The 54,649-nt window shown below is 70.1% G+C and carries 49 protein-coding genes and 5 pseudogenes (1 of these 54 cut by a window edge); 27 read left to right on the top strand and 27 right to left on the bottom strand.

Annotated features, from left to right (window positions below):
• Nucleotides 1-1,620, bottom strand: partial view of a molybdopterin oxidoreductase family protein gene (locus P3T39_RS21545; protein ID WP_280700102.1) — the 5' portion only. It extends 459 nt beyond the left edge of the window; 1,620 of the gene's 2,079 nt are visible here — the first part of the coding sequence; its start codon is at nt 1,618-1,620; the stop codon falls past the left edge of the window.
• A gap of 193 nt (nt 1,621-1,813) precedes the next feature.
• Here P3T39_RS21545 and P3T39_RS21550 point away from each other — a divergent pair, with 193 nt between their 5' ends.
• The 4 genes and pseudogenes from P3T39_RS21550 to P3T39_RS21565 all read left to right on the top strand — a co-directional run bounded on the left by P3T39_RS21550 (nt 1,814) and on the right by P3T39_RS21565 (nt 7,732).
• Nucleotides 1,814-2,044 carry a hypothetical protein gene (locus tag P3T39_RS21550; protein WP_280700103.1) on the top strand — a complete coding sequence of 77 codons (231 nt, stop codon included), beginning with the start codon at nt 1,814-1,816 and terminating at the stop codon, nt 2,042-2,044.
• Nucleotides 2,041-2,853, top strand: a complete 813-nt coding sequence (locus P3T39_RS21555) for a sirohydrochlorin chelatase (RefSeq protein WP_280700104.1) — start codon at nt 2,041-2,043, stop codon at nt 2,851-2,853. The genes P3T39_RS21550 and P3T39_RS21555 overlap by 4 nt, the downstream gene beginning before the upstream one ends.
• 112 nt (nt 2,854-2,965) lie before the next feature.
• Nucleotides 2,966-4,081 (top strand): annotated as a pseudogene (locus P3T39_RS21560) (reductase); the annotation flags it as partial.
• Nucleotides 4,082-4,579: 498 nt separating this feature from the next.
• The gene (locus P3T39_RS21565) at nt 4,580-7,732 is read left to right on the top strand and encodes an AAA family ATPase (RefSeq protein ID WP_280700105.1); all 3,153 of its coding nucleotides are present in this window, start codon (nt 4,580-4,582) and stop codon (nt 7,730-7,732) included.
• 133 nt (nt 7,733-7,865) lie between these two features.
• On the opposite strand, the gene P3T39_RS21570 is transcribed toward P3T39_RS21565, so the two are convergent.
• Together P3T39_RS21570 and P3T39_RS21575 are read right to left on the bottom strand one after the other, a co-directional pair.
• Nucleotides 7,866-8,951 (bottom strand): RICIN domain-containing protein, encoded by a 1,086-nt coding sequence (locus P3T39_RS21570; protein WP_280700106.1) that lies wholly within the window; start codon nt 8,949-8,951, stop codon nt 7,866-7,868.
• Between the two features lie 12 nt (nt 8,952-8,963).
• Nucleotides 8,964-9,323: a nuclear transport factor 2 family protein gene (locus P3T39_RS21575; protein ID WP_280700107.1), complete on the bottom strand. Its 360-nt coding sequence runs from the start codon at nt 9,321-9,323 to the stop codon at nt 8,964-8,966.
• A 459-nt stretch (nt 9,324-9,782) separates the two neighbouring features.
• Here P3T39_RS21575 and P3T39_RS21580 point away from each other — a divergent pair, with 459 nt between their 5' ends.
• The 4 genes from P3T39_RS21580 to P3T39_RS21595 all read left to right on the top strand — a co-directional run bounded on the left by P3T39_RS21580 (nt 9,783) and on the right by P3T39_RS21595 (nt 11,548).
• Complete coding sequence (locus P3T39_RS21580) at nt 9,783-10,064, top strand: transposase (RefSeq protein WP_280700157.1); 282 nt, start codon at nt 9,783-9,785, stop codon at nt 10,062-10,064.
• A 74-nt stretch (nt 10,065-10,138) separates the two neighbouring features.
• On the top strand, nt 10,139-10,369 hold the full coding sequence (locus P3T39_RS21585) for a GNAT family N-acetyltransferase (protein WP_280700108.1): 231 nt from the start codon (nt 10,139-10,141) through the stop codon (nt 10,367-10,369).
• Between the two features lie 217 nt (nt 10,370-10,586).
• Entirely contained in the window at nt 10,587-10,955 is a 369-nt protein-coding gene (locus P3T39_RS21590) for a PadR family transcriptional regulator (protein WP_280700109.1), read from the top strand.
• Nucleotides 10,952-11,548 (top strand): hypothetical protein, encoded by a 597-nt coding sequence (locus tag P3T39_RS21595; RefSeq protein ID WP_280700110.1) that lies wholly within the window; start codon nt 10,952-10,954, stop codon nt 11,546-11,548. The genes P3T39_RS21590 and P3T39_RS21595 overlap by 4 nt, the downstream gene beginning before the upstream one ends.
• Nucleotides 11,549-11,588: 40 nt before the next feature.
• Here the strand turns inward: P3T39_RS21595 and P3T39_RS21600 are convergent, their stop codons facing one another.
• From P3T39_RS21600 to P3T39_RS21610, 3 genes are all read right to left on the bottom strand, one after another.
• Nucleotides 11,589-13,151 carry an IPT/TIG domain-containing protein gene (locus tag P3T39_RS21600; RefSeq protein WP_280700111.1) on the bottom strand — a complete coding sequence of 521 codons (1,563 nt, stop codon included), beginning with the start codon at nt 13,149-13,151 and terminating at the stop codon, nt 11,589-11,591.
• Nucleotides 13,152-13,691: 540 nt separating this feature from the next.
• The gene (locus P3T39_RS21605; RefSeq protein WP_280700112.1) at nt 13,692-14,429 is read right to left on the bottom strand and encodes an IPT/TIG domain-containing protein; all 738 of its coding nucleotides are present in this window, start codon (nt 14,427-14,429) and stop codon (nt 13,692-13,694) included.
• Nucleotides 14,430-14,982: 553 nt separating this feature from the next.
• Complete coding sequence (locus tag P3T39_RS21610) at nt 14,983-15,693, bottom strand: hypothetical protein (RefSeq protein ID WP_280700113.1); 711 nt, start codon at nt 15,691-15,693, stop codon at nt 14,983-14,985.
• 104 nt (nt 15,694-15,797) lie between these two features.
• Between P3T39_RS21610 and P3T39_RS21615 the strand changes: the two are divergent.
• Nucleotides 15,798-15,962, top strand: a pseudogene (locus P3T39_RS21615) (IS5/IS1182 family transposase); the annotation flags it as partial.
• Between the two features lie 301 nt (nt 15,963-16,263).
• Nucleotides 16,264-16,509, top strand: a pseudogene (locus P3T39_RS21620) (alkanesulfonate monooxygenase); the annotation flags it as partial.
• A 112-nt stretch (nt 16,510-16,621) separates the two neighbouring features.
• On the opposite strand, the gene P3T39_RS21625 reads toward P3T39_RS21620, so the two are convergent.
• The 3 genes from P3T39_RS21625 to P3T39_RS21635 form a co-directional block, all read right to left on the bottom strand.
• A complete protein-coding gene (locus tag P3T39_RS21625) occupies nt 16,622-17,734 on the bottom strand; it encodes an oxygenase MpaB family protein (RefSeq protein ID WP_280700114.1) in 1,113 nt (370 codons plus the stop codon).
• 470 nt (nt 17,735-18,204) lie between these two features.
• A complete protein-coding gene (locus P3T39_RS21630; RefSeq protein WP_280700115.1) occupies nt 18,205-18,495 on the bottom strand; it encodes a hypothetical protein in 291 nt (96 codons plus the stop codon).
• 219 nt (nt 18,496-18,714) lie between these two features.
• Nucleotides 18,715-19,794, bottom strand: coding sequence for an Ig-like domain-containing protein (locus P3T39_RS21635; protein WP_280700116.1), 1,080 nt, complete (start codon nt 19,792-19,794; stop codon nt 18,715-18,717).
• Between the two features lie 439 nt (nt 19,795-20,233).
• On the opposite strand from P3T39_RS21635, the gene P3T39_RS21640 reads away from it, so the two are divergent.
• Entirely contained in the window at nt 20,234-20,533 is a 300-nt protein-coding gene (locus P3T39_RS21640; protein WP_280700117.1) for a hypothetical protein, read from the top strand.
• 99 nt (nt 20,534-20,632) lie between these two features.
• On the opposite strand, the gene P3T39_RS21645 is transcribed toward P3T39_RS21640, so the two are convergent.
• The 5 genes from P3T39_RS21645 to P3T39_RS21665 form a co-directional block, all read right to left on the bottom strand.
• Nucleotides 20,633-21,175, bottom strand: coding sequence for a hypothetical protein (locus P3T39_RS21645; RefSeq protein ID WP_280700118.1), 543 nt, complete (start codon nt 21,173-21,175; stop codon nt 20,633-20,635).
• Between the two features lie 215 nt (nt 21,176-21,390).
• Entirely contained in the window at nt 21,391-21,696 is a 306-nt protein-coding gene (locus P3T39_RS21650; RefSeq protein WP_280700119.1) for a hypothetical protein, read from the bottom strand.
• Between the two features lie 272 nt (nt 21,697-21,968).
• Nucleotides 21,969-23,471 carry a DUF6529 family protein gene (locus tag P3T39_RS21655; protein WP_280700120.1) on the bottom strand — a complete coding sequence of 501 codons (1,503 nt, stop codon included), beginning with the start codon at nt 23,469-23,471 and terminating at the stop codon, nt 21,969-21,971.
• On the bottom strand, nt 23,468-24,421 hold the full coding sequence (locus tag P3T39_RS21660) for a metallophosphoesterase (protein WP_280700121.1): 954 nt from the start codon (nt 24,419-24,421) through the stop codon (nt 23,468-23,470). The genes P3T39_RS21655 and P3T39_RS21660 overlap by 4 nt, the downstream gene beginning before the upstream one ends.
• The gene (locus P3T39_RS21665; RefSeq protein WP_348534368.1) at nt 24,418-24,951 is read right to left on the bottom strand and encodes a cupredoxin family copper-binding protein; all 534 of its coding nucleotides are present in this window, start codon (nt 24,949-24,951) and stop codon (nt 24,418-24,420) included. The genes P3T39_RS21660 and P3T39_RS21665 overlap by 4 nt, the downstream gene beginning before the upstream one ends.
• Before the next feature lie 505 nt (nt 24,952-25,456).
• On the opposite strand from P3T39_RS21665, the gene P3T39_RS21670 reads away from it, so the two are divergent.
• The gene (locus tag P3T39_RS21670) at nt 25,457-25,807 is read left to right on the top strand and encodes a transposase (RefSeq protein ID WP_280700123.1); all 351 of its coding nucleotides are present in this window, start codon (nt 25,457-25,459) and stop codon (nt 25,805-25,807) included.
• A gap of 143 nt (nt 25,808-25,950) precedes the next feature.
• On the opposite strand, the gene P3T39_RS21675 is transcribed toward P3T39_RS21670, so the two are convergent.
• Complete coding sequence (locus tag P3T39_RS21675) at nt 25,951-27,069, bottom strand: DUF5937 family protein (RefSeq protein ID WP_280700124.1); 1,119 nt, start codon at nt 27,067-27,069, stop codon at nt 25,951-25,953.
• A gap of 100 nt (nt 27,070-27,169) precedes the next feature.
• On the opposite strand from P3T39_RS21675, the gene P3T39_RS21680 reads away from it, so the two are divergent.
• Nucleotides 27,170-27,550, top strand: a complete 381-nt coding sequence (locus P3T39_RS21680) for a hypothetical protein (RefSeq protein WP_280700125.1) — start codon at nt 27,170-27,172, stop codon at nt 27,548-27,550.
• Between the two features lie 38 nt (nt 27,551-27,588).
• Nucleotides 27,589-29,034, top strand: coding sequence for a glyceraldehyde-3-phosphate dehydrogenase (locus P3T39_RS21685; RefSeq protein ID WP_280700126.1), 1,446 nt, complete (start codon nt 27,589-27,591; stop codon nt 29,032-29,034).
• 295 nt (nt 29,035-29,329) lie between these two features.
• On the opposite strand, the gene P3T39_RS21690 is transcribed toward P3T39_RS21685, so the two are convergent.
• Together P3T39_RS21690 and P3T39_RS21695 are read right to left on the bottom strand one after the other, a co-directional pair.
• A complete protein-coding gene (locus P3T39_RS21690) occupies nt 29,330-31,351 on the bottom strand; it encodes a hypothetical protein (RefSeq protein WP_280700127.1) in 2,022 nt (673 codons plus the stop codon).
• Between the two features lie 214 nt (nt 31,352-31,565).
• A complete protein-coding gene (locus P3T39_RS21695; RefSeq protein WP_280700128.1) occupies nt 31,566-32,078 on the bottom strand; it encodes a type VII secretion system-associated protein in 513 nt (170 codons plus the stop codon).
• 369 nt (nt 32,079-32,447) lie between these two features.
• On the opposite strand from P3T39_RS21695, the gene P3T39_RS21700 reads away from it, so the two are divergent.
• From P3T39_RS21700 to P3T39_RS21710, 3 genes are all read left to right on the top strand, one after another.
• A complete protein-coding gene (locus P3T39_RS21700; protein ID WP_280700129.1) occupies nt 32,448-33,323 on the top strand; it encodes an AraC family transcriptional regulator in 876 nt (291 codons plus the stop codon).
• A 146-nt stretch (nt 33,324-33,469) separates the two neighbouring features.
• Nucleotides 33,470-33,625, top strand: a complete 156-nt coding sequence (locus tag P3T39_RS21705; RefSeq protein WP_280700130.1) for a hypothetical protein — start codon at nt 33,470-33,472, stop codon at nt 33,623-33,625.
• Nucleotides 33,626-33,716: 91 nt separating this feature from the next.
• Entirely contained in the window at nt 33,717-35,135 is a 1,419-nt protein-coding gene (locus P3T39_RS21710) for a hypothetical protein (RefSeq protein WP_280700131.1), read from the top strand.
• Between the two features lie 459 nt (nt 35,136-35,594).
• Here the strand turns inward: P3T39_RS21710 and P3T39_RS21715 are convergent.
• Nucleotides 35,595-35,855: pseudogene (locus P3T39_RS21715) on the bottom strand (SpoIIE family protein phosphatase); the annotation flags it as partial.
• Between the two features lie 601 nt (nt 35,856-36,456).
• Between P3T39_RS21715 and P3T39_RS21720 the strand changes: the two are divergent.
• The 5 genes and pseudogenes from P3T39_RS21720 to P3T39_RS21740 all read left to right on the top strand — a co-directional run bounded on the left by P3T39_RS21720 (nt 36,457) and on the right by P3T39_RS21740 (nt 40,613).
• Nucleotides 36,457-37,743 (top strand): molybdopterin-dependent oxidoreductase, encoded by a 1,287-nt coding sequence (locus tag P3T39_RS21720; RefSeq protein WP_280700132.1) that lies wholly within the window; start codon nt 36,457-36,459, stop codon nt 37,741-37,743.
• Nucleotides 37,744-37,745: 2 nt separating this feature from the next.
• The gene (locus P3T39_RS21725) at nt 37,746-38,222 is read left to right on the top strand and encodes a hypothetical protein (RefSeq protein ID WP_280700133.1); all 477 of its coding nucleotides are present in this window, start codon (nt 37,746-37,748) and stop codon (nt 38,220-38,222) included.
• Nucleotides 38,219-38,356: pseudogene (locus P3T39_RS21730) on the top strand (trehalase-like domain-containing protein); the annotation flags it as partial. The gene P3T39_RS21725 and the pseudogene P3T39_RS21730, both read left to right, overlap by 4 nt.
• A gap of 282 nt (nt 38,357-38,638) precedes the next feature.
• On the top strand, nt 38,639-39,721 hold the full coding sequence (locus P3T39_RS21735; RefSeq protein WP_280700134.1) for a PP2C family protein-serine/threonine phosphatase: 1,083 nt from the start codon (nt 38,639-38,641) through the stop codon (nt 39,719-39,721).
• Nucleotides 39,722-39,788: 67 nt separating this feature from the next.
• Entirely contained in the window at nt 39,789-40,613 is an 825-nt protein-coding gene (locus tag P3T39_RS21740; RefSeq protein ID WP_280700135.1) for a cation transporter, read from the top strand.
• A 958-nt stretch (nt 40,614-41,571) separates the two neighbouring features.
• On the opposite strand, the gene P3T39_RS21745 is transcribed toward P3T39_RS21740, so the two are convergent.
• From P3T39_RS21745 to P3T39_RS21770, 6 genes are all read right to left on the bottom strand, one after another.
• Nucleotides 41,572-43,878 (bottom strand): FtsK/SpoIIIE domain-containing protein, encoded by a 2,307-nt coding sequence (locus P3T39_RS21745; protein ID WP_280700136.1) that lies wholly within the window; start codon nt 43,876-43,878, stop codon nt 41,572-41,574.
• 106 nt (nt 43,879-43,984) lie between these two features.
• Nucleotides 43,985-44,503, bottom strand: coding sequence for a hypothetical protein (locus P3T39_RS21750; protein ID WP_280700137.1), 519 nt, complete (start codon nt 44,501-44,503; stop codon nt 43,985-43,987).
• Nucleotides 44,500-45,045 carry a hypothetical protein gene (locus tag P3T39_RS21755; protein WP_280700138.1) on the bottom strand — a complete coding sequence of 182 codons (546 nt, stop codon included), beginning with the start codon at nt 45,043-45,045 and terminating at the stop codon, nt 44,500-44,502. The genes P3T39_RS21750 and P3T39_RS21755 overlap by 4 nt, the downstream gene beginning before the upstream one ends.
• A 21-nt stretch (nt 45,046-45,066) precedes the next feature.
• Nucleotides 45,067-45,201 (bottom strand): hypothetical protein, encoded by a 135-nt coding sequence (locus tag P3T39_RS21760; protein ID WP_280700139.1) that lies wholly within the window; start codon nt 45,199-45,201, stop codon nt 45,067-45,069.
• A gap of 219 nt (nt 45,202-45,420) precedes the next feature.
• Nucleotides 45,421-45,717: a hypothetical protein gene (locus P3T39_RS21765; RefSeq protein WP_280700140.1), complete on the bottom strand. Its 297-nt coding sequence runs from the start codon at nt 45,715-45,717 to the stop codon at nt 45,421-45,423.
• An 86-nt stretch (nt 45,718-45,803) separates the two neighbouring features.
• The gene (locus tag P3T39_RS21770) at nt 45,804-46,175 is read right to left on the bottom strand and encodes a hypothetical protein (RefSeq protein ID WP_280700141.1); all 372 of its coding nucleotides are present in this window, start codon (nt 46,173-46,175) and stop codon (nt 45,804-45,806) included.
• 256 nt (nt 46,176-46,431) lie between these two features.
• On the opposite strand from P3T39_RS21770, the gene P3T39_RS21775 reads away from it, so the two are divergent.
• Nucleotides 46,432-47,220: a GntR family transcriptional regulator gene (locus P3T39_RS21775; protein ID WP_280700142.1), complete on the top strand. Its 789-nt coding sequence runs from the start codon at nt 46,432-46,434 to the stop codon at nt 47,218-47,220.
• Nucleotides 47,221-47,225: 5 nt separating this feature from the next.
• Nucleotides 47,226-47,984, top strand: coding sequence for a glycosyltransferase family 2 protein (locus tag P3T39_RS21780; RefSeq protein ID WP_280700143.1), 759 nt, complete (start codon nt 47,226-47,228; stop codon nt 47,982-47,984).
• A 260-nt stretch (nt 47,985-48,244) separates the two neighbouring features.
• Here the strand turns inward: P3T39_RS21780 and P3T39_RS21785 are convergent, their stop codons facing one another.
• The 3 genes from P3T39_RS21785 to P3T39_RS21795 are packed head-to-tail and all read right to left on the bottom strand — an operon-like array spanning nt 48,245 to nt 49,993.
• Nucleotides 48,245-48,826: a hypothetical protein gene (locus P3T39_RS21785; protein ID WP_280700144.1), complete on the bottom strand. Its 582-nt coding sequence runs from the start codon at nt 48,824-48,826 to the stop codon at nt 48,245-48,247.
• The gene (locus tag P3T39_RS21790) at nt 48,819-49,265 is read right to left on the bottom strand and encodes an ATP-binding protein (protein WP_280700145.1); all 447 of its coding nucleotides are present in this window, start codon (nt 49,263-49,265) and stop codon (nt 48,819-48,821) included. Before P3T39_RS21790 ends, P3T39_RS21785 begins: the two co-directional genes overlap by 8 nt.
• Nucleotides 49,262-49,993, bottom strand: coding sequence for a GntR family transcriptional regulator (locus tag P3T39_RS21795; protein WP_280700146.1), 732 nt, complete (start codon nt 49,991-49,993; stop codon nt 49,262-49,264). The genes P3T39_RS21790 and P3T39_RS21795 overlap by 4 nt, the downstream gene beginning before the upstream one ends.
• A gap of 517 nt (nt 49,994-50,510) precedes the next feature.
• On the opposite strand from P3T39_RS21795, the gene P3T39_RS21800 reads away from it, so the two are divergent.
• The 3 genes from P3T39_RS21800 (at nt 50,511) to P3T39_RS21810 (ending at nt 54,329) form a co-directional block, all read left to right on the top strand.
• The gene (locus tag P3T39_RS21800; protein ID WP_280700147.1) at nt 50,511-51,266 is read left to right on the top strand and encodes a GntR family transcriptional regulator; all 756 of its coding nucleotides are present in this window, start codon (nt 50,511-50,513) and stop codon (nt 51,264-51,266) included.
• A gap of 325 nt (nt 51,267-51,591) precedes the next feature.
• The gene (locus tag P3T39_RS21805; protein ID WP_280700148.1) at nt 51,592-52,155 is read left to right on the top strand and encodes a hypothetical protein; all 564 of its coding nucleotides are present in this window, start codon (nt 51,592-51,594) and stop codon (nt 52,153-52,155) included.
• Nucleotides 52,156-52,949: 794 nt separating this feature from the next.
• Entirely contained in the window at nt 52,950-54,329 is a 1,380-nt protein-coding gene (locus tag P3T39_RS21810; protein WP_280700149.1) for an FAD-dependent monooxygenase, read from the top strand.
• The last annotated feature ends 320 nt before the right edge of the window (nt 54,330-54,649 follow it).

A 54,649-nucleotide genomic window follows, 5' to 3' on the forward strand; every position in this document is an offset into this window, starting at 1 on the left:
GTGCGCCCCGGTCGGGCAGGGCCAGAAGACGCCGTCCTCGGCGCGGATCCGGTCGTAGCTGATACCCGCGTAGTCGGCCTGCCCTCCGGCCGAGGCGCGGCGCAGCTCCTCGAAGACCTCCTCGGGGTCCGCCGGGAACCCCTTCGGGGTGCCGAGCCGCGCGGCCAGCCCGTGCAGGACGGCCAGGTCGGTGCGCACCCCCTCGGGCGCGCTCAGCGCGGCCTGCCGCAGGATCACCCGGCCTTCGAGGTTGGTCAGCGTCCCGGTCTCCTCCGCCCACTGCGCGGCGGGCAGCACCACGTCGGCCAGCTGCGCGGTCTCCGAGAGGACCACGTCGCTCACCGCGAGGAAGTCCAGCGCACGCAGCCGCTCGGTGACGTGTGCGGCGCGCGGGGCGGAGACCACCGGGTTGGAGCCCATCAGCAGCATCGCGCGGGCGCCGCCCTCGGTGCCCAGGGTGTCGAGCAGCTCGTAGGCCGATCGGCCCGGGCCCGGAAGGCCGGCCTCGTCGACCCCCCAGACCCTGGCGATGTGTGCGCGGGCAGCCGGGTCCACGATCGAGCGGTAGCCGGGCAGTTGGTCGGCCTTCTGGCCGTGCTCGCGCCCGCCCTGGCCGTTGCCCTGACCGGTCAGGCAGCCGTAGCCGGAGCCTTCGCGGCCCGCCTTCCCCAGCGCCAGGCACAGGTTGATCCAGGCGCCGACGGTGTCCGTCCCCTTGCTCTGCTGTTCGGGCCCGCGCGCGGTGAGCACGATCGCCTTCTCGGCACCGGCGAACAGGTCCAGGGCGGACCGCAGTTGGGACACCGCGATGCCGGTCAGCCGCTCCACCCGTTCGGGCCAGTGCGCCATCGCGGCGCTGCGGGCCGGCTCGAAGCCGCTGGTGCGCTCGGCGATGAAGTCCGCGTCCAGGCGGCGGTCGGCGATCGCCAGATGCAGCAGGCCCAGGGCGAGCGCCAAGTCGGTGCCGGGGACGGGTTGCAGGTGCAGGTCGGCCTGCTCGGCGGTGCGGGTACGGCGCGGGTCGACCACGATCAGGGTGCCGCCGCGCTCGCGCAGTTCGCGGAAGTAGCGCAGCGCGGGCGGCATCGTCTCGGCCGGGTTGCCGCCGACCAGGATCACGCAGTCGGCCCGCGCGATGTCGGTCAGCGGGAACGGCAGGCCGCGATCCAGGCCGAAGGCGGCCTTGTGCGCGGCGGCGGCCGAGGACATGCAGAACCGGCCGTTGTAGTCGATGTTCGGGGTGCGCAGCACCACCCGGGCGAACTTGCCGAGCAGGTAACCCTTTTCGTTGGTCAGCCCGCCGCCGCCGAAGACCGCGACGGCCTCGCGGCCGTACCGCTCACCGACGGCCTTCAGGCCCGCCGCCACCCGGTCCAGCGCCAGGTCCCAGGAGGCGGCGCGCAGTTCGCCGCCACGCCGCTCGCGCACCAGCGGCGTGGTGAGCCGTAGGCCCGGGTCCAGCAGCGAGGCGGCCGACTGCCCCTTGCCGCAGAGCGCACCCCGGTTGACCGGGAACTCCGGGCGCTCCAGCACCTGCGCCGCCGCGCCGGCGGCGGGCGCTGCCAGGCGCATGCCGCACTGCAGTGAGCAGTACGGGCAGTGGGTGTCGGTCATCGTCATGCCACTGAGCGTGAGCCGTCGCCGTTACGCCGCCGGGTCGCCGCCGTTGCGGCGGAGGTACGGCTCCCTCATCCGGCCGGACCGCCCAAGGTGACCTGGCCGAAATCCTCCGTAACAGCGGACGGCCGCCCGCTTACCGGTGCGTGATCGCCCCGCAACGAGGCCGAAACAGCGCTGGCGGAGCCTGCACGGCATGAACAGCACCCAGCCTTCGGGCCCCCTGCTCGGCTACACCGTCGGGGTCACCGCAGCGCGCCGCCGCGAGGAGCCGGTCCCGCTGCTGCGCCGCGCCCGGGCGGGCACCGAGGCCGACGAGCACGCGGTGGAGGCCGCCATCGCCCGTCTGCGCGGGGCCCTGGGCGCGCAGGCGAGGCCGGTGCGGACGGTACCCGAGGGCGGCTGCAGCCTGGTGGCGGCGGCATGACGACCGGCGCCCGCGCAGACCGGCCGCCCACGCTGCTCGCCGTCGCGCACGGCACCCGCGACCCCGACGGCGCCGCCGCCTACCGGGCGCTGGCCGAAGCCGTTTGCGCTCTGAGGCCCGGACTGCGCGTGGAACTCGCCTACCTCGACCTCCTGCGCCCGTCCCTGGACGAGGCGCTGGCCGGCCTGCACGGACCCGTCGTCCTCGTCCCGCTGCTGCTCGGCACCGGCTACCACGTCCGCGTCGACATCCCGGCCGCACTCGCCGCCACCCCGCACCTGCCCGCGGTCGTAGCCCCCGCGCTCGGCCCCGACCCGCTGCTGGCCGTCGCGCTTGCGGAACGGCTCACCGAGGCCGGCTGGTCCGCCGCGCAGGGCGGCACCGTGGTCCTTGCCGCCGCAGGTTCGACGGACCCGTCGGCCAATGCCGACACCGCGCACATGGCCGAGCTGCTGGCGGGGGAGCTGGGACGACCGGTCATACCGTCCTACCTCTGCGCGAGCACGCCTGCCCCGGCCGAGGCCGTGGCCGCCCTTCACGCAGCCGGGCACCAGCAGGTGGCGGTCGCCCGCTACCTGCTGACCCCCGGCTACTTCGCCCGCCAGGCCGCCCGCACCGACAGCGCGCTGACATCGGCCCCGCTGGGTGCACACGAGGCCATCGCCCGCCTCGTCCTCCAGCGCTACGACCATATGTCCTGCGCCGCTCGGCCGCCCAGGCCCGCGACGGCGGATCCGGCCGGGTACGCCGGTCGGTCGACAGCGGCGCCGGCCGCCGGACCCTCGCTCGCGGCGTCGACGTCGTCGTAGACGAGCAAGCCGTCGCCGCGCAGCCGCACCCCGCGCGTGGGGGCGTGTGAGTCGGCACCGGCCGTCGGGCCGCCCGTCAGGGGCGGGCGGCCCTTGGCCCTCGGCTGGCTATACCAAGGCGTCCCCGTTCGCCACCCTCCTGATCGGCAACCGGCTCCTCAGCCTCCCCGGATCGCAGAAGGAGGTGCGACGGTTCGCCTTCGACACCCGCGGCGGCGAACTCGCCTACGAGGCCGGCGACGCCCTCGGCGTGTGGCCCGCCAACGGCTCCGAACTCGTCGCGGAATGGCTCGCCGTCACCGGCCTCGACCCTGACAAGAGCGTGTCCGTCCCCGACGCGGGCGAGATCCCGCTCGGCGAGGCCCTGCGAACCCGGCTCGACATCGCCCGGATCACCCCCGACCTCCTCAAGTTCGTCGCAGAGCGCACCGGTGACCGCGACCTCAAGCGGCTGCTGCGCCCCGACAACAAGGGCGAGCTCGCGAAGTGGAGCTGGGCCCGGCAGGCCGTGGACGTGGTCGGCGCGTTCCCGGTTCGGGCGTCCGCCGCCGAGTGGGTCGGTGTCCTCAAGCGGCTCCAGCCCCGTCTCTACTCGATCTCCTCCAGCCCGCTCGCCCATCCCGGCGAGGTCCGCCTCACGGTCTCCGTCGTCCGCTACACCAACGACCTCGATCGGGAGCGCAAGGGCGTCTGCTCCACCTACCTCGCCGACTGCGCCGACGACGGCCCGGTGCCCGTGTTCGTCCAGCGCTCCCCGCACTTCCGCCCGCCCGCCGACCCCGCCACCCCGATGATCATGGTGGGGCCCGGCACCGGCGTCGCCCCCTTCATCGGCTTCCTGGAGGACCGCCGGGCCCGCGGCCACACCGGCCCCAACTGGCTGTTCTTCGGCGAGCAGCGCGAGGCGACCGACTTCTACTACCGCGAGGAGCTCGAAGCCTTCCGGTCCTCCGGCCACCTGGACCGCCTCGACCTCGCCTTCTCCCGCGACCAGCGCAACAAGGTCTACGTCCAGGACCGGATGCGCGAGCACGGCCCCCGTCTGTGGCAGTGGCTCCAGGACGGTGCCCACTTCTACGTCTGCGGCGACGCCGCCCGGATGGCCAAGGACGTCGACCTGACCCTGCGTGAGATCGTCGCCGCCCAGGGCGGCCTGGACGACGACGCGGCCGCCGCGTACGTCAAGCAGCTCGCTGCTGACCGGCGCTACGTCCGCGACGTCTACTGAACCGGTGCCCGAGTGGCGGGCCGGTCAGGGCCTCACCGGTGCTGCCGAGGAGGCACAGCAGCACCCGGCGCGCGGGCCGCGGGGCACCCGGCTCGGGCCCCGGCGCCCGGGGAAGCGGGTGCGTTCCCGCTCGTGGGCCGCGTGCGGCCGCGAGTGAAATGTTCGGTCCAGGGCCCCACCACCGAATGTCTCCGGTAGGGTCCTGATCGGTTACCAGTGGGTAGGGGGCGGGATCGCAACCCGCCGCCTCTTCGTCCCGAACCCGTTCTACCGGCCCTTGGTGGGCTGCGGATCAGGGCGCCGTCGACGGCCGGTTGGGTGCGCTGGGCTTCGCCGGCATCGGTACCCCGGTGGGCTCACGGAGGGAACGGTTTCGGGAGATGGCAGATCATCTCAGGTTGCGGGCGCTGTGGGGGATGCCGTGGCGGTTGAGTGGCGATGGTTGCGCTGGTCGTGGTCGGCATCCGGGGTTGACATCGCGGGTGCGGGGGTGACCTGGTGAGGACGTTCGGCGAGATTCTGCTGGAGCATCGCCGGGCGGCGGGGCTGACGCAGGAGGAGCTTGCCGAGGCGGCCGGGTTGGCCGCCCGGTCGATCAGGGATCTGGAGCGGGGCCGTCGGGAGCGGCCGCAGCGTCGCACGGTGGAGATGCTGGTGTCCGCGTTGCGGCTGGTCGACGCCGACGCTGCCGTGCTGCTCGGTGCCGGGCGTTCCGGTCGGCTGGGGGATACGCCTGCCGAGGACGGCGTGGCGGGGTCCGGCCTGTTCGATCGGAACAGCCAACTGGCGCTGTTGGAGCGTGCGGCCGGTGCGGCGCGTGCCGGTCGGGGTGCGGTGGTGCTGGTGGAGTCGGGGCCGGGGATGGGGAAGACCTCGCTGCTGAAAGCCTGGGCTGCCGATGAGCAGGCGCGTGGGATGCGGGTGCTGCAGGCCGGCGGTGGCGAGTTGGAGCAGGACTTCGCCTTCTCGGTGCTGCGGCAGCTGGCCGAACCACTGCTGGCGCGAGCCGGCCGTGTCGGGCGGGAGCGGCTGCTCGCAGGCCCTGCGGAGCCGGCGTCATACGCCTTGCGGGTGGACGGTGCCGGCGAGGGCGGGGGGCTGTCGACCGAGGCGTCGCTGGGTGTTCTGCACAGCCTGTACTGGCTGATGGTGCATGTCACGGATGACGGGCCGGTCGCTCTGCTGGTCGACGACGTGCACTGGGCGGATGGTCCGTCCGTGCGGTGGTTGGAGTACCTGGCCCGGCGTCTGCGTGGTCTGCCGTTGCTGCTGGTGCTGGCGGCGCGGCCGGACAGCGGGACTCAGGTCGAGCCACTGCTGGAGCAGATCGCCGCACAGCCGGACTGCCGACGGGTCGGGTTGCCGGCGCTGACTGCCGACAGCGTGGCCCGGATGGTGCGGACGAGTCTGGGGCGGGACGCCGAGTCGCAGTTCGTCGTCGCCTGCGCCGAGGCGACGCAGGGCAATCCGTTGTTGCTGCGCGAGCTGCTGCGGACCCTGGCAGACAACGGGGTCGAGCCCGCCGGCGATCAGGCACATCTGGTGGAAACGTTCCGAGGCCGGATCCTGGCCGCCACCGTGGTCAAGCGGCTGGCGAGCCAGCCGGAGCCGGCCCGGCGCCTGGCACGGGCCTTGGTGGTGCTGGGGGACGGGGCCACCTGGCATGTCGCAGCCGAGCTGGCAGGGTTGGGCGAAGCCGAGGCCCGGGAGCACGGCCGCCGGTTGCAGCGGATCGGTGTTCTGAAACCGGGTGAGGTGGCGCGGTTCGATCATCCACTGGTCCGCGCCGCGATCGCCGAGGCCGTCATGGGGCCGGTGGAACTGGCCACCGGGCATGCGCGGGCGGCCGAACTGCTCCGGGGCGAGGGCGCGGCCGGTGATCTGGTGGCCACACATCTGCTGCTGACCGAACCCAGCGGTGAGGCCTGGCGCGTGGAGGCCCTGCGGGAAGCGGCCCGGGTGACCCGCGGCCGAGGGGCTCCGGAGATCACCATGACGTATCTGCGCCGGGCCTTACGGGAACCGATGTCCAGCGGACAGCGAGGTCCCTTGCTGCTGGAGCTGGGAGCTGACGAGTTGCAGGTCGACGTCAGCGCGGCCATGCATCACCTGACGCAGGCTTCGTCCACGTTGACGGATCCTTGCTCCCGGTCCCTGGCGGCTCACCTGCTCGCCGATGCGCTGTTCATCGGACATCAGCACGCACGCGCTGTCGAGGTCCTCGCCCGGGCCGTCGAGGACCTGCGGCAGGAGGGCGATGGTGCCGGGCCCGGCCGTGAGTTGTCGTGGTACCTGCAGGCCCAGATGCTGCTGATCGGCTACGAGCACCTGTCCACCCTGCCGGCGGCCCGGCAGCAGGCCAGACGGCTGTGGGACCACAAGCTGGCCGGTGACACGCCGGGTGAGTGCGCGGTCCTGGCCGCGCTGTCCGCCTCGGCGGTCACGGGGGATGCCAGCGCCGCGGTCACCAACGACCTCCTCGACCGGGCGCTGCGCGGCGGGATGACGGGAGGGGACCAGGCCGGAATGCTCGTGAGCCTGGCCGGGATGGGATTCGTGACCACTGACCGCCTCGACGACGCGGCGGCGCGGTTCGACCAGATCGCCGACCTGGGCGTGCGGTGCGGCTCCTTCCGTATGGTCTCGGCGGCGATGATGTGGCAGCTGACCGTCCGGGCCCGTCGGGGTCAGCAGGCCGGGCTCACCGCGGACATCGGACATCCCGGTACGACGACCGGGGACGGCGTGGAGCATCGGGTGAGGCTGGCGATGATGGCCCAGGTGGGCGAGTCGCTGATCGAGCGGTGTGACCTGGCCGCGGCGACCGAGGTCCTGGTCCCGGACGCCGACACCGACCAGGTGGGCTGGTTGTGGCAGGGGCCGATGCTCCTGGTTCGTAGCCGTCTGCACGCCGAGCGGGGCAATCCGACCGCCGCACTCGCGGTCCTGCTGGAATACGGTGCGCAGGAGAGGCAGGCACGGGTCACGAATCTGGCCATGATGCCCTGGCGGTCGCAGGCTGCGCTGACGCACCTGGCGCTCGGACAACGCAAGGAAGCACTCCAACTGGCCACCGAGGAAATGGAGTTGGCCCACCGGTGGGGCACTGAGCGGGCGATTGGACTGGCATCGCGCTGCCTGGGTGTCGTGACGGGCGGCCCTGAGGGACTGGCCCTGCTCGAAGAGGCCGTGGCCGTGTTGGAACTTTCTCCGGCCCGCTTGGAACTGGCCCGGGCCCGGTACGAGCTGGGGACTGCTCTGTCGCGCGCCGGCGAGATCGGCCAGGGCCGCCGGTCCCTGACTCAGGCGCTGGATCTGGCCGAGACCTGCGGCAGCGTCCTCCTGGCCGGCCGGGTACGCCGGGCGTTGACTGCGGTGGGGGTGCGTCCTCGGCCTGCGCCACCGGTGGCTCCGATCCTGTCGCTGACCGAGTATCGCTTGGTGGAGCTGGTCGGTGCCGGTCATAGTGATCGTCAGATCGCCCAGGCCCTGCTGCTGACTGAGCAGGACGTGACCGGGTTGATGGACCGGGTGGGCCGCAAGCTGGGGGTGACCGGTCGGGCAGGCCTGGCGGACATGGCGTACGCGGCCGGAACCGGCGGCCTCAGGCAGGCACGGGCGTTGGGGTCCGTACCTCGGCAACCGAGCTGAGACCGGGGCTCCTGCCACCGGGGTGCATGGGGAGGGCCTGGACCTCCCGGTACGCGAGGTCCAGGCCCTCATTCCGTGGGCCCGGGCGGGCAGTTAGCAGGGTTTGTGCCCGTGCCCCTACGGTGGGAACCGGTTACTGGAACTGCTCCCAGGGGCCGATTGCGTTGGCGCGGGCGCGCAGCATGCCGTTCTGGTCACCGCTGTAGGCGTACTCGGCCGAGACGTACAGGCCGTTGGCGGCCGACCGGATGGCGTAGCCGGTGCCGGTGGGCTCGATGGTGAACTGCTCCCAGGGGCCGATCGCGTCGGCGCGGGCGCGCAGCATGCCGTTCTGGTCACCGCCGTGGCCGAGTTCGGCCGAGACGTACCGGCCGTTGGCGGCCGACCGGATCGAGTAGACGTTGCTCTTGTTGTTGCGGCACAGGTTGAACTGTTCCCAGGGGCCCATTCCGTCGGCGCGGGCGCGCAGCATGCCGTTCTGGTCACCGCCGTAGCCGAGTTCGGCCGAGACGTACCGGCCGTTGGTCTGTGACCACAGGGGGGTGGCCGTGGTCACGCAGGCGGTCTCGTTGGGGGTGACGCTCCCCAGAACGGCGCTCAGGTAGCTCTGGTAGGACTGCAGCGCGTCGATGGCCCGGCCGATGCTGGGGCCGGAGACCGGGAGGGCGTTCCAGGTCAGCTCGCGCTGGTGTCCGTGCCGCCAGCCCCGGGTGTGCACCGCGTCGCTTCGCGGGTTGTCGTTGTCGGGGTCCTTGGCGTCGATGTTCTGCCCGCTGTCCTGGTAGGACTGCAGGGCGTAGGCATTCCAGTCCTCCCAGCCGCCCCAGGAGAAGAGCTGCTGGTTGGGCGCGGGGTAGACCAGGTTCTCCATGACGACGGCCCCGCCGTTGCCGCCCAGGTAGGACGCGACCTTGTGCTTCTGGGGGTTGAAGAGCAGGAACCGGCCGCGGTCTCCGACCTGGATCCACTGGCAGTACGGGTTGTTGGCGTCGAACTGCTTGAGCCAGACGCTGTCGTCGTTGGGGCTGGCGCACAGCATCCGGTCGTTCCAGAGCCCGTTGGTGATGAACACCGGCGTGGCCACCGACTGCCCGGCCTCGTCAGCCGAGGCGGGGGTCGCGGGCAGGCCGACCAGGCAGACCGCGGCCGTGAGGACGGCCACGGCTGCGGTTCGCGCGGTCCTCAACGCGGACCTGAGGGTGCGCAGGAGGTTTGTCATGGGTCTCAGTCCTCAGCTGTTCGGAGTCAGCGCGTAGCGCACGGTCTGGGTCTTGATGAGCCCGTCGCGGAAGACGAACGTGTCGACGCCGTGGTGCGCCTGGCCGGTGTCGGAGCCGGCGGACCACTCCAGGAACAGGACGTCGCCTTCGAAGATCTGGATCTTCAGGTCCCACTTGGCGTGGGGGAGGTCGGCGAACAGCTGGGTGAAGCCCTCGCGGACGCCGTCCCTGCCGTGCTTGACACCGGTCGGAGTGATGAAGGCCGCGTCGTGGGCATAGTTCGCGACGATCTTGTCGAGGTCCTCGGCCATGAGGGCCTGTCCGTGGCTCTGGAAGATCTCTTGCGGGGTTCGGGTGGTGAGGTTCTTCACGGGTGGTGCCTTTCTGCGCTCGAAGGGGTGGTGATTGTTCTGCTCGCTCGGGGTGTCCCGCGCGTGCGGGGTGCCTGACTCGAGGCGGCTGCGGACGGGTGCCCGATGTGGCCGCCAGGCGGTACGGGGGCGCTCTTCTTCGACGCGCTGCTGGCTCGGTGTCGGTGTCGGGCGGGCACCGGCCGATGGCTTCCGGACGGGCGGCAGTTCCTGGCGTCCCCTGGTCGTGCAGCCGGCTCCTGTGCCTCAGCTGTCAGCGGAGCCGCCCAGCCGCGTGGTGGTCACATGCTGCGGCCTGCGGAAAGGCAACCCGCCAGCCCCGCCGGTTGCCACGGTCTGCCCAGCCCGGCCACCAGACAATTGCTCTTGCACCCTCGCTGACGCTTCGCCATCCTCGTCGTACTCCGCACTCTCTGGACCCCTCGCGGTAAACGATGAGAACCCGCACTGGGCTCTTCTATCGGCTGCGTCAAAGCAGAACATCGAGGTCATGACAACACCAGGAAGAAGCAGGGGAAGCCTCACCGGAAGTCCCTGTGTCGCGGGTCTGTACAACCGGCCCTGCACTCCCTGGTCACCGGCCTTCGCCGGGACCAGGACGCCGTCGTCGCCGGCCTGTCCAGCTCCTGGAGTTCGGGTCAGGTCGAGGGCCAGGTCACGCGAATCGGGCTCCTCAAGCGGAAGGGCTACGGCCGCGCCAACCTCGACCTGCTCCGCCGACGCATACTCCTGGCGAGCTGACCTGGCCCGATTGTCGGCGACCACTTCCAAATCCGCGAGTACGACCAGGTACGTGATCACAGCCCATGACAGTTATGGCAGGAGCGGTCACCCATCCAGCCGCTCGCGGGCGCGGTCTTGCGCGCGCCGTGTGCGGCTTCGTCGTGGACGCCCTCGTCCACCGCCACGGCCGCGCCGCGCTCATAGTTCACGACGACAACCCGTCGGCCATCGCCGCGTATGAACGACTCGGGATGACCAAGCGTCCGTTCCGCTCGGCCCACATCCTGGCCCAGAGAGGCCGGGGCTCTGCCGCGGCAAGCTGATACGGCCGCCCCTGCTCAGAGGTGAGCACAGGCGGCCGGACAACTCCCCGCCAACTGGCCGCTGCCACCCGATCACAAGATCTTCGCCAGAGCCGAATTCCGTGACCGCCCACACCCCTACCTCGGCCCCCGACCTGACCCGGGTGTACGAGCGAGCGGGCCGTTGGGTTGGGGATGCTGCTGCGACGTCCGCACCATCCGTGGTAGCTTGCTTTGCATGGTAGATGGCTATGCAAGCATCCCGGGGGTGGATGGCCGGGTGGCGAGTCAGCTCCGCAAAGGGGTGCTGGAGTACTGCGTCCTGGCACTGCTGCGGGACGGCCCCCGCTACGGGGTGGAGCTACTGGCGGAGCTCGCCCGGGTCGAGGTGATGGCAACCAGCCAGGGCACGATCTACCCCTTGCTCTCGCGTCTTCGGCGGACCGGACTCACCGACACCCACCTGCGGGAATCCGAGAACGGGCCGCCACGCAGGTACTACACGCTGACCGACGCCGGCCAGAGCGCGTTGGAGGAGTTCACCGCGAACTGGCCCTCCTTCCGCGCCGCCGTCGACCACTTCCTCACCCCTGGAGAGACGACGTGAACAACACCCTCACCCACCCCCTCGTGCGGGCCTACCTGTCCTCGGTCGAGGAACAGGCCACGGCGCTCCCCGGCGCCCGCCGGCAGGAGCTGCTGGCAGATCTGCGCGAGCACATCGAGGTGGCGCTGGCAGAATCCGACACCCTCGACGACAACAGCGTGCGCCGTGTCCTGGAGCAGCTGGGGGCGCCCGGGGAGATCGCGGCAGCCGCCCTGGCCGAGGAACCCGGCAACCACCCGGTACCGCAGAGCAGCAGGCACACCTCGGTCACCCTCTGCCTGGCCGTCGTGCCGCTGCCGGTCGCACTCGTCCCGGTGATTGGACCATTCCTCGCGCTGGCCGCCACAGTCGCCGCACTCGTACGGCTGTGGAAGTCCCCGCAGTGGGTGCGCCGGGAGAAGCGGCAGGCGACGCTGCTCGTGCTCTCGCCGGTCGTCACCGTCCCGGCACTCGCCGTGGTCTGCTCCGTGGTGCTCGGCGGTCTGACCCCGATCGCGTTGATGACCGCCCTCCCGGCTGCGGTGTGCCTCCCGGTGGCCGCGGCCATCCGGCTTGGCCGTTCGGCCGCGCGGCTCCGGCGGCATCTGTCCTAGACCCGCATGTCATGTGCCTCACGCACCTTCTCCGAACTGACTAGGGCGACTGGATTCGGGTGTAGGTGAGGGCGTTGCTGGTGCCGCCGGGGGTGGTGGCTGTGACCTGGACGGGGCCCGCGCCGGCGGCGGGGGCGGTGGCGGTGGCCTGGGTGTCGGAGAGCGCCGTGAACGAGGTGGCCGCCGTGGTGCCGAAGGTCACCGCGGTGGTGTTGGTGAGGTTTGTGCCGGTCAGGGTCACCCTGGCGCCGCCGAAGAGCGGGCCCTGGTTCGGGGTCAGGGACACGAGGGTCGGCGCCGGCAGGTAGGTGTAGGTGAGGGCGTTGCTGGTGCCGCCGGGGGTGGTGGCTGTGACCTGGACGAGGCCCGCGCCGGCGGCGGGGGCGGTGGCGGTGGCCTGGGTGTCGGAGAGCGCCGTGAACGAGGTGGCCGCCGTGGTGCCGAACTTCACCGCGGTGGTCCCGGTCAGGTTGGTGCCGGTCAGCGTCACCGTGGTCCCGCCCGAGACCGGGCCCTGGCCCACGGAGAGCGTCGTGAGGGTGGGCGCGTTGAGGAAGAAGTAGGTGAGGGCGTTGCTGGTGCCGCCGGGCGTGGTGGCCGTGACCTGCACCGGGCCCGCGGTTCCCGGCGGCGCGGTTGCGGTGATCTGGGTGGCGGACCCCACTCCGAACGACACGGCCGTGGCCCCGAACCTCACCGCGGTCGTCCCGGTCAGATTGGTGCCGGTCAGGATCACCGTGGTCCCGGCCGAGAGCGGCCCCTGGCTCGGCGCGAGCGAGGTGAGGCTCGGCGCGGGGACCAGGGAGTACGAGAGGCCGCCACTGGTGCCGCCCGGCGTGGTAACCGTGACCTGGACCGTGCCCGCGGTTCCCGGCGGCGCGGTCGCGGTGATCTGGGTGGCGGAGACCACCGAGAACGAGGTGGCCGCCGTGCCGCCGAAGCTGACGGCGGTGGTGTTGGTGAGGTTGGTGCCGGTCAGGGTCACCGTGGTCCCGCCCAACACAGCCCCCTGGTTCGGCGTAAGCCCGGTGAGGGCCGGCGAGGGTGCATAGGTGAAGGGGAGTGCGTTGCTGGTGCCGCCCGGCGTGGTCGCGGTCACGGCGACGGTGCCGCTGGCGGCGGGGGCGGTGGCGGTGATCTGGGTGGCGGAGACCACCGAGAACGAGGCCGCCGGCGTGCCGCCGAAGCTGACGGCGGTGGCGTTGAGGAGGTTGGTGCCGGTCAGAGTCACCGTCCCGCCCGGCCCCAGGCTCGGTGTGAGTGCGGTGAGGGTCGGCGCGTTGAGGAAGAAGTAGGCGAGGGCGTTGCTGGTGCCGCCGGGGGTGGTGGCCGTGACCTGGACGGGGGCCGCGGTTCCCGGTGGCGTGACGGCGGTGATCTGGGTGGCGGAGACCACCGAGAACGAGACCGCCGCCGTACTGCCGAAGGCCACGGCGGTGGTCCCGGTCAGGTTGGTGCCGGTCAGCGTCACCGTGGTCCCCCCCGAGACCGGCCCCTGGCCCGGGGCGAGTCCGGTGAGGGTCGGCGCCGCCATCAGAGCGTCGACCGGCGGCGCCTGCCCGGGCGGCGCGGTGGCCGGGTGCGGGTTCTGGGACGTGTTCATGGCGCCTCCTTGCCGCGGCCGACGGCGGGTGCCGGCCGGACGTTGGGGTGTGATGACGAGCGTGGGCAGCGCGCGGCGGGTGCGCCCGGCTCGGGTGCTCCGGCCGCCCGAGCCCGGTAGACGTGTCGGGTGTCGGGAGTGCCGCCGCGGCCGCCGGGACCGGCCGCCCGGGGTGGAACCGCAGGCCGAGGCATCGACCGGGACCGCCGACGCGTCATGGGTGATCCCGCCCGCTCGGTCGGCTCCGCCGTCATCCCCAGGCCGCCACCGGCGGCGGCGACCCGCTGCCGGTGGCGGCCTGGGGATGCCCCACTTTTTCGCCCCCAGCCGACGGCGCGGCCCCCGGGTGACGGCGGTGGTGCCGCGCTCGCGTGCGAGCCGGCCCGCCTTCCTGTGGTGGGCCATGCGGACCTGGCGGCCCACCACTGGCGGGTCAGGGACGTCCGTGTCGTGGGACGAGGCCGTGCCGGGACGGCAGGAGCGGCGGCCGCTCCTGCCGCGGTGGTGCCGGCCGGCGGCGCGAGCGGCCGCCGGCCGGGCTCACGGACCCGCGACGTAGGTGTAGGTCACGACGTCGGTGCTGGTGCCGGCGGAGTTGGTGACGTGGACGTTGACCGTTCCGGTGCCGGCCGGGGCGACCGCGGTCAGGGTGGTGTCGTTGTTGACCGTGAAGCTGGTCGCCGCGACGCCGCCGAAGTCCACGCCCGTCGCGTTGGTGTAGTTGGTGCCGGTGAACGTGGCCGAGGCGCCCACCGCGCCCGACGTCGGGTTGATGGACGTGACCGTCGGGATTCCCGGCAGGTACGCGAAGTTGAGGCCACTGGCGGTGCCTCCCACGCTGGTCAGGACGACCGGCACGGTCCCGGTGCCCGCGGGCACGACGGCGGTCACCGTGTTGTCGTTCACCGCGGTCACCGCGGTCCCCGCGGTGCCGCCGAACGTCACCCCCGAGGTGGTGGCCAGCTCGTACCCGCTGATGGTGACGGTGCTGCCCGCCGTCGCAAGGGCGGGCGAGATGGCCGTCGCGATTGGCGGAGAGACGTAGTAGAAGTAGGACGTGTTGCTGGTGCCGCCGGCGGTGCTGACGTGGCAGTTCCCCACACCGCAGCCGGCCGGCAGGGTGAACGTGAGGTGCGTGGCGTCGACCCTGGTGAACGGCACCGACACGCCGTTGAAGTAGACGGTGATACCCGTGAGGGGCAGGCTGACGGTGTCGGTGATGGTGATGAGGGTGTTGCCGGACTGCGGGCCCGTGGTCGGGCTGATGCTGATGGACATGGGACTGCTCCTTCGCGGTTGGTCGCCTCCCGTCGCCTTGTCGGCGGGAGGAGCACTGAGGTGGGTGGGGAGTGCTCGGTGGAAGGGCACGGGGGCGTCCGGAGCCGGCCCGGGCGCACGCCCCGGCCGGGCGACGGCATCAGGCGGCGTGGCATCAAAAGCGGCGCGGCCCGCGACGCGGTCGGCGCGAGCGCCTTCCGTCATGCTGGTGAAGGGGGCATCGTGCCGCCGGACGCACGTGCTGGTCGTGGCGTCGTTTCGGGCGACGGCCGGGGCGGGACCCTTTCACCCCGGAAACCCGCGAAAGCGCTCGCTCCGCGTGCCGGGGAAGATCCGCCGCTTCCAGGTTCTCGTGAGATGACAGTTCGTCAACTCACCGCGATGGCTGCCGCTTCCCGAAAGGGCGGTCCACCTCGCCTGATCCGATTGAAGCGGATGTACTTCGAGTACGTAAGGGCGCACACGAAGCTTTAAGTAGTGAAGCATACGATATGACCGTTCCGATATCGTCCGCCCAGCGCCCCTGCCGCGCGCCCGGCGCCCGCAAACGGCTCTAGCGGCAGGCTTCCTGGTCAGTCTTGGAAGGTGCGATTCGAAGCAGAGGAACTACTTCTCCCGTGGTGGGGGGTTTATAACTGATGATGCTGTGATGGCCTAGCTCCTTCAGCTCTTCTACTCTGATCCCTGTGGGTCGCAGGATTTCAACGGTTGCCCATCCATGGAAAGCTGGCTTCTCGTCTGACCGGATATCTCGGCGATTGCCGTTAGAGTCAGATGCGTGTGAGGGTTTCCCATCAGCGCGGTGGCCTGATCGGGGAACGGTGAAGGTCTCGCCGAGGACGGTGATGGTGCCGCCGAGCGGAGCCGCTTCCAAGGCCTCCAGCCGGGCCTTGGCTTCTCTCGGCCGGCGAGCTGCGACCTGCATGAACGCGGGAAGCAAGGGAAGCCGCTCGCGGGTTCGGGCGTCGGCTCTGGCTTTAGCTTCCTGTTCGATCTTCTTCGCAAAGCAATCGGCTTCAGTCGGTGGAATGGGGGATGGGCCCCAGCGTGCCGGTTCATCCAGCGCCCATTGTGCGATATCGAGATAGAGAGCCCGGGCAGCCGTCTTGATGGTCACGGCGCCGATGCGCGGTGCTCTGGATGTGGTGATACTTCCATCTGGCATCCGGCGCTTGATGGTCTCGACCGCGGTACGGACCTTCCAGGTGTCGCGTATTTCCGGTGTCAGGTGAAGTGTGCCAATGCCGGGGTGGTGCGCTTTCAAGTCCGCCCAGAAGTAGCCGGCTAGATTTCTGGACAGTGCTTCGAGAGTGGCGTAATCGATTGAGGGTTGGCGTTCAGAACCGCTGTCAGCGCAGGGGCATGACGCACGTCATCCTCGACGGCACGCTGATCGAATCCGACCGCCTCGCGGGCGTCCGCGAGAACGGCAACGACCTGTGGTTCAGCCAGAAACAAGGCGTTCGGCGGCAACATCCGGTTTCTGTCGGCCTCGGACGGCACCCCGCTGTGGGTTCCAACGTCGAACCCGGCGGCGTCCCCGACATCACCGCCGCCCGCATCCACGCTCTGCCCGCCCTCTACAAGGCAGCGACCGACGGCCTGCCGACCCTGGCGGACAAGGGCTACATCGGCGCGGGCATCGGCATCCTCATCCCCGTCGGCCGCCCAAAAGGCAAGTCCGAACAGGCACTTCACGTCGACACCCGCATGTTCAACACCCTGGTGTCCCGCTGCTGCTCGGGCGTACTGGCCCCGGGGCGCCCCGCCCTGGTCGGGCTCGTTGGCCCTGCGCGGACCTGAGTGATCCAGCCGGGGGTGACCGGAGGTTCGAGTGAGCCTGACCTTTCACTGGTTCCTGCCCACCTGTGGCGACAGCCGTCACATCGTCGGCGGTGGTCACGACGTGGCCGCCGTGGCCGCCGGGGCTGGCGGGGCCAGCGGGGAACAGTGCCCCGCCATCATCGGCCATCTCGCCCAAATAGCCACCACGGTCGAGCAGTTGGGCTTCGAGGGAGTGCCGGCTCCGACCGGTGTCTGGTGTGAAGATGCGTGGATGATTTATCGGCACCCGCAGCGTTGAACTCATGGTGCTGCGGCACCAGGTGGCGGTGCTCCAACGCCCTGAAACGGGTCCGGCCCCCAGCGGTTTCGCGGGGGCCGGAGCTGTTTTGGCTGACCGGCCGAGGCGGTCAGGACGACGGGGTCAGGCCGGTGGGGACCTGCCACTCGTAGCGGCGGCCCTTGTTGGTCAGGAGCAGGCCGTTCTTGAACACGATCAGCCCCAGCTCGCTCGCCGCCTGGGCGGCCAGTGGCACGGTGTCGCCCGCCTTGCCGTAGCCGAAGTTGAGTCCGGACCCGAGCTGGAGCGCGACCTTGGTGAAGTCCGCCGGGGGGACGTTGACGATGCCGGCGGCCTTGTCCCCGGCCAGGTGCCGGATCAGGGTCGGGCCGACCCCGGCGAAGGCGGGGCCTGGCAGTACCTCCCGGATGAAGTCCAGTACGCCCTTGGTCAGGGCCGTACCCGCCTCCGAGGGGCTCTGCTGCCGCCGGAGGATGGTGTCCATGAGCGCGGAGCCGTCGTCGAACTCGACGGCGTTGAGCTGCTCGTGGACGCCGAGGACATGGCCGATGACCCGCCAGATGTGGAAGTAGGCGTCCCGGTCCTTGTCGGGGAGGTCGACTCCCAGGCGCTTCAGGCCTTTCGGAATCACCACCGCGAAGCTCATCAGCGTCCCGGCGAGGTCCTCCTGGTTGACCGGCAGCCCCCACTCGGCGTTCCAGTTGTCCAGGCGGGCGACGTGGTACCGCATGGTGGCGTGCAGCAGGCGGATCTTCTGCGCCGAGCGCAGTCCCCGGCCACCGGGGCCCAGGCCGCCGGTGTCGAGGACGTCGACGACGAACTGCGAGGTCTCCATCAGCCGCCGGTACACCCCCGAGGTGAGGCGCTGCGAACGGTAGAGCACCTGGGCCCCGTTGCCGCATCCGTAGCACAGCGGGAGGGAGGCGCACAGCAGGATCGAGACGATCTGCGGCTGGTAGCGGCCCAACAGGGCGTGCCCACGGTCCATCAGCGCCGGATCGGCCCACTCGGGCAGCACGGCGGTCTGTTCGAAGTAGCGCTGGAGCTGTGGCGGCAGGTCGGCGGGCGCTGTGTCGCTGTTCCGGCCGAATCCGAGCAGGGCCCGGCGGACCTGCTCCTGCTGCCCGAGCGAGTAGGTCTCGGCGATGGCGTCGTCCGCCGGCGGATCGCCGGCCTTTCGCATCCGGTTCAGCAGCTCGTCGGTCCACCCGGTGGTGGGCATCTGGGCCTCCTTGACATGAGATTGGGACGCCGCATAGCTACCAGCCGGGCTCGGCGGGCGGTGGGAGTGTCACCCGGACGAGGGCAGGTCGGGCCGGCGGGGCGTACCGTCCCCGTGTCCGCAAGTGACCGGCTGTCTTCCTTGTGGTTCGGGTGAGACGGCCCCCGCGTCCAAGTGGGACACAGCGCACGTAGCCCAGGTGGACCGGAGCGACGCCGCGCCGGCTCTATGCCCGCCGTGTTCAAGATGAGAGGTGGAAGCGGTGGAAGACGCGGGCGGCGCCGCCGGTTCAGGAGTCGGATGAGCAGTTGGACTGGTAGGGCGGGGTCACTGGTGGTGGATGCCGTTGGGTGAGCGGCTCGATCTCAGCGGCACGCCGCCCCCGAACCGAGCCATCACGAAACACCGTGGCCCGTTGTCGCTCGGCGGCTGCGGACCTGTCGCCGCTCGCCCGATCACAGGGGGCTGGATCAGTTGATGCAGCCAGCGATGATGACTGGGCTGCCGGTGCAGTTGCTGGGGATGTTGTTCGTGATGCTTGAGTTGTTGACGGTGAACTGGTCAATGGTCCGTACGCCGCCGGGGGCCGCGGTCGAGACGTTGTCTCGTACGGTGCCGTGGTTGCCTCTCCCGATGCCGAGGTCGCTGCCCAGCAGGCGGCCGCAGAGGGGAACTGCGAGCTGGCACAGCAGATCGAGCAGCAGATCCAGGACGAGCGGCAGGCCGACCAACAGGCTGCCGCTGCCTTCCGCGGACAGCACCCAACTCGACGGCTACTACGGCGAGTAGTCACCACCGTTCGGGAGCCCCGCAGCAGAGCCGCAGCTGCGGGGCTCCCGGCGTTCCCAGGCCGGCGGTCCGCCACCTTCGTTGGAGACAAGCCGGGGCTCTGCTTGATCAGCCGCGTGCGCGAAGCGGCATGGCACAGGTCGTTGTCTTCCGATCTCGCACAGTTCCCCGTGACCCTGTCGTGCTTGCTCTCACCACTTGGACCAGGGGAGGTTCCATCCGCTGAGCCCGTTGAAGGGTTCGAGGGGCTCGGTCTTGACGGAGTGTCGGACGGTCACCACGTCGCCGATGATCGAGTCGGCGTAGAACTTGCCGGCGGGGGAGTTGTCGTCGCCCTTCGGGGTGTCCGGCAGTCCGACGCAGCCGTGGCTGATGTTGGCGCCTCGGGCGATGGCGTCGGCGGCCTTCGGGTTGCCGTGGAGGAAGGTGCCACTGGAGGTGAGGCGCAGTGCGTGCGGATCGTCGGCGATGTAGCCGGGGCCCTTGAGGCCGACGACGGTGCGGGAGTCCATGTGCTGCATGCGGTTCTTCTCGGAGACCACCATGGTCCCGTTCCAGGACGGGTTGTCGTCGGCGCCGGCGGTGATCGGGACGGTCTGGTCCGGGGCTCCGTCCTTCTTGACCACCATGGTGTGGGCGGCCGCGTCCACCTCGCTGACCTTCGAGCGGCCGATGGTGAACTGCTCGTCGCGGTCGGTGGCACCGTAGACACCGGGCGAGACCTCGACGTTCTTGGTCCTGAAGTGCACCTTCACCGTCGTGCCAGGCTTCCAGAAGTGCTCCGGCCGCAGGTCGAGCCGGGTGTCCCCGAACCAGTGACCCTTGACTTCGGTGTCGTCCGAGGCCTCGACGGTGATCGCCTTCTGCAGGTCCGCCCTGTTCTTGACCGGTCCGCCGAACTCGACCGACACGATCATGCCGACGCCGAACTTTTCGCCCGTGACGATGTTGTCCTCGACGGTGACGGTGTGGTCCGGCGCCAGGGTGGTGAAGCCGCTGCTCGCCGTGGTCACGGCACCCTTGGTGTCGGCGGCCTCAGCGCTCACGTGGTACGCGACGCCGACGGCCAGGGCGACCGTCGGCGTCCAGCTCAGCCCGTCGCCCGTGATCGCGCCCGCCACCGGCTTGCCGCTCTTGTCGGTCACGGCCACGTTGGTCAGCTTGCCGCTGGCCACCGACACCTTCAGCGCACCGCTCGGTGCGACCCCCTGTGCACCGTCCTTCGGCTCGATCGACAGCACCGCCGCCGACGGCTTCGCCGCCGACGACACAGCCCCCTTGTCGGCTGCGCCCCCGCCGGCAGTCCCACCTCCACCGCTGCATCCCGCCAGCAGCAGCACCCCGCCCAGCGCCGCCACTCCAGATATCCGCCGCACAATTTCCCCCTCGTTCTGTCCGTCCGGTGGATATACGCCTTGATCGTCGGATTGGTTGCACGCTGAAGCGACTCCGCACTTCAGAACTCACGCAGATAGGCGCGTAGAGCGGTCCTGGCAGTAGAACAGGCACAGGGCCTGGTGGTTGCGGAGCTGCGACGCTCTGTGATCACCACGCCCTACGCCTGTACCGCCGTCATGGCTGACCGATCCGCTACACGTACCGGGACCGGATTTCGGTACTGGGCACGATCTGGACCGACTGCGCGAGCACGGCTTCCTGGGCCGTTCCTGGGTCCGCTTCGGCCGCTCCCAGTGGCAGACCCTCACCGACGTGCTCGACGACACCCCCGACTGGGACCTGATCGAGCAGCGCCGCCAGGAACGCAAGGCCAGGGAGGAAGCCGACCGCCAGGTCCAACAGGCGGCCCGGGAAGCCGAGTGGGAGGAGGCTCGCCGCCAGCGCATCCTCGTCGCCCGCGAGATCAACGACCAGATGTACCCCTGCTGCACCTGCAAGGTCTCGCTCGGCTGCGCCCACGCTCCGACGACGAGAGGCGCGCGGCAGGGCTGCGGTGCGGCGTGCTGGCGACAAGCCGGACAGGGCTGGAGCGGCAGACGGCTCCGGACGTGATGCGGCGGGATGGCCGACGACGTCGCGGACTCCGGTGGTTCGCTGGACGAGGTGCGCCGGCCCCGGGAGGAAGAACCGGGGCCGGCACGCGGTGTGATATCACACGGGGGTGCCGGGAACCAGGGTGAACCCTGAGCCGCAGGCAGCCGCCAGGTTCGACGCGTTGAACGGCGTCGCGGTGATGTCACACACGGCCTGGTAGATCGCCCCCTCGTCGGTCTCCACGTCGAGGAAGAGCTTGTTGGGGATATTTGCGCCACTCTCGGTAGCGGACATGTCGGTGTCGATCACACACTTCGGGGCGCCGGGGATGACGTCGACGTCCACCCACACTCCCGGGTTCCGGTTGTCATTGAGGAAGGCTTCCCCTTTGCCGTTCGCCGCCAGGCGGAACTCGGTGTCCGAGAAGTCTCCGAAGTCCACGACGTCGGAGCTGAAGTCACGCTCTTCCTTGTGGCAGCGCCTGTCGCTCCCCTTGCTGTCCTTCGGGCCCGCCGAGTGCCCGGAGTGGAGCCCGGGAGCGGCGGAGTCTGCTCGACCCGTCGTGTGCATACCGCCCTGGGCGACCGCGGGCGAGGCGAGGAGGACCCCGGCGACTACCGCTCCGGTCACCGCGGACAGGCCTCTGAAACCGTATTTCATTCGTGTATTCCTTCTTCTCTGGGGCGTGTGGCGCCGGCTCGGCAGTTTTCCAAGGGAGTTCTCCGACCGGCTCGCTGTCAGTGCGATCTCATCTCACCGTGACTGATTTCCGGTGGCCTGCGGAGGACCTGTGGAATCAGGCCTCAGCCCTTCTGTCAGGCACAAGATACGCACTCGAACGAAATTGATGATTCTCAAGGATGGTGCACGGGATTTCACGCCGTGCCGGAGCGATCGCTCATGGGGAGTACGGCGCTGCCCCCAAACGGATCAAGCGACCACCGCAGCACCTGCAGCACCGCCTCCTCCAAGAGGGCGGCCAGGCTCACCCGTGCCGGATCGCTCTGATATTCCGTCACTCGGCTTTCGACGTTTTCGTTGATCGTCGTGGGGTCCGCCGGCAGTGAAGTGGCGCAGTCGGGAACGACCTCGCCCGCCCCGGTCCGCACCCTGTCCGCAAGCGACCCCGCCACTGGCGTGTCCGCCTCGTTGAAGGTCTCGCCCGCTGTCTGGGGCAGCACCGTGCAGGTCTCGGCCGAAGGAGTCCCCCCGGGATCACGTGCAGGCTGCAAGCGGTCGGGGTCACGGGGCCGCGGCGATCTGGCAGGGCGGCACGTATTCGGGTAGCGCCACAATTTCCGGGACGGTACCCATGGCCCCCGGATCTATCGGTCACTTCGATGTGTATGCGACCAACGGCCAGAAACTCCTCACGCTTCCGGCGTAGGACGAACTGGGCTCCGCCGCGCGGGAATCCGCTGTTGGCCGTCGGGAGAGACGCCGCACGTTCTGCTCACAGGCCGGGTGCCTGGAAGCCGTTCAGGTACCAGAAGGGGGCGGCGTACCAGATCAGGGCGATCGCAGTGACGAGAGTACCGCCGGCCAGGGGGAGTGCCCAGCCGGGCCAGCGGCGGTGCCGGACCACGATGACCTTGGCGACGAAGGCCCCGTAGAGGAAGCAGCCGGTGAGCGAATGCAGCGCCACGCGGGTGTTGGTCAGTTGGACGCCGTAGGTGGTGATGCAGTGCCGAGCGATGGGCAGGGAGAGGAGGAAGGCGGTCAGGCCGATGAGGCGGTGCGTGGTGTGGACCCCGTGCGGTGCGGCTCGCAGTGCGGGCAGGCGACCGTAGATCCACAGGGCGAGAAGCAGCTGAATCAGCGCCAGGCCCAGGAGCGCGGATCCCATTTGGGCTTTCAGCAGTATTGCGTCGTTGCCGCGGTTCCCGAAGAGGCTGGTCTCGTAGTCGGGGGTGTGTACCCGGCCGTACCAGTAGAGGCCGACCATCACCGCCACGGGCAGGAGCATCCACAGGACGTCGTAGAGCCGTTGGTGGTAGGCGGGGTGAGTGAGGCCCTCCGCGTGATCATCCGCCCCCGTTCCCGACTCTGCCGCCCTGGATCTTGACGGCACAAGCCCGAGCTCGGATGCCTGCCAGGCCGCGACGACCAGCAGGGTGAGCGCCTCGGCGATGACGCTGAGCAGGGCCTGCGGGGCGGGTTGCAGGCCGTGTTCGGAGAACCCGAACAATCCGATGGTGCGGGATGCGGCGAACCCGGCGAGCGCGCCGATGGCGATCGCGGCGGCGGCGATTCGCAGTAGCAGGGGTGCCGCCAGCAGAAGGAGTGCGGCCACCGCGAAGGCGGTGCTGGCCTGCAGCAGGAACAACGAGCCGATGATGTGGACGAAGCGGTATCCGTCGATGTAGAGCTGGGCGTGGATGTATCCGCTTACCGCGAGCGTGGCGGCAAGCACCAGGCGCAGTGCGGGGGCGGGCAGGCTCCGGGTGTTCATGCGGGTTTCTCGTCCTTGACGGCGGACGTCGTAGAGCCGTTGGTGGTTGGCGGGGTGAGTGAGGCCCTCCGCGTGATCATCCGCCCCCGTTCCCGACTCTGCCGCCCTGGATCTTGACGGCACAAGCCCGAGCTCGGATGCCTGCCAGGCCGCGACGACCAGCAGGGTGAGCGCCTCGGCGATGACGCTGAGCAGGGCCTGCGGGGCGGGTTGCAGGCCGTGTTCGGAGAACCCGAACAATCCGATGGTGCGGGATGCGGCGAACCCGGCGAGCGCGCCGATGGCGATCGCGGCGGCGGCGATTCGCAGTAGCAGGGGTGCCGCCAGCAGAAGGAGTGCGGCCACCGCGAAGGCGGTGCTGGCCTGCAGCAGGAACAACGAGCCGATGATGTGGACGAAGCGGTATCCGTCGATGTAGAGCTGGGCGTGGATGTATCCGCTTACCGCGAGCGTGGCGGCAAGCACCAGGCGCAGTGCGGGGGCGGGCAGGCTCCGGGTGTTCATGCGAGTTTCTCGTCCTTGACGGCCAGTGCGTGGTTGCCCTGCCAGTAGTTGACGGTGCGGATGCCGAGTGCGTCCTTGAGGCGTCCGGCGGGCAGCACCTGTGGAAGTGGGGCGGGGCCCTGGCCGGGTTTGGGAAACGGGTAGCAGGTGGGGGCGGCCGAGTGGAAGGTGATGTTGCCCTCGGTCTTGGCGAACAGCTGGTGGACGTGCCCGTTGAGGCACGTGACTGAGGAGAAGCGGCGCAACATCGACAGCACCTGCACCGCGTCGTCGGTGCCCCAGCCCCACGCCGGATACATCGCGAACAGCGGGATGTGACTGAAGATGACGATGGGGGTGTCCGAGGACAGGCCCGCGATGTCCTTGCGCACGAAGTCGATCTGATCGTTGCCCAGGTGGCCGAGTTGCTCCAGGTGCAGCGTGTTGACCAGCGCGATGAAGTGCACACCGTGCGTGTCGAAGCTGTACCAGCCGTCGCCGAGGGTGTTTTTGCCGAAAGTCTGTCGGTAGGCGCGTGGTCCGTTGTCTCCGATCGAGTCGTGCTCGCCCGGCACGGTGAAGACCCGGTCCGTGTCCAGCTGCGACAGCATCTGCTTGACCTGGTCGAACTGGGCGGGGGTGGAAAGGTGCGTCAGGTCGCCGCTGTGCATGACGAAGTCGGGTCGGAACCCGAGGGAGTTGACCTGGTTGATCGCTGTGCCGAACGTCCCGGTGACGTCCATGTTGGCCGGGCCCTGGAAGCCGATGTGGCTGTCGGAGACCTGCACGAAACGCAGGTCTGCGCTGCTTGCCGGGGCCGCGATCGCCGAACCGGGGATATGACTGATCACCTCTCCTGCGGTGACTGTCAGGACCACGGCACCACCGAACCAGGCGGAGTGCCGCATGAGCTGCCGGCGGGTCATGCCGTGCTCGCCGCCGCCGTTGGAGTCGGGTGTGGGCTCGGTCATGGGGTCACCTCCACGGTGGCGGTCATGAACGGGTGGATGGTGCAGAAGTAGGGGTAGGTGCCGGGTGCGGTGAACGTGTAGCTGTAGGTGTCGTTGGTGGCTAGGGCTGCCGACTGCAGTGGCCCGCCCGATCCCTGCTTGCTGGTGACGGTGTGAGCATCGGGGTCGGTGTTGGTCCAGGTCACCTTCGTGCCCGCCTTGACCGTCAGTGTGGCCGGGGAGAACGCAAAGTTCTTGATCGTCACCGCGTTGGCGGTCGCTGGAGCGGACGGCTGGCCGCTGGCAGGTGAGGTCGAGGGCGTGCTTGGTGGTGGGCTGACGGTGACCGTACCGCTCGTTCCGGAGGCACCGGGAAATCCCGGCAGGGTCTGGCCGGCTCCGGGAGTCAGCGCGCCGGCGGGTTTGGGGTGTGACGATCCGCCGCACGCGCTGAGCAGTCCCAGTGCTCCGGCAACGGCAACGGCGACAGCGGCCAGGCACGCCGTACGCGACCGCCGGACCGGCGGAGAGGAGTTCGCATTCATGGCCATCGTTCCTTCTACGCGTCCCCAGCCGCACGGGCGGGTGTGATCCAAGACCAATCCGGGATCGGTCTTCTCAGGTAGATAGACGACCGCGTTACACCCGCCGGGGGATGATGGAAGGGGGGGGCAACCCGGTGGGCTACTTTATGTGAGTGAACAGCACATTCCATGCAACGAAACGAATTCCACGGCGGAGTCTCGTTGTTTCACCCTGGCGGCGGGCAGCGGAACGCCTCGAGCAGGGAAGCCCCGAAACCCCGGTGAACTTGTAGGCGCGCCGGTCATAGGACGTTCAGCGAGTCCAGTGGCCGGTTGAAGGGGCCGTAGGAGGCGTGGTGGAGGCCAGCGGCGATATTGCGGTGTCCGTACTGGACCCTCGGCTTTCGACGTTTTCGTTGATCGTTGTGGGGGTCGCCCGGGCGGGTGATGTGGCGTCATCTGGCGGTGCATGCCGCAGACGGCAGAGAAGCATCGGCGGTGCTTACGTCTCCTCCGGGGAGGGACCCGCCAGATGCTTCCGGATCCGACCGGACCTGCTTCGCTGCTTGCCGTGCTGGAGTTGGTGCGCGGCTCCTCCACCGCGCCGACGTTCCGTACGTTTGCCGCGCTGGTCACGGGGCTGATCGCGCAGACAGGGCGGTGCACGGTGACGGGGATGCTCAGCGGTGTGGGGTTGACGCGCACCTGGTCCCATGACCGCGCGCACGCCTTCTTCTTCCGAGCCGCCTGGAATCCGGACGTCCTGGGCGTCTGCCTGTCGCACCTGATCGTGCGTCGGCTGCTGCCCGCCGGCGCGGTGCTGTACGACCTCGCCCCACCGCGCACCGCCACCCGGAGCGCTCTACGCGCCTGTTGCCAGTAGGCGAACTCCCCGTTGTCGGTTGATGCCCAGGGGATGTTGCACCGGGACGGCCCGCGCGTCCTCGGACCGTCCCGTCGTCAGCTCGGGCTGCGCCCGGTCAGCGCCAATGTCACCCGGGATCGCTGACGCACCGTGCGGCAACGTCAGCGCAGTACCCCCTCCAGGAAGTCGCTGCCCAGGCGGGCGACCACCGGCAGGTCCAGCTGGTGGAGCACATAGCGGCCGCGCCGACGCGTGGTGATCAGCCCGGCCTTCTTCAGGACCGCGATGTGCCGGGAGACCTCGGGCGGGCTGATGTCGTGCGCGGCCGCCAACTCGGTGGTGGTGAAGGCGGACCGGGCCAGGTAGCGGCACATCCGGATCCGCATCGGGTGGGAGAGGGCCTCCAGCCGCAGCTTGAGCAGGTCCAGGGAACCGGGGCCCGGCACCTCGGGCGCGGCGACCGGGTAGTGGACCACCGGGCGCCAGCGCGGAGCGTGCAGCACCCACAGGTGGGGCCAGCCGAAGGAGGACGGGACGAAGGTGACGCCCGGGCCGACGGCCGGGTCGAGTGCGTTCGCACGGCCGCTGCTGAGCTTGTCGACGCTGATCCGGGACCCGCCGTCCTCCAGTGTCACGGCGGGCGACACCTCGGCCAGCACCTCGGCCAGGCCCTTGCGGCGCAGCATCTCCGTCTTGTGCCGGGCGTCTGCGGCGAGCTGGACGCGCACCCGCTGCCAGACGTCGTCGAAGAACGCCTCCGCGCAGTCCTCGAACAGGCGGCGGATCCAGGCCCGTATGGCCGACGGGTTCTCCAGCAGCCGCTTGGCGAACTCCACCTGCCGGGGGCCGCGCGCCGTGGCGCGCTCCAGGGCTTGCGCGCGGGCCTTGGCGTTCACGAGCGGGGATGGGCCACCCCGGCCGTAGCTGGCGCTGCAGGAGATCTCCAGTGCGGCGTCGACGAAGAGGGCGTCGTCGAGCCGGTCGAGCATGTCCAGGTCCTCGGCGAGCGTGGCACCCGGGCGGCCGTGCGAGTCCGGCAATGCGGCGAACGGCAGCGAGATGTCGGAGAAGGTGGAGCTCCACAGGAAATTCGCCTCGCACAGCCGGTCCGCGAGGTCCGGTTTGAGGGCGGCGTTCGTTGCGGTGGTCCAGCCGTGCAGCCCGGGGTGGTGCCCCGGGTCGGCCAGGGCGTGCAGCGCAGCGCACAGTTCGGCGAGGGGCGACGGGCTGAAGACCAGGCGCTCGGGCGGGAGTCCCGCGATCTCGATGGTCACGCTCATGGGCCCTATCGTGCCTCCCTTTGCGCAGGCCGGGCGCATCGATTGACGAGGAACGTCAATCGATGCGCCCGGCCCCCGGGAGGCGCTGCACGGTAGGGACATGAACGCCACCCAACAGCACATGCTCGACCTCTACCGCGCCTCCCAGCACCGGGCTTTGCCCCCTCCGCCGCCCGGCGCGGGCGAATGGCAGGCCGTCCGCGAGTTCCGCACCCTGCGGGACTTCCGCGCGGTCGTCGACGAAAAGGCCGCCGCGCGCCGGGCCCGGTGGACGGCACTGCCTGGCCGTGTCCGGCGGATCTTCCCCCAACGCGCGGTCACCGCAGGAGATCACGACGACGTCGTACGGGACGTGGTGGACGAGGCCGACACCGTCATGTGCCCGCCGGGCGCCGAGCGGCCGCTCGACCCGGGTGCCGATGCAGCGGGAAATCCGTGCTCAGGCGGGTCCGCTCGCATGATCGAAATGTCCCAAAGCTAGCATGTGTGTGCGCATCGCCTAGCTCGAAAGATGAACTTGTGACTGTCAACGAAGACGTGTTCACGAACTGGAAGAACCGCGAAGAGATCGCGGAGTCGATGATCCCGATCATCGGGAGACTGCACCGGGAGAGGGACGTCACGGTCCTGGTCCACAGCCGCTCCCTGGTGAACAAGTCGGTGGTCAGCATCCTCAAGACTCACCGGTTCGCCCGCCAGATAGCCGGCGAGGAGCTCTCGGTCACCGAGACGCTGCCGTTCCTGGATGCTCTCACCACGCTCGATCTCGGCCCTTCCCAGATCGACATCGGCATGCTCGCCGCCACGTACAAGACCGACGACCGCGGTCTCTCGGTGGAGGAATTCACCGCCGAGGCGGTCGCCGGCGCGACGGGCGCCAACAAGCTGGAACGCCGCGAGCCGCGCGATGTCGTCCTGTACGGGTTCGGCCGCATCGGCCGTCTCCTGGCCCGCCTGCTCATCGAGAAGGCCGGTTCGGGCAACGGTCTGCGGCTGCGTGCCATCGTCGTCCGGAAGAGCGCCGGCGAAGACCTCGTCAAGCGCGCCTCGCTGCTGCGCCGTGACTCCATCCACGGCCAGTTCCAGGGCACGATCACCGTCGACGAGGCGAACGACAAGATCATCGCCAACGGCACCGAGATCAAGGTGATCTACTCCAACGACCCGACGTCGGTGGACTACACGGCGTACGGCATCAACGACGCCATCCTCATCGACAACACCGGCAGGTGGCGCGACCGCGAGGGCCTGTCGAAGCACCTCCGCCCCGGTATCGCCAAGGTGGTCCTGACCGCGCCGGGCAAGGGCGACGTCCCCAACATCGTCCACGGCGTCAACCACGACACGATCAAGCCGGACGAGCAGATCCTGTCCTGCGCGTCCTGCACCACCAACGCGATCGTCCCGCCGCTGAAGGCGATGGCGGACGAGTACGGCGTCCTGCGCGGCCACGTGGAGACCGTCCACTCGTACACCAACGACCAGAACCTGCTGGACAACTACCACGACTCCGACCGCCGCGGCCGCTCGGCGGCGCTCAACATGGTCATCACCGAGACCGGTGCCGCGTCCGCCGTCGCCAAGGCGCTGCCCGACCTCAAGGCGAGGATCACCGGCAGCTCGATCCGCGTCCCGGTGCCGGATGTCTCGATCGCGATCCTCAACCTGCAGCTCGAGCGCGGGACCACCCGCGAGGAGGTCCTCGACTACCTCCGCAACGTGTCGCTGACCTCGCCGCTCAAGCGCCAGATCGACTTCATCAGCGCTCCCGACGCGGTCTCGAGCGACTTCATCGGCTCGCGCCACGCCTCGATCGTCGATGCCGGTGCAACCAAGGTCGAGGGCGACAACGCGATCCTCTACCTGTGGTACGACAACGAGTTCGGCTACTCCTGCCAGGTCATCCGCGTCGTCCAGCACGTCTCCGGAGTGGAGTACCCGACCTACCCGGCTCCGGCGGTCTGAGTCTCGGCGGACGCTCCGATCCCGCGTCCTGGCGGGTGGGGCGGCGGTGGGGCGGCAGGGCTCGATCCAGATGCCTCTGGTTGCTGCCCCACCGCCACCCGCCGAGCCGTACGCTTCAGAGCACTTTCACCGAGCTGAGCCGGGGTGATCTCCTTCGCCTTGTGGGACTCTGCCGCCCGGTCCGGCCTGAGTTCGGCAGGTGGCGGGTGCACGCCGCCGGCCCGTGCATCCCCTCGGAACCGCTGACGGTCGGCGCGGCGGCCGCTCGGCCGGCGTACGGCAGCAGAGGCATCCTTCAGGGGCGCCAACGGAGTTGGAGGGCGAACACCCCTTCCGGTACGGCGAGGAAGACGCGGCCGGTGCGGTCGACGGCCGCGGAACGGACCGGTGAGCCCAGCCGCAGGTCCAGCACGGTGTCGGCGGAGTCCTGACGGCGCAGCCGGACGACGCCGTCGGCCCAGGCGGCCACCATGACGATCCCCTGCTGCGTCTCGGTGGCGGCGAGGGCGGTGACCGGGCAGTCCCGGGCGTCGATCGGCTCCTCCGTCAGTGGGCGGCCGAACAGGTCCTCCGCCGGTGGGCGGCCCAGCTCGTACGCCCAGACTCGGCCGTCCGCGTCGCCACTGACGATGAACGCACCGAAGCGGTGATCGGCTACGCCGATGGCGAGGACGGGTGCGTCGTAGCGGGGCAGACTGTCCGCCATCCCGTTGCCGAAGGGGTTCAGGAAGAGCCTGAGGCCGCCCTTGGCGTCACCGGTGAACAGGGCCTGGCTGGTCCGGTTCGGCAGGGCCGCGATCGTCGTCAGTTCGCTGCCGACGTGCTGGGCGGCGTAGCCCGCCACGGTGGCGGGGCGGTCGAGCTTGTCCGGCACGGGCGAGGGCAGGCAGGCCATCGTGCCGGCGCGGTCGACGGCGAGCAGGACGCCGTCGTAGCCACAGGCCAGCGAGGTCGGTACGACGGGCAGCCGGGGCAGGCTCGCGCCGCTGTCCAGACCGCTGTCCGGGTCGAGGACGTGCACACCGCCGTCGGTGACCGCGACGATCCGGTCCTCGTACGGGCCGCGTCCTACGGTCAGCGCCCGGACCGCTCCGGTAGTCGGCCGGTGCACCCAGATCGTCGACCACGCTGGTCCGGGTACGAGTGCGTCCAGCCGGGCGCAGGCCTCCGGGGCACGGCCGGTCAGCCAGGCGCGCAGCACGGCGGCCCGCTCGGCGGGGGACGGCAGTACGGTCAGGGCAGGGCCGGCCTGCTGCCAGGCGAGGGCCAGCGCGTCGCCCGCGATCCCGGCGCACTCGAAGGCCGCGGTCACCGCGCCCGGATCGGCGTGGACCAGGAACTCCGGATCGCTGAGGAAGTGGCCGGACAGGCCCGCGCGGACGCCGTGCCGCAGCAGGATGCCGAGCATGTCGGGACTCGAACGCGGAAAGTCCGGCTGACCCGCCTCGGTCCGTGGAACCCGGGACACGAACTCCCGTACCAGTTCGGCGTCGTCCACCGGCGGGGAGTCCGCGGCGACCTGCGCGCGGAGCGGTTCGAGGTGCAGCCGCCAGGAGAACTGGTCGGCGTGCGGCGGCAGGAGGGCGGTCGCCCGGTGCACCGCGTCGGCTCCCCCGGAGCCGGGCAGTGCCGCCCAGTCCTCGGCGAGGATCGGCCGCTCCGCGACGCCCAGTGCCCGGACGGCCGGTCGCAGCTCCTCGGGGAGCGCCTTCCACCACGCCGCGCACATCTGCCGCAGGCGGACCGCGATCGGGGCGGCGGCGTCGAGCTCGCCGGCGCCGCCCAGCCGAGCCGCGAGCTGGGCCAGCCCGGGGCTGGGGTGGACCTGCGCGGCGTCCGGCGGAGTGCCGGGCAGTCGGGCGCACCAGTCGGCGAACCGGCGCGGGTCGGTCCAGCGGGGATCGTCGAGGTCGAGTACGGCCGCTTCGGGGGTCGCGCCGGCGAGGACGGCCGCGGCGGCCGTTCCCTCGGTGGACTCCACCGCCAGGCGCAGGCCGGGCACGGCGAGCAGCGGGGCGAGCAGCTCGGCGGCGATCAGCTGCGGTTCCTCGGGCGACAGCCCTCCACCCGCCTGGTCGAGGTCCGTGACCACCAGCACGCGCGGGCGGCCGTCGTGCAGTGCCGTGGCCAGTTCGGCGGGGGTGCGGGCGGCGACGCCCAGCCGGTCGGCGAGCAGCCAGGTGGCGCTGTGCACCGTCAGCCCGGCGGCGGGTAGGCAGGCATGGACCCTGCGGCCGGTCCTGGGGTTGTCGGACGGACAGCCGGTGGCGAGCCAGGCGAGCAGGTGGGTCCGGCCGCTGCCGGACGACCCGGTCACTCGGCAGAGCCTCGGGGCGCGCGGATCCTCCAGCCAGCCGAGCAGCGCCTGCCCCGCCGGCCGGCGGCCCGCTCGCAGCGGTGGCACCCAGCTCGCATCGCCCGTCACTCTGTCGGTCCCCCTTCGGCTCGGCCTGGTCACGGAGAGTGTACGAGGCGGCCGGGCCGCCGCTGCCCGCAGGGCTGACTGCCCGTCGGCCGTGGGTGCGGTCCGCTCAGTCGAGCGCCAGTCGCCGGATCTCCGAGAGACCGATCGCGGCGGTGGGCTCGTGGCCCGGGTTGAGCGCCAGTACCGCGCCCGGGACCTTCTCGGCGATCTGACGCCCGGTCATGACCCGGTGCTCCTGCCAGCCGGCAGGGACGAGGCGCAGCGAGGTGCAGGCAGAGACCTCGCCCGCTCCGAACCGGTTCGCTTCGAGGTACAGCCCCGGTTCCTCGGAGTCGGTGCGCACGGCGAGCGGGGCATCCAGCAGCACGCGCCTCAGGGCCTCCTTTTCGAGGTGCTTGGCGACGAAGCTCTGCAGCGCGGCCTCCGCGGCGTTCTCCGGTTCGGGCATGCCCAGAGCCCGGGGGCTGGGCAGATACTCGGGGTTGTGCTCGAAACGCACCGGGACGCCCTGGTGGTCGATCTGCCAGCGGCCCACGACGCCGTACCCGGGGCACGGGCCTTCGCCGAACGCGGGGTCGTGTTCGGCGAGCCGGTCACCGGGCCGCTTGCGGGCGCGCACCCGCAGGGCGTACGTGAGCGGTGGGTCCTGAGGCCCGGCCTTCTTCCGCGGCGGTTTCGACCGCCTGGCGGAGGGACTCCTCCCGAAGCTCGGAGCGCAACCGCCTGATCCACCTTGCCTCTTGCGACCTCGCGGCCGTCCTCACCCGCGACAAACGGCGGGCCGAGCTCACCAGGACGTTGTGCGACCGCGTCCGGAAAGCATCTCTCCGTGCGCTCGCCGGCACCGTGCCCTGTGGTGCCCCAATACTCCTCGGATACCGTTGAGGTATGTAGAGCTGACGGCCGCAGATCCGGGCGGCTGACGAGGTTTCGGCGTTGGCTGCCAGGTTGATTCGTTCCTGGTGACTCCTGACGACGGGGATGTCTGTTGGCACTTCAGGTCGGAAGCGGCGGCGTGGTCGGCCGGGGTGTCGAGGTCGCTCGGGTCGGTGGCCTGTGGCGGGTGACCCGCCCCTGGCATCCTGGGTTGCGCCCGTTCGTGCGCGGCTACGCCGGCTATCGGGAGGCGGTGGCCTCGCCGTATCAGGTGCGGCTGGTCCCGACGGGCCGTGCCGTCGTGGTGATCAGCCTGGCGGAGCCGTTCAGTCAGGTCCGCCGATTGGGGGCACCGGGCTCGGACAGCGGGAGGATCGGTTCGCTGGTCGTGGGTCTGGAGGACAGGCCCGCGCTGTGTGAGCATCCCGGTGGGCAGGAGGCGATCCGTCTGGAGTTCACTCCGCTCGGCGCCTACCGGCTGTTCGCTGTGCCGATGGGGGAGTTGACCAATCAAGTGGTCGAGCTCCGCGACGTCCTGGGGCCCGAGGCCGGGGTGCTGGTGGAGCGACTGGCGGCCACCCGTGACTGGGCGGCCAGGTTCGACCTGCTGGACGCCGTGTTGCTGGCCCGGCTCGGGCGCGGCCCGGATCCAGCGCCGGAGGTCGGCCACGCCTGGCGACTGCTCGCCGGCACGGCCGGAGCGATCCCCGTCGCCCGGATCGCCGCCGAAGTGGGCTGGAGCCAGGGGCACTTGGTCCGCCGGTTCACCGAACAGGTCGGCCTGACGCCCAAGACGTCCGCCCGGGTGCTGCGCTTCCACCGCGCCGTGCGGATGCTCACCCGCGGGGATGTGAATCTCGCCGAGATCTCCGCGGCCTGCGGCTTCTGCGACCAGTCCCACCTCAGCCGCGAGTTCCGCGCCCTGGCCGGCATCACCCCCGGCCTGATGATGGCCGCCCGCCGGGTGGAGGGGGCCCTCGCCCTGTGAGGGCGAGGTCAAATTCGTCCAAGCCAAGCCCTTCCGCACGCCGATAGCGTCCCTCTCGTGCACCCGATCGCCACCCGGATCGGGACAAGCCGCATGCCCGCGTCAACCACCGCGGTGTCCTGAACATGCGCACCTTGAGGAGTCTGATGAAATCTCTGCGTCCGACCGCCGTCGGCGCGGCACTCGGCCTCGCCGTCCTGACCGGTGTCGGCCCGGCGAACGCCGCCACCCGGACCCCGGCCGACATCCTGCGGGCCGGGGCCACAGCGCCACTGTGCTCGGCTACCTCGACCAGTGGCTGACCAGTGAGGACGGCACCGAACAACTGGCGTACGCCGACAACGAAAGTCGTTCCATCCGTGCGCTCGACTGAGCAGCGGTTTTGGGGGAAGCATGGCACTGGAGTTGCCGCCGGAACTCGGCACCGTACTCGGTCTTCTCGGGGTGGACTGGCCCCAGGCGAACGAGGACGAGGTGGTCAGGCTTGCGGACGAGCTGAGGAAGCTGGCCTCGGCGGTCGACTCCGTCCAGATGGCCGCGGACAAGGCGCTGGGCATGCTGGGGGAGGTCTACCACGGTGCTTCCGCGGACAGGCTGGCCGAGCTGTGGGGGAGCGTTTCGGCGTACTCGCGTCTGGTGGTCGAGGGCTGCGGGGCCACCGCGACCGCGCTGAATGCGGCGGCGCTGGTCATCGAGGGCTGCAAGGGTGCCACTCTGACCCAACTGGTTGCGACGCAGGGTGAGTTGGCGGCTGCCTCGGCGACCGGTCCATGGAGCAGCGCGGCGATCGTCGCGGCCGGCAAGCAGATCGTCTCCGGGATTCTGGAGGAGGCGGTGTCGGCGCTGGGTCATGCGCTGGCCCAGCCGGTGGGTGATCTGGTGGAGACCGTCGTCAAGGATGTGACGGGTGGCGGGTCAGGGTCGTCGAACAGCCCCGGGTTCGGGGTGGACCTGGGGCAGTTGGCCTCCTGTGCTCTCGAACTTCGGCGCCACGGCGACGACATCGACTCGAACGGCAACTCGTTCCGGCGGGTCGTCGAGGGTCTGGACGTGGGCCGGCCCGGGGACATGTTCGGCAGGCTGGTGATCGCCGCGGCCGAGCAGATCGCCACCAGTGTCGGTGTGGAGGTGCTCAAGCGGCTGCTCGGTTCGTTCCGGGGTACCGCCGACCGGATGGACCAGGTGGCCCGCAACCTCACCGAGAACGAGGACTCGCACACCCAGCGGATGCAGGGGATCCTGGCCGGGCAGAGCTCCCCGTCCGCGCCCGGCCCGCTCAGACTCGCGGGTGGGGCGGGTGATGCGGCAGCGGGCGGCCCGCGTCCTGCGGGCCTTGCGGTGGACGGCGCAGCGCGCTCCGGGCTCGACCACGTGGGTACCGGAGCGGTGGGTGGCGGTGAAGGTTTCGCCGGAGCGGCCGGTCTGCTGGTCGGGGGAGGCGCGGGGACGGGCCGGGCCTCGGGTCCGCTCGTGCCGGACCGGCCCGCGGCACAGGTCGGTCACGCTGACACCTTGCCACGGCAGCCACAGGCTCCGGCGGCCGGCCCGCGCCCCGTCTTCGCTCCCCAGGGAGCGGAACCGGGCGGCCTCGGCCGGCAGTCGCTCGCGCAGACACCCGGGGCGCCCGGTCCGGTCGCGTACGGCCGGGCGGGCGGTGGCCGGCACCAGGGGCAGGGAGTCGCCGGACAGGTACGGGCGGCAGCGGCAGAGCAGCAGCGCAGCACTCTCCGCACCCGTCAGGACGCACCCTCCGAGGACCCCGTCGAGCTCCTCGCCGTACCCTCTCGCGACGACGCCACCCCGGACAGCTGACCCGCAGGCGGACTCCGGGTCGTCCTCGCGAAGGGGCCGGGATGGGTGACCAACGAGGCTCCCTGGCAGAAGAGTTGAGACGTGAGACAGCTCGCTCAGCTGCCCGGGAGCCTTGTGCGTCCCGCGCTGACCCCGACCTACCCGGCCGTCATCCGATCGGTGGCCGCCCTGAAAAGGCTCAGTGACTCAAATGATCGACAGGACCCGGCTCAGCGGGACAAGTACGTCTTGACGCTGACAGCCTGACCAGCGGAATGACATCGGATCTCGTCACCGGGTCGCCGCGGCGGTCTGGCCGTCGCGGCGCGTCGCGGCGCGGCGGGGCGGGCCAGGCGGTGCGCGGCAGGCCGCGTGGGAGCCCGGCCGCACCCCGGAGTGCGGCCGGGTGGACCCCGATGTCCCGCTGGAGGAGACCTGGGGAGCGATGGCCGAGGTCGTCAGGGTGCGGGTGCCACCGGTGGGGTCGTAGACGGCGTAGAGGCAGGTGGCGCCGGCGATGGCGGGTTCGTCCTCCGCCGTGGTCGCGTGCTGGTCGATGTGGGTGACCAGTTCGGCGAGGTGGCCGAGAAGCTCGTCCGGTGGCAGGTCGAGGGTCGAGAAGTTCAGTACGGCCGTGCGCAGACGGCCCATGGTGGCGGCGGCGTGCAGGCCGTGGCCGACCACGTCGCCGACGACGAGCGCGATGCGGGCACCGGGCGGCGGGATGACGTCGAACCAGTCGCGGTGAGTTCCTCGGCGGTGCGCGTGACGTCGAGCGTCGTGCCGGTGGCTCCTCCCCCGGCTTCAGCCGGGGGAGGAGCCACGAAAAGGGCCCTTCTCGGTAGCCCGCAACCGGAGCACCGGCTGACGGCCACGGCGCAAAAAGCCGGCCTACTCGTGATCCGCCGCGCTTTCCAGTGCCCCGGACAGGTCCGTTGGCCTATTGGGTCGAACGGGATGCACTCGCACGGGTGCAGCTGCATGCGGATGGTCACGTATGCGGCGTGCTTCACCGATCAGTGGTGGTGGGATTTCCACGCGGCATCGGCCGGTGGCAGGCATCCCAGCAGGTCGACGTGCCAAGGATCCTGATTGTTCGTCATCCCGGTGCGAAGTCAATCAAGGCCCATGAGTCGGACTTTCGCGCATCGGGCGAGGAGGCGGGTGGTGGTCGGTGACCGAAGGACGGGGTGACTCCGGTACGCCTGGGGAGCCGGAGGGCCCGCAGCGAGGATCCGCGCCCGCGAAGCGGCGCTTCGGTGCTGCTGCCCGACGCCGTGCCCGCGAGAGTGCGCGGCGGCTCCGGCAGGTCGGCGTCGACGCGAGTGCCCGTGCCGGAGCCATGGCACGACGGATCGCGCAGGTGCCCGCGCCTCCGGGGCCCTTCCGGCCCGGGTTCTGGCGCAGTCCGATCCGCGGACCGTGGCTGACCTCGGTGTTCGGCCTGGCGCTTTTGGCCGGTATCCCGGTGCTCTTCGTGACCGGTGCGCTGTCCTACGCCGCGTACAACCCCGGTCTCGGCCTGCTCAACGACCAGACCCCGGACAAGGGCCTGTTGGGCTTCTATCTGTTCGACTGGCCCACGCGTCCGTACTGGCTGTACCGGCTCACCCAGGGTGTGCACGTGACGCTCGGCGTGGTGCTGGTGCCAGTGCTGCTGGCCAAGCTGTGGTCGGTGATCCCGAAGCTGTTCGAGTGGCTGCCGGTCCGTAGCGCCGCCCACGCGCTGGAGCGGCTCTCCCTGCTGCTGCTGGTGGGCGGGGTCATCTTCGAGTTCGTGACCGGGATCCTCAACATTCAGCTCTACTACGTCTTCCCCGGCTCGTTCTACACCCTGCACTTCTACGGTGCCTGGGTGTTCATCGCCGCGTTCGTCGTGCACGTGGGGCTCAAGTTCGGCCGGATGACCCGTGCCCTGCGCTCACGCGGTCTCCTCGCGGAACTGCGCACCGACCTCGCCCACACCCGGCCCGAGCCGCCCGACCCCGACGGTCTGGTGCCGACCGCACCGGCGGCGCCCACGATGACACGGCGCGGCGCGGTCGCGCTGGCGGGTGCGGGATCCCTGGTCCTGCTGGTGGTCACCGCGGGGCAGAGCATCGGCGGCCGGCTGCGGGGCACGGCCCTGCTCGCCCCGCACAACCGCGATCCGGGCGGCGGCCCGAACGGCTTCCAGATCAACAAAACGGCCGCCGCCGTGGGCGTCTCGCCGGAACACGTCGGCCCCGACTGGCGGCTGGAGGTGCACGGCGCAGTGCCCGCACTGGTCTTCACCCGTGAGCAACTGCTCGCGATGCGGCAGCGGACGGCCCTGCTGCCGATCGCCTGCGTCGAGGGCTGGTCCACCCCGGACCAGCACTGGAGCGGCCTGCGGCTCGCCGACCTCGCCGCCATGGCCGGCCTGCCCGACGCCGCAAGCGTCCTGGTGGAATCGGTCCAACCACCCGGTCCCTACAGCTCGGTGGTGCTGCGGGGCAACCAGATCCGCGACCCCCGGTCGCTGCTCGCCCTGCGCGTCAACGGGGCTGACCTCTCCCTCGACCACGGCTACCCGGCCCGCATCATCGTCCCCGCCAACCCCGGTGTGAACAACACCAAATGGGTGCACCGGCTCACCTTCAGGACGTGACCATGGCACGCTTCGTCCGCTGGTACGGGGCACAGCCCCTGCACCTCCTCGTCCTGATCTGCTCGCTGGCCCTCACCGCCTACGCCGTCGAACGCCTCACCGCCGCCCAACCCCTCGGGGTGGCGATCTGGTTCGTCGGCGCGGCCGTCGGCCACGACCTGATCCTGCTCCCGCTGTACTCGCTCGCCGACCTCTCCGCCCAGTCCGTGCTGCGGCACCGCCCCGAACGCATGCCGGCAGTGCGGTGGATCAACTACCTGCGCGTGCCCGCCTTCCTGTCCGGTGTCCTGCTGCTCGTGTGGTTCCCCCTGATCCTCAACCTGTCGGTCCCCTACCAGGGCGACACACGGCTGCCGGAAGACGTCTACCTCGGCCGATGGCTGGCGATCACCGGAGCACTGTTCGGCGCGGCGGCCGTCGCCTTCGCACTCAATCTGCGCCGCGCCCGGCTCTCGCCTGCCCGGAGCCGTTCCCGGTGAGCGCGCGGCCGATCGGTGACCACGCCCTGCTGTCCGACTGCCGCTCGGCCGCCCTGGTCACCTCCGACGGCTCGGTGGACTGGCTGTGCCTACCGCGCTTCGACAGCCCGGCGGTCTTCGCGCGGCTGCTCGACGAGGCCGCCGGCTTGCGGGCATCTTCGCACAGACATTCGACGGTGACGCGCTGGACGGAGCCGCCCCCGGCATAGGGAGCTCACCCGCGGCCGCGTGCCCAGGAGCGCGGAGGGCCGCGCTGCTCCGCCGTGTCGGGGACGCCCTCGCCCAGGCCCGCAAAGACGTCCGGTTCCCCCTCGGGAGCGCTGTCGCCGGGGAGTCGCAGGCGATTAACTGTGGAGAGAGAAGGAACGCTCGGCTGGTGGGGACGAGCGGGACGGAAGGGCAGTCCGGTGTCTGAAGTGGTCGACAGGGGAGTGTGGCGCCCGCCACCGCTCCTGCCCAGATGGTCGCGCAGGCTCACGCTCGGCGGTTACGTATTGATCGCGATGGCCGTACTGGCCGACGTCGCGACGGGGCCCGACGTCACGTTCTCCCCGGTTCTCGCCGCCGTCCCCGTGCTGGCGGGCGCGGGCACCCGCCGGGCCACGGTCCCGCTGGTGGCCGGGGCGGTCGCCGGTGTCATCGTCGTCGGCCTGACGCTCTACGACAGAGAAGTTCCCCTGGTTGTCCACGTGACCGCGGCGGCCACGGTGATCATGGTCACCTTCTTCAGCTGCGCCAATGTCGCGGTGGTGGCGGCCCAGGAGCGTGAGCTGGTCAGGGTGCGCACGGTCGCCGAGGTGGCCCAACGGGCGCTGCTGCGCCTGGTACCCCGGCGGATGGGGCCGCTGGTGGTCGCGGTGCGCTATGTGGCGGCGGAGGCCGAGGCGCGGATCGGCGGGGATCTGTACGAGGTGATGCGTACTCCCTACGGGGTGCGGCTGTTGCTGGGTGATGTGTGCGGCAAGGGCCTGGGCGCGGTGGAGACGGCGGCCGACGTTCTGGGGGTGTTCCGGGAGGCCGCGCGGGCCGAGCCGGATCTGGCGGAGGTCGCCAAGCGGCTGGACTCGGCGCTCGCTCGTCGTCCGGTGAGCGAGGAGTTCGTCACGGCGGTGCTGGTCGGTGTGCCCGATGCGCCGGGACCGGCGGTCGTGGTCAACTGCGGGCACCCGCCGCCGCTGCTGTGCCACGCCGGTGAGGTCAGCGAGGTGGAACCGCCCGTCGACGCACCGCCGTTGGCGCTGCTGGGCCTGGTCGGCGGGGACTATCACGCCCGGTCGCTCGTCTTCGACCGCGGTGACCTTCTGCTGCTCTACACGGACGGCGTGGCCGAGGCCCGGGACGAGACCGACCGGTTCTACCCACTTGTCCAGCGGCTGGCAGCGATGCCGCACGAGGAGCCGGACTCCTTGCTGGACGAGCTCCTCGTGGACGTGCGGGCCTACGTCGGATCGGGGCTGACGGACGACGCGGCGCTGCTCGCGATCCGCCGAGAGCGGTGAACCGTCCCGGGAAAACGACGTCGGACACGACCAGGACCCGCGCGGCCGTTCGTCCTTGAGGTGCCGGGTGAGGACGGTGCCCCTCTACATCTCCGGAGGCACCGTCCACTTCGCCGAACTGGACGAGACCGGCCGCCGCTTCACCGTCGACACCGCTCTCCTCCACCTCGGCGCCGCCCGCCTGGCCGCGCTCGCGGGCAGCGACCTCATCACCATGGACGCCGCCTGGGCAGCCCGATGCCGTCGGCGGTGCCGGACGAGTGGCTGCCGACGGCTTTGGGAGAATCGTGCGGTGACCAATACGAACGAGATCGCCCGCCAGGCCCTGCTCCGCCGTGGCTTCGCCCTGGAGTACACCACGCTCGGCTGGAACGTGATCGGCATCGTGGTACTGGCCGTGGCCGCCATCTCCGCCCGGTCGGTGGCCCTGGCGGGCTTCGGTCTGGACTCGCTGATCGAGATCGGCGCGTCCACCGTGGTGATCTGGGAGCTGTCCGGCACCGGCGAGGCCCGCCAGCGCCGCGCGCTTCGGCTGATCGGTGTCGGCTTCGCCCTGCTCGCCCTGTACCTGCTGGTGCAGTCCACCCTGGTGCTGGTCACCGGCTTCCACCCGCACCACTCCCCGCTGGGCATCGGCTGGACCGCTGTGACCGCAGCCGTGATGTTCGCCCTGGCGGCGGGCAAGGCCCGCACCGGCGCCGCGCTGGACAACCCCGTGCTCAGGACCGAGGGCCGGGTCACCTTGATCGACGGCCTGCTCGCCGCCGCTGTCCTCGTGGGCTTGGTCCTCAACAGCACGCTGGGCTGGTGGTGGGCCGACCCCGCAGCAGGCTACGTTCTGGTCTACTACGCCGTGCGCGAGGTCCGCGAGATCTTCTCCGGCGACCACTGACCGCTGCCCGGGCGGTGGTGAGGACGACGGGGCGTTTCCCGGACGAGGCCATGTACAGCGCCGCGGGCGGACTCCCCAGTGGACCGGCCGCGCTGTCTACGGCCTCGCTGCCTCAGCGGGCCGGCCGGGTCGGCGCACCGATGCTCCCGTGCTCCGGGTCGGTCGGGTTCTCGACGTCCCCCGGACCGGGCGCAGTGGGCGCGGCGGTCGGGGGCTGAGCGGCGTCGGTGGGTGATGCCGGGCGGGTGGAGGGTGATGCCGTGGGGGTGGCGGGGGACGGCGCCGCTGTGGTCGGGGACGTCGATGCGGCAGGTGTGGTGGCGCCCGGTGGCAGCGGTGGGCACTGTGCCGGACGAGGCCGTCGCAGAGTGCGTCGCTGGGCTCTTCGGTGTCCCGCCCGTCGACGCGCAGCCCGCGAGCGAGGCGATGATCGCCGTGCCTGCGGCGAGGGCCGCCGTGCGCCTGTTCATCTGTCGGTCTCCGAGCTCTGGTCGGGTGCGGGTGCGGGTGCGGGTGCGGGTGCGGGTGCGGGTGCGGGTGCGCCTTGGACGGTATGCGCCGCTCGCCGGTTCCCCGGCGGCGCTCAGCGGCCCCCGGCGACAGGACGATCCTGATGCCGGGGGGCCGCTGAACGATTCGTCAGGCGTTGATCCTCCACAGGCCGCGGCCGTGGGTGGCGGCCATCAGGTAGCTGCCGTCGGGGGAGACGGTCAGGTCGGCGACCGAGGCGTTCGGCAGTTCGCAGCCGAGCCGGTACCAGGTGGTGGGGTCCCCGGTGGTGGCAGTGAAGACGCCTGGAGGGGCCTGAGGCCAGCTGGACGGATTTTGGCGGCTACGCGACTACATTGCAGGTCAGAGGTCGACTACAGGCGCGACTACACCCCAACTACAGGTCGGCTGAGGCCGGCTACAAGGGCGTGTAGTCGGCCTGTAGCTAGGCCTGTAGACGCCAGGGCGGTCAGGGGGTGCGGCGTTCGAGGGTGGTGCGGATGTCGTTGAGGTGGGCGCCGGTGGAGGGTGTCTCTGTTCCGACGCGGACGCTTTTGCGGAACACGCCGGTGCGTCGGAAGGCGTCGCCGACGGCTGCGGTGGTGATGTCGGCCCATGCCTGTTCGTCGATGAGCGGGAGCATCTGGGCGACCTGTCGGCACAGCACGTTGGACTGTTCGCCGAACCACTGGAGGGCGAGGGAGAGGATCTCCCAGTCCGCAGCCGTGGCCCCGCGCTTGTCCCCTGCATTCCTTGACTCGGCTTCTGCAGTGGCCTGTTGGGTGGTGGGCTGGTCGAGTGAGGACGGCGGGGTGGCGCTGCCCTTGGCCTTGAGTGCGGCCTCGATCGGGTCGTTCCACCGGCCGCGCAGGCGCCCGGCGACTTGGCGGACGGTGGTGATGGTGTCGATGACCTGGAGCATGTCCGGGCCGTCGATCCACAAGGAGCGGATCCGCCGGTAGCCGTTGGCGAGCAGGATGCCCATGCCGCGCACGCCGGGGTCGAGCGTGGAGGCGTCCCATCCAGCCCTGGACGCGCCCTGGCCGAGTGCCATGTTGGACTCCGTGGTCTCGGTGACCCGCATGCACCACTTCCAAGTGATGTTGCCGGTGACCAGACGGGGCAGCACACCGCCGTCGCCCTTGGTGACAACCTGAGTCGCGAGGATCAGGATGATGCCGAAGGCCAGGCCGCGCGCGGCAAGTGCCTCCAGAGCTTTGGCGATCGCCTTGCCGTGCTTCTTGTCACTGGTGAGGGCCTGGACCTCGTCGATGACGACCAGCTCCAGGCCGCCCAGCTCTTCGATGAGTGCAGGGTCGTCGATCTGCTCCATGCCGTACTTCTTGAGGACGTCGGAGCGCCGGCCCATCTCGGTGACCAGGATTTCCAGTAGATGGCGGGCCCGTTGGGCGCCTTTCTCGCCCGTCTCGTCGATGAACGTCGCGGCTAGGTTGCGCCACCGGTCCTGGCCGGGCGTCTTGCCGTCGATCAGGCGGACGTTGACCCGCAGGTCGAGCAGGGCTCCAGCGATGATGCACCGCAGGGCGGCGCCTTTGCCGGTGCGGGAGGCTCCGGCGAGGGCCAGGCTGGTGTCCTTGAGGATCAGGTGGACGATCTGTCCGAAGGCGTCGTAGGCGACCGGGATGCCGTGGTTCCATACGTCGATGCCGGTCGCGCCGATGAGCGGGGAGGTGCGGTTCTCGGTGAGCGGGTCCCGGTCGAATGCCGCGACCGCGATCTGTTTGGCGCTGCCGCCCTGGCTGGCGTGGACCTGCTCCATGAAGAAGCGGGAGCGGTCCAGGCCCAGCACTCCGGCGATCTTCCCCAGCTTGGGGAGGACCGTCTCCACGTCGGCAGCGTCGTTGCGCGGTAGGTTGACGCGCGCGATCCAACTGTCGGGCATCCTGGTGATCGCGTCCGGACTCGCCAGGCGCACCACACCCTCGCTGATCGCCCCGACGGTGAGCATTGCTTGTGTCAGGAGCTCGGTCTCCGCACACACCAGTGCGGGATCGTCCACAGCGCTCTCCACCACGCCCTCGCTAGGGCCCGCCGCCTCCACATTGAGCTTCGCGGGTGGATCGAGTTCCGGGAGGAGCAGCTCGGCGGGGATGGGACGGTGCGTCAGGCGCGGGGGGTGTGCGCCGGTCCACCAGGCGACTCCGGCGCAGGCGGCCAGGGTGAGCAGGCCGATCTGCGGCTGGTGGAGGGCGAGCGTCACCGTTGCGATGGTGGCGCCGATCAGTGCCCCACCCCGGCGCAGCCGTCCCAGGCTGCGGGCTCTGGCGATCTGCTTCTCGGTGGGCTGCACGCCACGGAAGGGGACCTTCTGCATGGAGCGCAGTGTCTTCTCCAGACGGCGGGCGGTCTCCCGTCTGAGGGTCAGCTGGCCGCGCTGGGCCTGGGTGAGGCCGGCGTCGGCGGCTTCCTCCTCCAGCCTGACCACGGCTTTGGTCTCCTTCTCCAAGGCCTGACTCAGTTCGGTGCGGCGCTCGGTGAACGCCTCCAGCTGGGCTGCGACCAGGCGCCGGCGGATCTCGTCGCTCGACTGGTCAGCAGTGGAGGCCCAGTGCGCGAGCCACGCGCCGAGCGCCCGCGCCCCCTCGCTGGTGCGGTGGGCCTGGGAGGCGGCCCAGTTGGCCGTAGGATTCGGCTTCCTCTCGCAGTCCGCGCCGGTGCTGGTGTCGATGTGGTGGCTGTGGCCGGTGGGGGCGGCGGTCTTGCCGGGCCGGTCGGTGTCGTCCTGCGGGCCGGGTTTCTCGATGTCGGTACTCAACGTTGCCACCTCCTTAGGTGGTGTGGTCCGGTCGAAGGCGGCCGTTCCGGTACCACCGCACCCCGATGAGGGTGGGGTGGTGCCGGGGCGACTGTCCGCGAGCGTGTCAGCCGATAAGCAGGTGGCCGAGCCAGTTGGCGAGCGGGACGCCCGAGTAGGCGGCCAGGCCGCCGAGTGAGATGGACAGGCCCCAGGTGGCGCCGGTGATCGCGCCGGAGAGCAGCAGGATCCGCTCGCCCATCTTCTTGGCGAACCAGAAGAAGAACCCGGTCAGGAGCAGGACCGCCAGGGCGATCCAGGACCCGGAGTAGCTCAGCTGGGTGCGCTGGGCAACGGGGGCTGCGCCGTCACCGCCGACCAGGCCCCGGCCCACCAGCGTTCCGGCCTGGTTGCCGGTGGCGGTGGTGTAGCCGGCCACCAGGGCGAGCAGACCGCCCGCACACGAGGACGCCAGGACCATCACGGCCAGGCCGAGTGTGTAGGGCAGCCAGATCCGCTTCTTCTTGAGGAACTTGAACGTCCGTCCGTTCTGGAAGAACAGGAACCCGAAGGTTCCGACGAACAGCAGGAAGCCGAACCCGGACCCGGCCAGGGTCACGGTGTGGGAGATCTCGATGAACGTCACCGGAAGACTCCGATCAGCAGAGCGACGGCCCACGTGGCGGCGGGTGGGTAGGTGAGGGTTCCGAGCACGACCGACCATGCCGCCACCCGTGTCACGGGACCCAGGAACGGCACACCCCGCACCCAGCGGCGCACGGCCAGCACCCCCGTGAGGGCCATCAGGCCGAGGCCAAGGCCTGGGTCGGCGATGTCCGCGGCGGGGGTGAACGCGTGTGAGCAGTCCGAGACCACGACCCGCCATAACCAGGCAGGGCCCGCCAGCGCGACGCCGATGGCCGCCACGTTCGGCACAGCCTGCGCCGCCCGCTTGAGGCGGGCTGCAGCGCGCTTGACGCGCGGCCAGTCGATCAGATGGTCCGCGTCGTCCGCCTTCAGCGGGATCGCCGCGTCCAGGCGGGCCTGGCGCATCTCCTGCGCCAGCTCCGCGAACCCCTCCACCAAGCCGTCCGCCTGGACGGCGCGGGCATTGGCCCAGAAGTCCTCCATCGGCTCGGGCTCACGGTCGGGCTGGGCGTGTGGCGGCACCCCCGGGGGGATCGTCATGACGGCACCCCCCACCCACGCTTAGACATCGGCGGCCTCCGATCGAGCCAGGTAGGGCAGGAACAGCCACCGGTTGGCGGCTATCGCGACCAGCGACCAGCCGGAGGTGACGGCGCAGGACGCGAAGAGGGCGAAGAACACAAGGTCGAGCGACATATCGGCCTCACTGGTAGGGCGGATGGGAAGAGCGGGCCTGAGCTATTTGCCGGGTTGCGGTGGAGGCGGCAAGAGCAGCTGGAACGTCAGCTCCGGCAGTGCCTCGACCACGCCAGCCGCGACCGCGGCCGGGGTCTCGGGGCCTGCGCCTTGGGGGATGTCCACCGCGGCCGCATCCAGCTGCCGCGCGACGCGGCAGGCTGTAGAAGGTCTGCCGACTCATGCAGTCGCCTCCGTCCGAACCGGATGGCGGAGCAGAGCGCGACGGGCAAGAGGGACAGCCTCCAGCAACGCCGCCGCGTACGCTGCGAGTTCAGGCGGTTCGGCGTCCAGATCCGCCAGAATGCCGCGAGCGGCGTCCAGCCGAGCCGCGCGCGTCGCGTCGGACTCGTCGGGTCGACCGAGCAACAGCTCGCCGAGGAACTCGGGAAGCAGTTCGTCGGAGTCGACCCCAAGGGACAACCCCTCGAACTCAGCGGCGATAGCTTCTTCCTGACGGCCAACAACTGTGCGCATGGATCTCCTGTCTCCTGAACGGGATGGGAGAGCCAGGGCAGCGGGCTTCTTTGACCCGTCGACCGCCGCCGCTGGCCAAGAAGCATTCAGATGCGGATCCGCCGCGGGCCGGTGATCCGCAGGTACAGCTGGAGCAGAGCCATGACAGCCGAGTAGGAGCCGAAGCCGGTCAGGACCGACAGCAACCAGCCGCCGCGTGACGCCGCTTGGCAACCAAGGAGGCCGGCGATGACGGCAATGCCCATGCACGCCAAGGCCACCAGGCTCCGGCCGGTTGTCGTCATCTTGGGGCGACGACCGACGACCTCAAGGTCGTACGGCTTGACGCGACGCAGTTCCCCTCCGGAGAGCTGCAGAACCACAAGGTTGTCGTCGCCCACCTGGCCGGCGACGCCAGCCACGGTGGCCAGCTCCATGTCCGTGCGGTCTCGGACCACGTCACCGATAGCAAGCTGCATCGGGTCCCCCCTTGGGAAGTTGCGGCAGGAAGCCAAGCGCGGGTGCAGGGTCCGCCCTCGGCGCTTTCCAGGCCACCGTTCGTCAGATGACGAGCAGGCATGGCCCTCCAGGCCTAGCAACTCATCAAGAGATCTTCTCCTCAAGTCCTCTTTATGAGTTGCTCAGAACTATGACCCGCATCTCCTTCACTCGTCAAGTCCTCTTGAGGACTCGTATGCTGTGTGTCAAGCGTTGCGTTAAGGACGGTGATCACCAATGGCGAAGGTGTACGAGCGGATCGCGGACAACCTCCGTCGACTGATCCGCGCAGGTGAGCTGAAGCCTGGCGACCGGCTACCCGCCGAGACGAGCCTCGCCGAGCAGTACGGCAAGAGCGTGCCGACTGTCCGCCAGGCGCTCTCGCTACTGCAGGCCGAAGGGCTGATCGAGAAGAAGCACGGCCGCGGCAACTTCGTGCGCCTCCCCCGCAAGCTGGTCCGCCGCACGAATGACCGGCACCAGTGGGAGAAGGACCGTGCACGTGAGCCGCTGGCGCAGCGGGCGCAGACCGGCGCCACCGAGCGCGACACCGGCCTGCAGCTGGACGACCTCGTCTTCTCTGCCGACTACCAGGAGATCAAGGCGGACGAGGAGCTGGCAGCGGCCTTCGGTGTCCCCGAGGGGACGCCTCTCCTGCAGCGCACCTACCGGACGCGGTACCGCGCGGAGGCCGCCCCGTTCAACCTGACCCGCTCCTACCTGGTCCACGACTTGGTCGCCGGCAATCCGGACCTGTTGGACGGCACGAAGGAGCCGTGGCCAGGGGGCACTCAGAACCAGCTCTACACCGTCGGAATCGAGCTGGACCGAGTGGTCGAACGCGTCACCGCGCGTCCGCCGACGGCAGAGGAGGCAGAGGAGCTGGAACTGCCACCCGGGACCGCCGTCCTGATGCTCCGGAAGACCTCGTACGACATCAACGACCGCGTTGTGGACATCTCCGACGTCACTCTGCCCGGCGACCGCACGGAAATGCTCTTCACCACTCAACTGGAAAGGTGGTGAGTGCCGTGCAGCGACGCATCGTCGTTATCACCGCCGTTCACCCGCCGGCCGCCCCTTACTTGCCGGATGCCTACAAGTCCCTCTGCGAGCAGAAACTCCCGGAGGGCTGGGACTGGCACTGGATCATCCAGGAGGACGGCACGAGCGACGAGGTCGCCCCTTACGTGCCCGACGACGCCCGGGTCAGCTTCCACCAGGGCCGACCGGGGCGCGCCGGAGTCGCCCGGACGATGGCCCTGGCGCACGCGGACGGCGAGTACGTCAAGATCTTGGACGCCGACGACATGCTGCCGCCCGGCACTCTGACGCGGGATCTCGCCGCTCTCTCCGCCGACCCCACCCTTGGCTGGGCGACATCGCGGGTTCTCGACCTGCTGCCCGACGGCTCGACCGTCGGCTTCGACCAGGACCCGCCGGAGGGTCCGATCGAGCGCGGGGCCGTACTGGACCACTGGAAGGCGCACAGCTTCCGAGCTCAGGTGCACCCGGCAACGCTCTTTGTCCGGAGTGAGTTGCTCCTCGCACTCGGCGGCTGGATGGCCCTTCCCGCCTCGGAGGACACGGGCCTCCTGCTGGCGTTGAGCAGCGTCAGCCGCGGCTGGTTCACCCCCGAGGTCGGGCTCCTCTACCGTAAGTGGCCCGGCCAGGCGACCAGCCAGGCTGCCCACGCCGACGCCGTCGAGCGCGATGCACGCATGGCCGTTGTGGAGGCCAGGGCCCGCACACTGGCCCAGCTCGGCTGGAGCTATCCGGCAGGAAGCTGAGCGGACTCCGCTGCCTTGATCAACGGTCTTCGCAGCACGAGGCGCAGACAACGCGAACGCGCAGTGCCCGGGCTTCCTGTGAAAGGACGTCAGGGCACTGCCCGTTCGGATGCTGTCAGTCGTCGCAGTGTGGGTGGCCTGGCTGATCTCCCGGCCGGAGACTGGCCGGGACAGCTGCTCTTCCGCACGCTGATCAATCTTCGCTACGAACCGTCGGGCGAGTTTCTCCGCGCAGCCCGGAACTCACTGCCCGAGCTGTTTCATCTCCTGGCCGACTCTTCACCAGCGGGACGGACACGCACCGCGTGGGACCGTCCGGCCATGCTGAACGCAAGGCACAGCGCGCCATCGCGCTGGATGAACTCCGTTACGTGCTCGACCGCGTCAGGCCGGGTGAAAAAGTACCGGAAGGCGTCTGCCTGGACCGGGTCGAGTGGCAGGGCTGCCAGCGCGCCCCACACTGCGGTGAGTGCGTCAGGCATGCGGTCGAACGTCGCAGGAGGCGCAATGCCCTCGATCTCGACCGTCACTCGCCTTGTGCCAATACCTGCCCTTTCCACTTGCGCAACCCCTCTCGCACAGTCGAGTTCGGCCCAGACCGCCTGAGCGTCCGAGCGGTACCAGTGGCCGTACCGGTCCGCCTTGGCGAGCAGATCAAGGATCACCAACTCCGCCTCCTCGCCGATGCCGTGGGGAACCACCGCGTTCACCCGGTAGCCGCCGCCGTCCAGCTGCGCGACCCACATCCCGGTTCCCGTGACCTCGATCAGGCGCAGCGCGAGCGCGAACATCCGCGCCGCCGTACCGCCGTCTGCGTCACCCGACGCGGCCCGCTCACTCACCCCGAGCTCCAGGTGCCGCCGCAACCTCGGCCCAGACCAACTTCCCGATGCCGCCCTCGCGCGGGCCGCAGCCCCACCTGGCAGAAAGCTGCTCGACCAGCCACAGGCCGCGACCCGCCTCCTGGTCCGCGCCCGAGGGCGGACACACGGTCGGCAGTTTGCTGCTGGCGTCGTGTACCTCGATCCGCAGCACATCGCACAGCAGCTCGAACCGGACCAGGATCAACCGGCCAGGTGACGTACGCGCGTGCTGGACGGCGTTGGTCACGAGCTCGCACACCACCAACTCGCCGACAAAACCGTACGGTTCGCCACCTCCCAGGCCGGCGAGGAAGTCGCGCAGCAGCCTCCGGGCGGAACCCGCCGACTTTCGATGGCGCGACAACCAGACCTGCCGCACCGCAGTGACCTCAGCACTTCCGAACATGACCTCCGTCATCGCCCGGCCTCCGTCCAGATCGGTTCGCACGTGGTGAAGCGAGCGTTCGCGCGGTCACTCGGGAGTACGAGCAGGGCACCTTCCACCACGCGACCGCTGACGTCGGTAGAGGTGCGCTCGATCGCCAGAACGCACGTCCTGGTGGTGAGGCGCAGCGCCTCCGCCTCCTCCCTGGTCGGGATACGGACGGCGATCCGCTCACTGCAGGAGGCGATCTGTACGCCCGACGCCACCAGCTCTTCGCGGACGTCTTCACCCCAGGGCGACCGTCCGGTCCGAGGCGGGTCCACCTGCAGGCCGCTCGGCACATAGACGCGCGTCAAGCTGCGTGGGAGACCGTCCTGCTCGCTGAGGTAGACGCACTCGATCAGCAAGGTGCCCGGCAGCACCTGCAGAAGCGACGGCAGCACGCCGTACGCCTCGACCTCGCTGACGCGGAAGCCAATGTTCAAGCCAGGGGCGGCGGCTTGCTCCGCCGCTGCTGCCGTCCGACCGCTGACGTACGTAATCGGCTGGATCGGACGGCGGACGAAGTTGCCGCTCCCGTGGACCTTCTCCACCAGCCCTTCGTCCTGCAGTACGTCCAGGGCCCGCCGCAGGGTCGGCCTACCCACGCTGTAGGCACCGGCGAGGAATTGCTCCGAGGGCAGTCGACTGCCGACAGGGAGTAGCCCCGTCGTGATACGACGCCGCAGGTCGTCAACTACGTGGAGATAGCGAACAGCCATGGATGCGCTCACCACTTCCTGTCGATCACAACGGGGAGCGCGCGCCCGGCAGTTCGGCGGCACCGACTCAACGGTCCGGCAAGCTGCTGTCTGGCCGAGGCGGTAATACGGCAGAAAAGATCCAGCACGCTGGTCAGCTCCCTACGGCTGATGGCAGAACCCTCCGTCGGCGAGCACTCCGGCCGTTGCGGGGGTCGCGGGGGTATCTCTGCGGACTGCGGCCCATGCGATCTGACCGCACTTGGCACTCGTGACGAGCCCGAACCTGTCGGCTGCTTCCAGTAGCACCAGGAGGGCCGCCCACGACTCGACCGTGGTCGAGCCCGACACCTCCACTTCAATGCATGCATGATCGCGGTGGTCCTTCACTTGTGGATTGAGCCCAAGGGCCGAGAGGCCGGCAACGATGCGGCCAGCAACCGCTTCAGGCGAAGACACACGTCACCCCTCGGTCGCCTTCGGCTACTCTGAGCGAAGCTAGTTCACTAGATTAGACCTAGTGGACTAGATTTTCCACATGCGCGAGCAACCTCCCTACCTCCGCCTTGCCGATGCCTTGCAGCAGCGCATCGCGAGCCAGGAATGGTCACCCGGAGACCGGTTGCCGTCTCGGGCTCAACTCGCACAGGAGTTTGGCGTTGGCGACAACGTCGTCCGGCGCGCGCAGGAGCTGTTGATCGCTCAGGGCGTCCTGGAGGGCCGTGCCGGGTCGGGGACCTACGTGGCCAGCCCCCGCAAGCGGGTGCGGCTGGTCCGCTCCAGGGCGCGCGAGGAACGCGGAGGCTCGCCGTTCCAGTCGGACATGGCCGGCCTCGGCAAGCGGGGAACATGGGAGAGCTGGACCGAAGCCAAGGCCCCTGCCTCTGCGGAAATCGCGGCACGCCTCGGCATCGCGGAAGGCGGGCCCTGCGTCCGCACGACGTACGAGTTCTTGGCCGACAACAAGCCCGTTCAGATGTCGACCAGTTGGGAACCGCGCAGCATCACGGCCGGCACGATCATCGTGCTACCTGAAGGCGGACCGTACGCCGGCATCGGAGTGGTCAAGCGCATGGCCGAGATCGGCATCACGGTCAGCCACGCCGTGGAGGAGCCGGAGCCACGGCACGCGACCGACGAAGAGGCGTCGCTCCTGGGTGTGCAGCGAGGCGCGCTCGTCACCCACATTCGGCGTACCTACTTCAGCGACGACGGCCGTCCGGTGGAGACCGCGGACATCATCATCCCTGCCTCGCTCTGCGAGCTCGTCTACGAGGTGCCGATCAACCCCTGAACGGCCTGTGTAGCCCTTGGCGCAATTCGCAGGTCAACCCACGCCAAGTCAGGCATGCGACGAGGGCTGAAACACGGGCAGTGGTATCACGGCTGTCACAGTGTCACCTCTCCCCGCTTCCGCTGCACTGGTCGACCGAGCCCAGCCCTGCAGCCCTGTTGCAGCTCTCCGGAAGCGCGACCGAGCAGCACGGCCTTGACAACAGAATCCCGGCCTGCAGTCTGGCCATTGGTAGGGACACCGGGTGCACCGCGCTCCTAGAATCCTCAAGACATCAAGACAACTTCCTGTCTCGGGGGATGAGTTGGGGGCTACCGAACAGCTGGTGACGATCGCTGCCGTCCTGCTGGGTGCACTAACGTCGCACGTCACCACCCGCTCGACGGAGAGGATGCGCAAGCAGCACGAGCTGCTGACACGGTGGGACGACAAGAAGCTCCACGCCTACGAGGGCTATATAGACAAGATCAGGTCGAGCATCTTCCTCGCCGTGCAGCTCTACGAACACAGGGAAGGCATCCACGCCAGCAACAAGAGCGAGCAAGAGCTCACCTTGGAGCTATCCGACGCCGGCTGGCAACGAGGCCGGGCCTTCGAACGGATCATGCTGCTCGGCGGCGACGAAGTCGTGGAAGCGGCGCATCAACTCAACGCGGCAGCGCTCGAAGTCGACTGGCAGGCCGACGGTAAGGTGCCGGGAACCCTGGACGAATGGCGCGCCCGGAACCGAGCCGTGTTTCGCGCGATCAATGAGTTCCACGACGCCGCCCGCCAAGACCTCGGCGTGCAGGGCAACGTCACCGGCGAGAAGCACCCGGAGCGCGACCTCCTGCTGCCGCCAGCGCGGAGTGGCAGGGATGAGCAACCCTGGCTGTCGGAAAGGGGATGACGGCCGGGTCGGACCTTGACCGCGAGCAGGCCCGCGAGCGCGGCGAACTCGCTGGCCAGCCTGCTCTTGCCGACGTCGTCTTCGTTGTCCCAGGCGAGCGTCTTGGGCGGTGGCCGCCCCGGCCAGTGAGGAGTCGCCAGTGGCCGTCGATCAGGTCGCCGGTCTGCCGAGAGGGCAGCATCCGGGCGGCGATCACCCGCGAGTGGCCCGACACGATGATCAGCACCGGGGGACGGCCCGACTGACCGTAGCCGAGCGGGATGTCCACCGGCGGGAACTAAAGCTCGCACTGGGTGAGCTCGCTGGGCTGGTAGACAGCCTTGGAGACCGGGTCGGCCGGCAGGTAGGCCGACCGCAGCTCGCGCACGCGCTCTTTGCGGATTGTCATCCCGCGCTCACAGTGTCGGCAAGGTGGCGGTGCCGGCCGACTTCGACCCTCCCTCGACGGGGAGAGGCGAGGTCTACGGCAAGCAGGGCTCGGACGGGACGCATCCGTCGAACTTCTGCGTCTGGACCAGCCGGTCCGGCGATCAGGTATACGTCGAATGGGATCTCTTCCGCACCCGGCCGCGGCAGAACCGGAGCCGAGCAGGCGAGCCGGAGCTACGAGGGCCTCTGCCTCCGCGGCAAGACCGACGCCCCGAACTGCCCTCCCCGTCGGCAGCGATGACTCTCCACACACGGCAAGTTCGCCGGCTCCGCGGTTTTGTCACAGGTTTGACGGCCCGTTACGGAGGTCAGGGGACGTGGGGATCTTCCACGGGCCATAATGGCGGGAGTCGATGGAGGGGTACATGACAGGCAGACGGTGGCAGCGCGCGGTCGTCATCGGGGGCGGGATCTGCGGACTGGTGGCGGCCCGCGTCCTGGCCGACCATTTCGAGGAGGTCGTCCTCGTCGAGCGGGACGCGCTCCCGGACGGGGCGGGGCCGCGCAAGGGCGTGCCGCAGGCACGGCACGTGCACGGCCTGCTGGCCCGTGGTGGCGGCCACTTGGAGGAGCTCTTCCCCGGACTGCGGGACGAGCTGCTCGCCGCGGGGGCTCCGCTCTTCGACCACGGGGAGATGGCCTCGACCACGGTGTGGGCCGGAAGGGTCCCGCGCGTGAAGGTCGGCGTCCTGGCGCACGCCTTCAGCCGTGACCTCCTGGAGTCTTCGCTGCGCCGCCGGGTGGCCGCGCTGCCGCAGGTGGTGATCCGGGACGCCACCCCGGTCGAGGGCCTGCACTGGAACGCCGCCGCCACCCGCGTCGAAGGGGTCGTGGTCCACTCGGAAACCACCGGGGCGGAGGCCACGGAGGTGCTGCCGGCGGACCTCGTGATCGACGCCTCCGGCCGGTTCTCGCCCCTGCCCGACTGGCTGGAGGAGGCAGGCTACCCGCGGCCCCGCACCACCGTCGTGGATGCCGGACTCGCCTACTCCACCCAGGTTCTGGAGGCGCCGCCGCAGTCCTACCTGGGCCTGCAGCAGATGAACAGCGCGCCGGACAACCCCCGGGGCACCTTCGTGGCGCGCGTCGAGGGGGAGCGCTGGGTCGTCACGCTCTTCGGCGCCGGCGGAGACCACCCGCCCAAGGACGCGGACGGCTGGCGGGAGTTCGCCGGGAGCCTGGGCAACAGCGACCTCGACGCGCTCCTCTCCTCGGCCACCTCGGCCTCCGGCGTGCACCACTTCAACCGTACGGAGAACCGCCGGATCGAGTACGCCAGGATGTCCCGCTGGCCGGACCGGCTGATCGCGCTCGGCGACTCCGCATGTGCCTTCAACCCCGTCTTCGGCCAGGGCATGACGGTCGCGGTGCTGGAGGCGGCAGCCCTGGGGCGGGTGCTGACGAAGCATCATGGTGAACTGGCCGGGGTGGCCCGCCTGTTCCAGCGCCGGGTGGCGGGCATCGTGCGCCTGCCCTGGCTGATGTCCACCAGCGAGGACCTGGTCTGGCACCACTATCGGCAGGGCAGGACCCGCCTGCCGCTGCCGCTCCGGATGAGCAACTGGTACAAGCAGCGCCTGGTCAGTCTGGTGGTGCACGACCCGCACGTCTTCCGCACCTTCCTGCGGGTCTACCACATGCTCACCCCGCCCACCGCGATGGCCGCTCCGCGGATCCTCGCCAAGGCCCTCTTCCGCTCGGCGGGACCGGAAAGGCAGCCTGCGAAGAATGTGCGCAGGGTGTGAATTTCCCTTACGACCAGGTAAAACGTGCACCTCACAAGCTTGTTGAGGATGCGTCAGGATGATCGGGAAAACCGGCTATGCTACTTCCGGCTCAGCGTTCCGTGTCGAACAAGCCAGGCCGGCCTTGTCGCACTCGGGCCGCGGGCGGCGTGACACCATCTGCCCGCCTCACCGCTGGTGCCGAATCCCGCTCGTCGTTCCATGACCTTTCGACCGTTTGAGGACGCTGATGCTTCGTGCTGGATCGTCACCCGGAGGCCGGCGCTCCGCTCCTGTTCTCGTGTGGCTCCTGCCCACGGTGGTGATGGCGGCCGCCGCTG

It is taken from the genome of Kitasatospora sp. GP82, from assembly GCF_029892105.1.
In the GTDB taxonomy this organism is placed as follows: domain Bacteria; phylum Actinomycetota; class Actinomycetes; order Streptomycetales; family Streptomycetaceae; genus Kitasatospora.

Excerpts from the sequence above, each read along its gene's own strand:
- P3T39_RS21550 (WP_280700103.1), top strand. The coding sequence starts at position 1,814 with ATGAACAGCACCCAGCCTTCGGGCCCCCTGCTCGGCTACACCGTCGGG.
- P3T39_RS21555 (WP_280700104.1), top strand. The coding sequence starts at position 2,041 with ATGACGACCGGCGCCCGCGCAGACCGGCCGCCCACGCTGCTCGCCGTC.
- P3T39_RS21570 (WP_280700106.1), bottom strand. The coding sequence starts at position 8,951 with ATGACAAACCTCCTGCGCACCCTCAGGTCCGCGTTGAGGACCGCGCGA.
- P3T39_RS21585 (WP_280700108.1), top strand. The coding sequence starts at position 10,139 with ATGGCAGGAGCGGTCACCCATCCAGCCGCTCGCGGGCGCGGTCTTGCG.
- P3T39_RS21590 (WP_280700109.1), top strand. The coding sequence starts at position 10,587 with ATGGTAGATGGCTATGCAAGCATCCCGGGGGTGGATGGCCGGGTGGCG.
- P3T39_RS21600 (WP_280700111.1), bottom strand. The coding sequence starts at position 13,151 with ATGAACACGTCCCAGAACCCGCACCCGGCCACCGCGCCGCCCGGGCAG.
- P3T39_RS21605 (WP_280700112.1), bottom strand. The coding sequence starts at position 14,429 with ATGTCCATCAGCATCAGCCCGACCACGGGCCCGCAGTCCGGCAACACC.
- P3T39_RS21625 (WP_280700114.1), bottom strand. The coding sequence starts at position 17,734 with ATGCCCACCACCGGGTGGACCGACGAGCTGCTGAACCGGATGCGAAAG.
- P3T39_RS21645 (WP_280700118.1), bottom strand. The coding sequence starts at position 21,175 with ATGAAATACGGTTTCAGAGGCCTGTCCGCGGTGACCGGAGCGGTAGTC.
- P3T39_RS21655 (WP_280700120.1), bottom strand. The coding sequence starts at position 23,471 with ATGAACACCCGGAGCCTGCCCGCCCCCGCACTGCGCCTGGTGCTTGCC.
- P3T39_RS21660 (WP_280700121.1), bottom strand. The coding sequence starts at position 24,421 with ATGACCGAGCCCACACCCGACTCCAACGGCGGCGGCGAGCACGGCATG.
- P3T39_RS21665 (WP_348534368.1), bottom strand. The coding sequence starts at position 24,951 with ATGGCCATGAATGCGAACTCCTCTCCGCCGGTCCGGCGGTCGCGTACG.
- P3T39_RS21670 (WP_280700123.1), top strand. The coding sequence starts at position 25,457 with ATGCTTCCGGATCCGACCGGACCTGCTTCGCTGCTTGCCGTGCTGGAG.
- P3T39_RS21675 (WP_280700124.1), bottom strand. The coding sequence starts at position 27,069 with ATGAGCGTGACCATCGAGATCGCGGGACTCCCGCCCGAGCGCCTGGTC.
- P3T39_RS21680 (WP_280700125.1), top strand. The coding sequence starts at position 27,170 with ATGAACGCCACCCAACAGCACATGCTCGACCTCTACCGCGCCTCCCAG.
- P3T39_RS21705 (WP_280700130.1), top strand. The coding sequence starts at position 33,470 with ATGAAATCTCTGCGTCCGACCGCCGTCGGCGCGGCACTCGGCCTCGCC.
- P3T39_RS21710 (WP_280700131.1), top strand. The coding sequence starts at position 33,717 with ATGGCACTGGAGTTGCCGCCGGAACTCGGCACCGTACTCGGTCTTCTC.
- P3T39_RS21720 (WP_280700132.1), top strand. The coding sequence starts at position 36,457 with ATGGCACGACGGATCGCGCAGGTGCCCGCGCCTCCGGGGCCCTTCCGG.
- P3T39_RS21725 (WP_280700133.1), top strand. The coding sequence starts at position 37,746 with ATGGCACGCTTCGTCCGCTGGTACGGGGCACAGCCCCTGCACCTCCTC.
- P3T39_RS21755 (WP_280700138.1), bottom strand. The coding sequence starts at position 45,045 with ATGACGATCCCCCCGGGGGTGCCGCCACACGCCCAGCCCGACCGTGAG.
- P3T39_RS21760 (WP_280700139.1), bottom strand. The coding sequence starts at position 45,201 with ATGTCGCTCGACCTTGTGTTCTTCGCCCTCTTCGCGTCCTGCGCCGTC.
- P3T39_RS21765 (WP_280700140.1), bottom strand. The coding sequence starts at position 45,717 with ATGCGCACAGTTGTTGGCCGTCAGGAAGAAGCTATCGCCGCTGAGTTC.
- P3T39_RS21770 (WP_280700141.1), bottom strand. The coding sequence starts at position 46,175 with ATGCAGCTTGCTATCGGTGACGTGGTCCGAGACCGCACGGACATGGAG.
- P3T39_RS21775 (WP_280700142.1), top strand. The coding sequence starts at position 46,432 with ATGGCGAAGGTGTACGAGCGGATCGCGGACAACCTCCGTCGACTGATC.
- P3T39_RS21790 (WP_280700145.1), bottom strand. The coding sequence starts at position 49,265 with ATGACGGAGGTCATGTTCGGAAGTGCTGAGGTCACTGCGGTGCGGCAG.
- P3T39_RS21795 (WP_280700146.1), bottom strand. The coding sequence starts at position 49,993 with ATGGCTGTTCGCTATCTCCACGTAGTTGACGACCTGCGGCGTCGTATC.
- P3T39_RS21800 (WP_280700147.1), top strand. The coding sequence starts at position 50,511 with ATGCGCGAGCAACCTCCCTACCTCCGCCTTGCCGATGCCTTGCAGCAG.
- P3T39_RS21810 (WP_280700149.1), top strand. The coding sequence starts at position 52,950 with ATGACAGGCAGACGGTGGCAGCGCGCGGTCGTCATCGGGGGCGGGATC.